General features: G+C 63.1%; 49 protein-coding genes (1 of these 49 only partly in view). 32 read left to right on the top strand and 17 right to left on the bottom strand.

Features of this window, described 5'->3' with window-relative positions; translation table 11 throughout:
* The 6 genes from cls to dapC all read right to left on the bottom strand — a co-directional run.
* On the bottom strand, positions 1 to 939 hold the 5' portion of the coding sequence (gene cls / locus SB772_RS00485; protein ID WP_410831335.1) for a cardiolipin synthase. 501 nt of this gene lie to the left of the window's left edge; the window shows 939 of its 1,440 coding nt (coding positions 1-939); it begins with the start codon at positions 937 to 939; its stop codon lies beyond the left edge, outside the window.
* Between the two features lie 218 nt (positions 940 to 1,157).
* On the bottom strand, positions 1,158 to 2,042 hold the full coding sequence (prmB, locus tag SB772_RS00480) for a 50S ribosomal protein L3 N(5)-glutamine methyltransferase (RefSeq protein WP_410831334.1): 885 nt from the start codon (positions 2,040 to 2,042) through the stop codon (positions 1,158 to 1,160).
* 16 nt (positions 2,043 to 2,058) lie between these two features.
* The gene (gene dapE, locus SB772_RS00475) at positions 2,059 to 3,198 is read right to left on the bottom strand and encodes a succinyl-diaminopimelate desuccinylase (RefSeq protein ID WP_410831333.1); all 1,140 of its coding nucleotides are present in this window, start codon (positions 3,196 to 3,198) and stop codon (positions 2,059 to 2,061) included.
* Positions 3,199 to 3,329: 131 nt separating this feature from the next.
* Positions 3,330 to 3,695 carry an ArsC family reductase gene (locus SB772_RS00470; protein ID WP_341315196.1) on the bottom strand — a complete coding sequence of 122 codons (366 nt, stop codon included), beginning with the start codon at positions 3,693 to 3,695 and terminating at the stop codon, positions 3,330 to 3,332.
* Positions 3,695 to 4,522 carry a 2,3,4,5-tetrahydropyridine-2,6-dicarboxylate N-succinyltransferase gene (gene dapD, locus SB772_RS00465; RefSeq protein ID WP_410831332.1) on the bottom strand — a complete coding sequence of 276 codons (828 nt, stop codon included), beginning with the start codon at positions 4,520 to 4,522 and terminating at the stop codon, positions 3,695 to 3,697. The genes SB772_RS00470 and dapD overlap by 1 nt, the downstream gene beginning before the upstream one ends.
* A gap of 72 nt (positions 4,523 to 4,594) precedes the next feature.
* The gene (gene dapC / locus SB772_RS00460; RefSeq protein WP_410831331.1) at positions 4,595 to 5,812 is read right to left on the bottom strand and encodes a succinyldiaminopimelate transaminase; all 1,218 of its coding nucleotides are present in this window, start codon (positions 5,810 to 5,812) and stop codon (positions 4,595 to 4,597) included.
* Between the two features lie 443 nt (positions 5,813 to 6,255).
* Here dapC and SB772_RS00455 point away from each other — a divergent pair, with 443 nt between their 5' ends.
* The 5 genes from SB772_RS00455 (at position 6,256) to def (ending at position 15,096) form a co-directional block, all read left to right on the top strand.
* Positions 6,256 to 7,254, top strand: coding sequence for a DMT family transporter (locus tag SB772_RS00455; RefSeq protein WP_410831330.1), 999 nt, complete (start codon positions 6,256 to 6,258; stop codon positions 7,252 to 7,254).
* 148 nt (positions 7,255 to 7,402) lie between these two features.
* Entirely contained in the window at positions 7,403 to 10,921 is a 3,519-nt protein-coding gene (gene smc / locus SB772_RS00450) for a chromosome segregation protein SMC (protein WP_410831329.1), read from the top strand.
* Between the two features lie 117 nt (positions 10,922 to 11,038).
* Positions 11,039 to 12,310: a cell division protein ZipA C-terminal FtsZ-binding domain-containing protein gene (locus SB772_RS00445; RefSeq protein WP_410831328.1), complete on the top strand. Its 1,272-nt coding sequence runs from the start codon at positions 11,039 to 11,041 to the stop codon at positions 12,308 to 12,310.
* Positions 12,311 to 12,499: 189 nt separating this feature from the next.
* Positions 12,500 to 14,566, top strand: coding sequence for an NAD-dependent DNA ligase LigA (gene ligA / locus SB772_RS00440; RefSeq protein ID WP_410831326.1), 2,067 nt, complete (start codon positions 12,500 to 12,502; stop codon positions 14,564 to 14,566).
* Complete coding sequence (gene def, locus SB772_RS00435) at positions 14,563 to 15,096, top strand: peptide deformylase (RefSeq protein ID WP_410831324.1); 534 nt, start codon at positions 14,563 to 14,565, stop codon at positions 15,094 to 15,096. The genes ligA and def overlap by 4 nt, the downstream gene beginning before the upstream one ends.
* 108 nt (positions 15,097 to 15,204) lie before the next feature.
* On the opposite strand, the gene SB772_RS00430 is transcribed toward def, so the two are convergent.
* The 3 genes from SB772_RS00430 to map are packed head-to-tail and all read right to left on the bottom strand — an operon-like array spanning position 15,205 to position 20,647.
* The gene (locus tag SB772_RS00430; protein ID WP_410831322.1) at positions 15,205 to 17,220 is read right to left on the bottom strand and encodes a pseudouridine synthase; all 2,016 of its coding nucleotides are present in this window, start codon (positions 17,218 to 17,220) and stop codon (positions 15,205 to 15,207) included.
* A gap of 6 nt (positions 17,221 to 17,226) precedes the next feature.
* Positions 17,227 to 19,806 carry a [protein-PII] uridylyltransferase gene (locus SB772_RS00425; protein WP_410831320.1) on the bottom strand — a complete coding sequence of 860 codons (2,580 nt, stop codon included), beginning with the start codon at positions 19,804 to 19,806 and terminating at the stop codon, positions 17,227 to 17,229.
* 31 nt (positions 19,807 to 19,837) lie between these two features.
* A complete protein-coding gene (gene map / locus SB772_RS00420; RefSeq protein ID WP_410831318.1) occupies positions 19,838 to 20,647 on the bottom strand; it encodes a type I methionyl aminopeptidase in 810 nt (269 codons plus the stop codon).
* A gap of 507 nt (positions 20,648 to 21,154) precedes the next feature.
* On the opposite strand from map, the gene rpsB reads away from it, so the two are divergent.
* The 16 genes from rpsB (at position 21,155) to SB772_RS00340 (ending at position 37,412) form a co-directional block, all read left to right on the top strand.
* Positions 21,155 to 21,907 (top strand): 30S ribosomal protein S2, encoded by a 753-nt coding sequence (gene rpsB, locus SB772_RS00415; RefSeq protein ID WP_341315206.1) that lies wholly within the window; start codon positions 21,155 to 21,157, stop codon positions 21,905 to 21,907.
* 193 nt (positions 21,908 to 22,100) lie between these two features.
* Entirely contained in the window at positions 22,101 to 22,982 is an 882-nt protein-coding gene (tsf, locus tag SB772_RS00410; protein WP_410831803.1) for a translation elongation factor Ts, read from the top strand.
* A gap of 206 nt (positions 22,983 to 23,188) precedes the next feature.
* A complete protein-coding gene (gene pyrH, locus SB772_RS00405) occupies positions 23,189 to 23,902 on the top strand; it encodes a UMP kinase (protein ID WP_410831316.1) in 714 nt (237 codons plus the stop codon).
* Positions 23,903 to 24,002: 100 nt separating this feature from the next.
* Positions 24,003 to 24,563 carry a ribosome recycling factor gene (gene frr, locus SB772_RS00400; protein WP_012433445.1) on the top strand — a complete coding sequence of 187 codons (561 nt, stop codon included), beginning with the start codon at positions 24,003 to 24,005 and terminating at the stop codon, positions 24,561 to 24,563.
* A 145-nt stretch (positions 24,564 to 24,708) separates the two neighbouring features.
* Positions 24,709 to 25,491 (top strand): polyprenyl diphosphate synthase, encoded by a 783-nt coding sequence (gene uppS / locus SB772_RS00395; protein WP_410831313.1) that lies wholly within the window; start codon positions 24,709 to 24,711, stop codon positions 25,489 to 25,491.
* Positions 25,485 to 26,306, top strand: coding sequence for a phosphatidate cytidylyltransferase (locus SB772_RS00390; protein WP_410831311.1), 822 nt, complete (start codon positions 25,485 to 25,487; stop codon positions 26,304 to 26,306). The genes uppS and SB772_RS00390 overlap by 7 nt, the downstream gene beginning before the upstream one ends.
* 10 nt (positions 26,307 to 26,316) lie before the next feature.
* Positions 26,317 to 27,522 (top strand): 1-deoxy-D-xylulose-5-phosphate reductoisomerase, encoded by a 1,206-nt coding sequence (locus SB772_RS00385; RefSeq protein WP_410831309.1) that lies wholly within the window; start codon positions 26,317 to 26,319, stop codon positions 27,520 to 27,522.
* A gap of 7 nt (positions 27,523 to 27,529) precedes the next feature.
* Positions 27,530 to 28,930: an RIP metalloprotease RseP gene (rseP, locus tag SB772_RS00380; protein WP_410831307.1), complete on the top strand. Its 1,401-nt coding sequence runs from the start codon at positions 27,530 to 27,532 to the stop codon at positions 28,928 to 28,930.
* A gap of 67 nt (positions 28,931 to 28,997) precedes the next feature.
* Complete coding sequence (gene bamA, locus SB772_RS00375) at positions 28,998 to 31,301, top strand: outer membrane protein assembly factor BamA (RefSeq protein ID WP_410831305.1); 2,304 nt, start codon at positions 28,998 to 29,000, stop codon at positions 31,299 to 31,301.
* Between the two features lie 71 nt (positions 31,302 to 31,372).
* Entirely contained in the window at positions 31,373 to 31,900 is a 528-nt protein-coding gene (locus SB772_RS00370) for an OmpH family outer membrane protein (protein WP_410831303.1), read from the top strand.
* A 73-nt stretch (positions 31,901 to 31,973) separates the two neighbouring features.
* Entirely contained in the window at positions 31,974 to 33,092 is a 1,119-nt protein-coding gene (lpxD, locus tag SB772_RS00365; RefSeq protein ID WP_410831301.1) for a UDP-3-O-(3-hydroxymyristoyl)glucosamine N-acyltransferase, read from the top strand.
* 207 nt (positions 33,093 to 33,299) lie between these two features.
* Positions 33,300 to 33,764, top strand: coding sequence for a 3-hydroxyacyl-ACP dehydratase FabZ (gene fabZ / locus SB772_RS00360; protein WP_410831299.1), 465 nt, complete (start codon positions 33,300 to 33,302; stop codon positions 33,762 to 33,764).
* A gap of 91 nt (positions 33,765 to 33,855) precedes the next feature.
* Positions 33,856 to 34,644 (top strand): acyl-ACP--UDP-N-acetylglucosamine O-acyltransferase, encoded by a 789-nt coding sequence (gene lpxA / locus SB772_RS00355; protein WP_410831297.1) that lies wholly within the window; start codon positions 33,856 to 33,858, stop codon positions 34,642 to 34,644.
* A gap of 3 nt (positions 34,645 to 34,647) precedes the next feature.
* On the top strand, positions 34,648 to 35,817 hold the full coding sequence (gene lpxB, locus SB772_RS00350; RefSeq protein ID WP_410831295.1) for a lipid-A-disaccharide synthase: 1,170 nt from the start codon (positions 34,648 to 34,650) through the stop codon (positions 35,815 to 35,817).
* Entirely contained in the window at positions 35,814 to 36,572 is a 759-nt protein-coding gene (gene rnhB / locus SB772_RS00345) for a ribonuclease HII (protein WP_410831293.1), read from the top strand. Before lpxB ends, rnhB begins: the two co-directional genes overlap by 4 nt.
* 57 nt (positions 36,573 to 36,629) lie before the next feature.
* The gene (locus SB772_RS00340) at positions 36,630 to 37,412 is read left to right on the top strand and encodes a TrmH family RNA methyltransferase (RefSeq protein WP_410831292.1); all 783 of its coding nucleotides are present in this window, start codon (positions 36,630 to 36,632) and stop codon (positions 37,410 to 37,412) included.
* 63 nt (positions 37,413 to 37,475) lie between these two features.
* Here the strand turns inward: SB772_RS00340 and SB772_RS00335 are convergent, their stop codons facing one another.
* Positions 37,476 to 38,291 (bottom strand): pyruvate, water dikinase regulatory protein, encoded by an 816-nt coding sequence (locus tag SB772_RS00335; protein ID WP_410831291.1) that lies wholly within the window; start codon positions 38,289 to 38,291, stop codon positions 37,476 to 37,478.
* 509 nt (positions 38,292 to 38,800) lie between these two features.
* Between SB772_RS00335 and ppsA the strand changes: the two genes are divergently transcribed.
* The 3 genes from ppsA to SB772_RS00320 all read left to right on the top strand — a co-directional run bounded on the left by ppsA (position 38,801) and on the right by SB772_RS00320 (position 42,799).
* Positions 38,801 to 41,206 carry a phosphoenolpyruvate synthase gene (gene ppsA / locus SB772_RS00330; protein WP_410831290.1) on the top strand — a complete coding sequence of 802 codons (2,406 nt, stop codon included), beginning with the start codon at positions 38,801 to 38,803 and terminating at the stop codon, positions 41,204 to 41,206.
* Between the two features lie 144 nt (positions 41,207 to 41,350).
* Positions 41,351 to 41,794, top strand: coding sequence for an NfeD family protein (locus SB772_RS00325; protein ID WP_410831289.1), 444 nt, complete (start codon positions 41,351 to 41,353; stop codon positions 41,792 to 41,794).
* A gap of 72 nt (positions 41,795 to 41,866) precedes the next feature.
* Positions 41,867 to 42,799, top strand: coding sequence for an SPFH domain-containing protein (locus SB772_RS00320; RefSeq protein ID WP_410831287.1), 933 nt, complete (start codon positions 41,867 to 41,869; stop codon positions 42,797 to 42,799).
* Positions 42,800 to 42,943: 144 nt separating this feature from the next.
* Here SB772_RS00320 and smpB read toward each other — a convergent pair whose 3' ends face one another.
* On the bottom strand, positions 42,944 to 43,390 hold the full coding sequence (smpB, locus tag SB772_RS00315) for an SsrA-binding protein SmpB (RefSeq protein WP_410831286.1): 447 nt from the start codon (positions 43,388 to 43,390) through the stop codon (positions 42,944 to 42,946).
* Positions 43,391 to 43,490: 100 nt separating this feature from the next.
* Here smpB and SB772_RS00310 point away from each other — a divergent pair, with 100 nt between their 5' ends.
* Together SB772_RS00310 and SB772_RS00305 are read left to right on the top strand one after the other, a co-directional pair.
* A complete protein-coding gene (locus SB772_RS00310; protein ID WP_410831284.1) occupies positions 43,491 to 43,928 on the top strand; it encodes a type II toxin-antitoxin system RatA family toxin in 438 nt (145 codons plus the stop codon).
* On the top strand, positions 43,925 to 44,257 hold the full coding sequence (locus SB772_RS00305) for an RnfH family protein (protein ID WP_410831282.1): 333 nt from the start codon (positions 43,925 to 43,927) through the stop codon (positions 44,255 to 44,257). The genes SB772_RS00310 and SB772_RS00305 overlap by 4 nt, the downstream gene beginning before the upstream one ends.
* 100 nt (positions 44,258 to 44,357) lie before the next feature.
* Here SB772_RS00305 and SB772_RS00300 read toward each other — a convergent pair whose 3' ends face one another.
* Entirely contained in the window at positions 44,358 to 45,335 is a 978-nt protein-coding gene (locus tag SB772_RS00300; protein ID WP_410831280.1) for a DMT family transporter, read from the bottom strand.
* A 364-nt stretch (positions 45,336 to 45,699) separates the two neighbouring features.
* Between SB772_RS00300 and guaB the strand changes: the two genes are divergently transcribed.
* The 5 genes from guaB (at position 45,700) to SB772_RS00275 (ending at position 50,762) form a co-directional block, all read left to right on the top strand.
* Positions 45,700 to 47,160 (top strand): IMP dehydrogenase, encoded by a 1,461-nt coding sequence (guaB, locus tag SB772_RS00295; RefSeq protein ID WP_410831278.1) that lies wholly within the window; start codon positions 45,700 to 45,702, stop codon positions 47,158 to 47,160.
* A 6-nt stretch (positions 47,161 to 47,166) separates the two neighbouring features.
* A complete protein-coding gene (locus SB772_RS00290) occupies positions 47,167 to 47,796 on the top strand; it encodes a hypothetical protein (protein ID WP_410831276.1) in 630 nt (209 codons plus the stop codon).
* Between the two features lie 204 nt (positions 47,797 to 48,000).
* A complete protein-coding gene (guaA, locus tag SB772_RS00285; RefSeq protein ID WP_410831274.1) occupies positions 48,001 to 49,584 on the top strand; it encodes a glutamine-hydrolyzing GMP synthase in 1,584 nt (527 codons plus the stop codon).
* Positions 49,585 to 50,053: 469 nt separating this feature from the next.
* On the top strand, positions 50,054 to 50,395 hold the full coding sequence (locus SB772_RS00280; RefSeq protein WP_410831272.1) for a hypothetical protein: 342 nt from the start codon (positions 50,054 to 50,056) through the stop codon (positions 50,393 to 50,395).
* Positions 50,376 to 50,762, top strand: coding sequence for a RidA family protein (locus SB772_RS00275; RefSeq protein WP_166618308.1), 387 nt, complete (start codon positions 50,376 to 50,378; stop codon positions 50,760 to 50,762). Before SB772_RS00280 ends, SB772_RS00275 begins: the two co-directional genes overlap by 20 nt.
* Positions 50,763 to 50,851: 89 nt before the next feature.
* Here SB772_RS00275 and SB772_RS00270 read toward each other — a convergent pair whose 3' ends face one another.
* The 5 genes from SB772_RS00270 to SB772_RS00250 form a co-directional block, all read right to left on the bottom strand.
* Positions 50,852 to 51,688 carry an ABC transporter permease gene (locus SB772_RS00270; RefSeq protein ID WP_410831270.1) on the bottom strand — a complete coding sequence of 279 codons (837 nt, stop codon included), beginning with the start codon at positions 51,686 to 51,688 and terminating at the stop codon, positions 50,852 to 50,854.
* Positions 51,689 to 51,722: 34 nt separating this feature from the next.
* Positions 51,723 to 52,985 carry an ABC transporter permease gene (locus SB772_RS00265; RefSeq protein ID WP_410831802.1) on the bottom strand — a complete coding sequence of 421 codons (1,263 nt, stop codon included), beginning with the start codon at positions 52,983 to 52,985 and terminating at the stop codon, positions 51,723 to 51,725.
* A 101-nt stretch (positions 52,986 to 53,086) separates the two neighbouring features.
* Positions 53,087 to 54,136 carry an ABC transporter substrate-binding protein gene (locus SB772_RS00260; RefSeq protein WP_410831268.1) on the bottom strand — a complete coding sequence of 350 codons (1,050 nt, stop codon included), beginning with the start codon at positions 54,134 to 54,136 and terminating at the stop codon, positions 53,087 to 53,089.
* 69 nt (positions 54,137 to 54,205) lie between these two features.
* Positions 54,206 to 55,309 carry an ABC transporter ATP-binding protein gene (locus SB772_RS00255; RefSeq protein ID WP_410831266.1) on the bottom strand — a complete coding sequence of 368 codons (1,104 nt, stop codon included), beginning with the start codon at positions 55,307 to 55,309 and terminating at the stop codon, positions 54,206 to 54,208.
* A 56-nt stretch (positions 55,310 to 55,365) separates the two neighbouring features.
* The gene (locus SB772_RS00250; protein WP_410831264.1) at positions 55,366 to 56,760 is read right to left on the bottom strand and encodes an aspartate aminotransferase family protein; all 1,395 of its coding nucleotides are present in this window, start codon (positions 56,758 to 56,760) and stop codon (positions 55,366 to 55,368) included.
* A gap of 239 nt (positions 56,761 to 56,999) precedes the next feature.
* On the opposite strand from SB772_RS00250, the gene SB772_RS00245 reads away from it, so the two are divergent.
* Positions 57,000 to 57,611 carry a helix-turn-helix domain-containing protein gene (locus tag SB772_RS00245; RefSeq protein WP_410831262.1) on the top strand — a complete coding sequence of 204 codons (612 nt, stop codon included), beginning with the start codon at positions 57,000 to 57,002 and terminating at the stop codon, positions 57,609 to 57,611.
* The last annotated feature ends 60 nt before the right edge of the window (positions 57,612 to 57,671 follow it).

Below are 57,671 nucleotides of genomic sequence, written 5' to 3'. Positions count from 1 at the left end.
TTCCTGCTTGTCGGCCGGGCCGCTCGGCATCACGAGGCAGTGCATGCCTTGACCGGCCGGCCCGGATGGCGGGATGTCGAATTGCGGCAACTGTTGGGTCGCCGAATGCCAGTCTTCGGTGAACACGAACTGGATGCTGGCAACCGCCGGGCCGCGCACTTCGATATGTGTGTCGCGCCATGGGGAGAGCGGCGGCTTGCCGCCCAGATACTCGACGCCGACGTTGTGACCGCCGACAAACGCGCGTTCGCCGTCGACCGAGACGATCTTGCGGTGATTGCGGAAGTTCAGTTGCAAACGGTTGACGAAACGGCGATTGGTGGCGAACGGGTACGTTTCGACGCCGGCCGCGCGCAACGCCGCCACATAGCGGTGGGGCAGATCGAAACTGCCGATGCTGTCGTACAGAAAGTAGACGCGTACGCCTTGCTGCGCTTTTGTGATCAGCATGTCTTTGAGCATCTCGCCGAGCGCATCGTCGTGCACGATGAAGAACTGCACGATCACATAGTGGCGCGCGCCTTCGATCGCTTCGAAAATCGCTTCGAAGGTCGCTTCGCCGTTCACTAGCGTGCGCACCGAGTTGCCCGGCAGGAACGGCATGCCCCCCAGGCGCGTCAACGAATGCACAAGGCTCGCGCCGAGTTCTTCCGTGGGCAGGCCTGCCGACGAGTCCTGCGTGTCCCATTCCAGCGGATGCGCACGCGTGCGCAGCAATTCGTTCTCGACGCGGCGGGCGTCCGCGTAGCCGGCAAACTTGCTGCGGCCGAGGAACAGGTACGGCACCAGCGTCAGATACGGCATCGCGACCAGCGACACAGCCCAGGCGATCGCGCCTTGCGATGTGCGGGTGTTCAGAATCGCATGGCATGCGGCGATCACGCCGAGAATATGGGCGAGGGCGACCAGCGGGCCGATGTGAAGCAAGTCGAATTGCATAGGCGGCTGAAGGGTTTGCGGGGGCGCTGCCAGGCGGCTTGAAGTCGCGGAGGGCAGTCGACCGCGCCCATCTTACCGAACGCGCGCACGTTGGGGGGCGCTACGGCGATTGACGGCTTGGAGGTGAAGCGGCAAGGAAGGGACACGCGTTGCGCACGGCGGACAGCGCCAGGCCGCCGCGCGCATCGTCGGATGAAGCGATAAGGAGCGATAAAGCGTCAGACCGGCAGATCCGCGGCCTGAATCAGGAACACGTTGTCGTCGCCGGCGCTGGTCGACAGCCATACGAGGTCGAGGCCGCCGAACGCTGCCTCGACGTTCGCGCGCTCGTTGCCGATTTCGACCGCCAGCACGCCGTCGTCGGTCAGCCAGTTGCGCGCTTCGCCGATGATCCGGCGCACGATATCCATGCCGTCCGCGCCGCCTGCCAGCGCCATGTCAGGCTCGTGCTTGTACTCGGCGGGCAGCGTCTGCATCGACGCCGCGTTCACATACGGCGGATTGCAGATGATCACGTCGTAGCGGCGCTCGGCGAGCGGCGCGTACAGATCGCCTTCGAAGAGCGCAATGCGGTCGTCGAGGTGGTAGTCCGTAACGTTGCGCGTCGCGACTTCGAGCGCGGGCGCCGACAGATCGACCGCATCGACATCCGCATTCGGAAACGCGTGCGCCGCGAGAATCGCGAGGCAGCCGGAGCCGGTGCACAGTTCGAGCACCGCGCCGACCTGCTCCGGATCTTCCACGTACGGTTGCAGGCCGTCCTGCAGCAGTTCGCCGATGAACGAGCGCGGCACGATCACGCGCTCGTCCACGTAAAAGCGGAAGCCGTGCATCCATGCTTCCTGCGTGATGTACGCAGCCGGTACGCGCTCGCCGGCACGGCGTTCGATCACGTTCAGCACGGCGTCGATTTCGGCCGCGCTCAGCCGCGCGTCGAGAAACGGCTCCAGCAGATCGAGCGGCAGATGCAGCGTGTGCAGTATCAGATAGGCGGCTTCGTCGTAAGCGTTGGCCGAGCCGTGGCCGAACGACAACTCGGCCTGATTGAAACGCGACACTGCGAAACGCAGCAGGTCGCGGACGGTGGAAAACGGGAGCGTCATCGCAAATATTCCCTGGTCAGGCGATCAGTTGTTCGAGCACGCGACGATACACGTTCTTCAGCGGGTCGATGTGAGCGAGTTCGATATGCTCGTCGATCTTGTGGATGCTGGCGTTCAGCGGGCCGAATTCAACCACCTGTTCGCAGATGCGCGCGATGAAGCGGCCGTCCGAGGTGCCGCCGGTGGTGGACAGTTCGGCCGTGACGCCGGTTTCGTCCTTGATCGCTTTCGCCAGCGCGTTCGACAGATCGCCGCGCGGTGTGAGGAACGGCAGGCCGCTCACGGTCCACTGCAGATCGTATTCAAGGTTGTGCCTGTCGAGGATCGCGTGCACGCGCGCCTGCAAACCTTCGACCGTGCTCGCCGTAGAGAAGCGGAAGTTGAACATCACGTCGGCGTGGCCCGGGATCACGTTGCTCGCGCCGGTGCCGCCGTGAATGTTCGACACTTGCCAGGTGGTGGGCGGGAAGTATTCGTTGCCGTCGTCCCAGCGTTCGGCAACCAGTTCGGCCAGCGCGGGCGCCAGCAGATGCACCGGATTCTTCGCCAGATGCGGATACGCGATGTGGCCTTGCACGCCCTTGACGATCAGCTTGCCCGACATCGAGCCGCGCCGACCGTTCTTTACCATGTCGCCGAACTGCGCGCTCGAGGTCGGCTCGCCGACAATGCAGTAGTCCATGCGCTCGCCGCGCGCCTGCAGCGCTTCGACGACTTTGACGGTGCCGTCGGTGGCGGGGCCTTCTTCATCGCTCGTGATCAGGAACGCGATCGAGCCGCGATGCGCGGGGTGCGCGGCGACGAACTCTTCGCTTGCCACCACGAAGCCGGCGATCGACGTCTTCATGTCGGCTGCGCCGCGTCCGTATAGCTTGCCGTCGCGATGGGTCGGCTCGAACGGCGCCGAATTCCATTGTTCGAGCGGGCCGGTCGGCACGACATCCGTGTGGCCGGCAAACGCGAGCAGCTTGCCGCGCGTGCCGTCGACGCCGCGTTTGACGGCCCACAGGTTGGTCACGCCGTTCGATTCGATCGTCTCGTGTTCGAAGCCGAGCGCGGACAGGCGCTCGATCAGCAGGCGCTGGCAATGCTGGTCGTCGGGCGTCACGGAGGCGCGCGCGATCAGTTGTTCGGTAAGGGCGAGGGTGCCGGACATGGATTCAGTACAAGCCACTTTGAAATGAAAAAATGCCGGCTGACGGTGCGGCACCGCAGCCGGCAACAGCTTTTGAGCAACGCGGCGAGGCCGCGCTTGCCTTCTTGTTGCGTTCGATCTTGTGCGTCAGATCACGCAAACAGCGCTTCGTATTCGTCCGCCGCAAAACCGAGCGACTTCACACGCCCGTTGACGACGAGCACCGGCCGCTTGATCACCGACGGCTTGTGGATCATCAACGCGATCGCGCCCGATTGCGTGTCCGCCGCCGACTTCATGTCGTCCGACAGGCCACGCCACGTGGTGCCGCGACGGTTCAGCAACGCGTCGAGCTTGACGTCTTTCAGCCAGTCCTGCACGAGCGGCCCGGTCACGCCATGTTTCTTGAAGTCGTGGAATTCGAACTCGACGCCGTGCTCTTCCAGCCACACGCGGGCCTTTTTCACGGTGTCGCAGTTCGGGATGCCGTAGACGACGGTTTTGGTGCCGCGTGCCATCAATCGCCTCGCAGCAGCTCGTTCAAGCCGACCTTCGCGCGCGTTTTGGCGTCGACCTTTTTGACGATCACGGCGCAGTACAGGCTGTGCGAGCCGTCTTTCGACGGCAGGTTGCCTGCCACCACCACCGAGCCCGCCGGAATGCGGCCGTACGTGACTTCGCCGGTTTCGCGGTCGTAAATTTTGGTGCTCTGGCCGAGGTACACGCCCATCGAGATCACCGAGTTTTCTTCCACGATCACGCCTTCCACCACTTCCGAACGCGCGCCGATGAAGCAGTTGTCTTCGATGATGACCGGATTGGCCTGCAGCGGCTCCAGTACGCCGCCGATGCCCACGCCGCCGGACAGGTGGACGTTCTTGCCGATCTGCGCGCACGAACCGACGGTCGCCCACGTGTCGACCATCGTGCCTTCGTCGACGTAGGCGCCGATGTTGGTGTACGACGGCATCAGCACGACGTTCTTCGCGATGAACGAGCCGCGGCGCGCGATCGCGGGCGGCACCACGCGGAAGCCACCGGCGGCGAAGTCTTCAGCGGTGTAGCTGGCGAATTTCGAGGGCACCTTGTCGTAGAACTGCGTGTAGGTGCCAGCCGCCTGCACCACGTTGTCTTCGAGGCGGAACGACAGCAGCACGGCTTTCTTCAGCCATTGATTGACAACCCAGTCGCCGTCTTTCTTTTCTGCGACGCGCAGCGCGCCCTTGTCCAGTTGCTCGATTGCATGTGCGACGGCGTCGCGCACCTCGGCCGGCGCGGCCTTCGGCGACAGGTCGGCGCGGCTTTCCCAGGCGGTGTCAATGATCTGCTGAAGTTGTTGCGACATATGCGTGCTTTATCGAAGAGTTGAAGTCTGAAGAAGAGGATGCGATGCGCGAGCGTGATCGGCGATAAAGCCTCAACCCGCCAACGCGCGGCAAAAATCGACGATTCGTTGTGCGCCTTGCGTGCATTCGTCGACATCGGCGACGAGCGCCATGCGTACGAAATTGCGGCCGGGATTCACGCCGTGCGCAGTGCGCGCGAGGAACGAGCCCGGCAGAACCGTCACATTATAGTCGGCGTAGAGGCGCCGGGCGAACCCGGTGTCCGGGAGGCCCGTGCGCGACACGTCGGCCCACAGGTAGAACGCGGCGTCCGGCAACCGCACGTCGAGCACCCCGGCGAGCATCGGTGTCACGGTGGAAAACTTCTGCACGTACTTCGCGCGGTTCTCGCGCACGTGCGTTTCGTCGTTCCAGGCCGCGATGCTGGCACTCTGGAACACCGTCGACAAGGCTGCGCCGTGGTATGTCCGGTATAGCAGGAAGGCTTTGAGGACGTCGGCGTCGCCCGCGACGAACCCCGAGCGCATGCCCGGCACGTTCGAGCGCTTGGACAGGCTCGACAGCATCACGAGGCGCTCGAAGCCGCGGCCGAGCTTGTGCGCGGCTTCCAGGCCGCCGAGCGGCGGGTTGGCTTCGTCGAAGTAAATTTCCGAGTAGCACTCGTCCGACGCGATCACGAAGCCGTAGCGGTCCGACAGCGCGAACAGCTCGCGCCAGTCGTCGAGCGTGAGCACGGCGCCGGTCGGATTGCCCGGCGAGCACACGTACAGCAGCTGCGTGCGAGCCCAGATATCCGCCGGCACCGCTGAATAGTCGCAGGCGAAATTGCGCGCCGGATCGCTATTGACGAAGTACGGCTGGGCGCCCGCCAGGATCGCCGCACCTTCATAGATTTGGTAGAACGGGTTCGGACAGAGTACGATCGCACGCTCGCCCGACGCATTCCGTTTCGGGTCGATGACCGTCTGCGCGAGCGCGAACAGCGCCTCGCGCGAGCCCGACACCGGCAGCACCTGCGTGGTCGGGTCGACTGGCGGCAGGTTATAGCGCTGCGTGACCCACTTCGCGATCGATTCGCGCAGCGGCAGCGAGCCGATGGTTGCCGGATAGGCTGACAAACCGCCGAGCGACGCGACCACGGCGTCGCGAATCAGCGCCGGCGTCGGATGTTTCGGCTCGCCGATGCCGAAGCTGATGTGCGCGAGGCCGGCCGGCGGCGTGACGTCCTTGAAAAGCGCGCGCAGCTTTTCGAACGGATAGGGCTGGAGGGAGTCGAGTAGCGGGTTCACTGGGCGGATCGAGCCTGATCGAAGATGGGCGCAGAGGGAAGCTGGGCACGCGCGCTGGCGGCAAACGCATGAAATATGCGAAACGGGCGGCAGCGGCGGCGAGTGGCTGATTATAGCGGGGCGCGCCGAGCGTGGGGCGCCCGACGTGGCGTGGCCGGCGTGGACCGCATAGCCGGACGCGCCGAGCCCGGGGACCATGCCCCGTGCACGCAGCTGGCCTGACATGCCGGCCCGCGCCGCGCCGGATACGGTGCAACCCGCCAGGCAGCGCAGTCAGTGCGCCGCAGCGGGAACGACGCGAACCGCGGACGGTTCGCGTGAAAGGAAGCAGGAGCAGTGATGCACGTCACAACAATCATCGAGACACAAGCCGGACGAAGCGGGCGCAACGACGCCGTCGTCCGTGGCGGCAACACCGCCAGCGTCGGTGCAAGGAGCGTGCCATGACCAACTGGCTTCGCAACGGTTGGCCGACGCTCGCGATCATGCTGGGCGCATCGGTGTGGGGGATGATCTGGTATCCGCTGCGCATGCTGGCCGCGCTCGGGGTCACCGGCACGGCGGCAAGCGCGCTGACGAGCGGCGCCGGTTGCCTGTTCGTCCTGCTGGTGCGCTATCGGGCACTCAAAACCGTGCGCTGGCATTGGCTGCTGCCCGCCTTGGCTTTGGCAGCCGGCATCACCAATCTCGGTTTCGTGTGGGGTTCGATCCACGGCCAGGTGATGCGCGTGCTGCTGCTGTTCTATCTCACTCCCGCATGGACCGCGCTGTTCGCGCACTTCATCCTGCGTGAACGGCTGACGTGGGCCGGGGCCGGGTTGGCCGCGCTGTCGCTGGCGGGCGCAATGACGATGCTATGGTCGCCGCAACTGGGCATCCCGGTGCCGGGCAATCTTGCCGAATGTGCGGGCCTTGCCGGCGGCATGGGTTTCGCGATGAGCAACGTGCTGATCCTCAAGACGAGCCGCGTGCTGCCTGACATGAAGCCCGAAATGCGCACCGCGACGATCTTCGGCGGCGCGGCGCTGTTCAGCGCCTGCGCCTCGCTGTTCGAAGCGATGCCCGCGCCGCCCACCGGCGGGCATCTCGGCACGGCCGCGCTACTCGTGCTCGGCCTCGGTTTTCTGCTGGCGTCGAACAATATGCTGGTGCAGTACGGCCTCGCGCGCGTGCCGGCCAATCGGGCGTCGATCATCATGCTGTTCGAGATCGTGATCACGGCCCTGTCCGCGTGGCTCTTTGCCGGCGAGACGCCTGGCCCGCGCGAATGGGCGGGCGGTGCGTGCATCGTGCTGGCCTCCGCATTGTCCAGTTGGGTGCATCGGACCAAGGCCGGCCCGGTTGATCAGACGAAAGAGGATGCAGGCCCCGGCATGGATCCAGGAACCGGCCACGACGCAGACCGTAAGGACCGTCAGAACCGTCCGCGCGCGATGGTATGATTGCCCCTCATTGGCTAACGCGCGCTTAACCGCGCGCGATGAGCGCACGTTTCGCGAGGCTTCACGGGCCGTTTTGCTGCATCGGCAAACAGCTTGCGCAGCCTTCGCGAGCCACCTTTATGTTCCCTTTTCAATCAGCGATATCGCCGTGCGTCTGACCTCGATCAAACTCGCTGGCTTCAAGTCATTCGTCGATCCCACGCATTTCCAGGTTCCGGGCCAATTAGTCGGCGTGGTCGGTCCCAATGGGTGCGGCAAGTCCAACATCATCGATGCCGTGCGCTGGGTGCTCGGCGAATCGCGCGCTTCCGAGCTGCGCGGCGAGTCGATGCAGGACGTGATCTTCAATGGCTCGACCGCGCGCAAGCCGGGTAGCCGCGCCAGCGTCGAACTCGTGTTCGACAACGCCGACGGCCGTGCCGCCGGCCAGTGGGGCCAGTATGCCGAAATCGCCGTCAAGCGCGTGCTGACGCGCGACGGCACTTCGAGCTACTACATCAACAACTTGCCGGCGCGCCGCCGCGACATTCAGGACATCTTCCTCGGCACCGGCCTCGGGCCGCGCGCCTACGCCATCATCGGGCAGGGCATGATCGCGCGCCTGATCGAGGCGAAGCCGGAAGAGCTGCGCGTGTTCCTCGAAGAAGCCGCCGGCGTGTCGAAGTACAAGGAACGCCGCCGCGAAACCGAGAACCGTCTGCACGACACACGCGAGAATCTGACTCGGGTCGAAGACATCGTGCGCGAACTCGGTTCGAATCTCGAGAAGCTCGAGGCGCAGGCGATCGTCGCGACCCGGTACAAGGATTTGCAGAGCGACGGCGAGGAGAAGCAGCGCCTCTTGTGGCTGTTGCGCAAGAACGAAGCCGGCAGCGAGCAGGAACGCCAGCAGCGCGCGATCGAACAGGCGCAGATCGACCTCGAGGCGCAGACTGCGAAGCTCCGCGAAGTCGAGGCGCAACTCGAGACGCTGCGCGTCGCGCATTACTCCGCGAGCGACGCGATGCAGGGCGCGCAAGGTGCGCTGTACGAGGCGAACGCCGAAGTCAGCCGCCTTGAAGCCGAGATCAAGTTCATCGTCGAGTCGCGCAATCGCGTGCAGGCGCAGATCGCTGCGCTGAGCGCGCAACGCGAACAGTGGCAATCGCAGGCCGAAAAGGCGCAAGGCGATCTCGAAGACGCCGAAGAACAACTCGCCGTTGCCGAAGAAAAAGCCGCGCTGGCCGAAGACGAAGCCGCCGCGAAGCACGACGCGATGCCGGCGCTCGAAGCGCGCTGGCGCGATGCACAAACGGAATTGAACGCCGAGCGCGGCGGCATTGCACAGACCGAACAGGCGCTGAAGCTCGAAGCCGCGCATCAGCGCAATGCCGATCAGCAATTGCAGCAGTTGCAGCAGCGTCACGAGCGCTTGAAGTCGGAAGCAGGCGGGCTGGATGCCCCCGACGAAGCACAGCTCGAAGACCTGCGCATGCAGCTCGCCGAGCACGAAGAAATTCTCCACGACGCCCAGGTCCGTTTGGCGGACGCGCAGGAAACGCTGCCGCGCCTCGACGGCGAACGGCGCAGCGCGCAGGAGCGCGTGCAGTCGGAAAGCGCGCAGATTCATCAGCTCGACGCACGGCTTGCCGCGCTCAAGCAGTTGCAGGAAAACGTCCAGACCGAAGGCAAGATCCAGCCGTGGCTTGAAAAGCACGAGTTGAGCGGCCTGCCGCGTCTGTGGAAGAAGCTGCATGTCGAAGCCGGTTGGGAAACCGCGCTCGAAGCGGTGCTGCGCGAGCGGCTCGCCGCTCTGGAAGTGTCTAACCTCGACTGGGTCAAGGCGTTCGCCACCGATGCGCCGCCCGCCAAGCTCGCGTTCTATTCGCCGCCGGTAGCCGGCCAGCCGGCCGCTACGCCGCCCGCGTTGCGCCCGCTGCTGTCACTGGTTCGCATTGACGACGCCGGCCTGCGCGCGGTGCTGAACGACTGGCTCGGCCTCGCGTTCGTCGCCGACGATCTGGCGCAGGCGCTTGCGATGCGCTCGCAGTTGCCGGAAGGCGGTTCGTTCGTCGTCAAGGCTGGCCACGTGGTGACGCGCGTCGGCGTGCAACTGTATGCGGCCGATTCCGAACAGGCCGGGATGCTGGCCCGTCAGCAGGAAATCGAAAACCTGACACGTCAGGTGCGCGCGCAGGCATTGCTTGCCGACGAAGCGAAGGCCGCCGCGATCCGCGCCGAAGCTGCGCACACGCAAGCTGCGCAAGCGCTGACCGACGTGCGCCAGCAGTCGGAGCGCGCAACGCAACGTGTCCACGCATTGCAGATGGACGTGCTCAAGCTCACGCAGGCGCACGAGCGCTACATGCAGCGCAGCACGCAGATCCGCGAAGAACTCGAAGAAATCACCGCGCAGATCGAAGAGCAGCGTGCGATGCGTACCGAGTCGGAAGCGAACTTCGAGCGCCACGACGCGGAACTCGCCGAATTGCAGGCGCGTTTTGAAGATCACCAGATGGCCTTCGAAGCGCTCGACGAAGAACTCACCGCCGCACGCGCACAATCGCGCGATCTCGACCGTGCCGCCACCGACGCCCGCTTTGCCGCGCGCAACATGGCGAACCGCATCGACGAATTGAAGCGCAGCATCCAGGTCGCGCATGAGCAGAGCGAACGCGTGGCCGCGTCGCTGGAAGATGCGCGTGCCGAGCTGGAAACGATCAACGAACAGACCGCGCACACCGGTTTGCAGGATGCGCTCGATATCCGCGCGGTCAAGGAAGAAGCGCTGCATGCCGCACGCCTCGAACTCGACGATCTGACCGCCAAACTGCGCGCCGCTGACGAAACCCGTCTGAGCGCCGAGCGTGCGTTGCAGCCGCTGCGCGAGCGCATCAACGAATTGCAGCTGAAGGAGCAGGCCGCACGCCTGAACGGCGAGCAGTTCATCGAGCAGCTGGCCGCGGCCGGCGTGGATGAAGCCGAATTGCAGGCCAAGCTCACGCCGGACATGAAGCCGTCGTACCTGCAAGGCGAAGTCACGCGGATCAACAACGCGATCGCCGCGCTCGGTCCGGTCAACATGGCCGCGCTGGACGAACTGAAGGCGGCAAGCGAGCGCAAGACGTTCCTCGACTCGCAATCGGCCGACCTGACCAACGCGATCGAAACGCTGGAAGACGCCATCCGCAAGATCGACGGCGAAACGCGTACGCTGCTGCAAGGCACCTTCGACGAAGTGAACCGTCATTTCGGCGAACTGTTCCCGCGTCTCTTCGGCGGTGGCCAGGCCAGGCTGATCATGACCGGCGACGAAATTCTCGACGCCGGCGTGCAGGTGATGGCGCAGCCGCCGGGCAAGAAGAATTCGACGATTCACCTGCTGTCGGGCGGCGAGAAGGCGCTGACCGCCACCGCGCTGGTGTTTGCGATGTTCCAGCTGAATCCCGCGCCGTTCTGTCTGCTCGACGAAGTGGACGCACCGCTCGACGACGCCAACACGGAACGCTTCGCGAACCTCGTGCGCGCGATGTCGGACAAGACCCAGTTCCTGTTCATTTCGCACAACAAGATCGCGATGGAAATGGCGCAGCAGCTGATCGGCGTGACCATGCAGGAGCAGGGCGTGTCGCGGATCGTTGCCGTCGACATGGAAACGGCCGCCGGTTTCGCCCAGAATATCGTTTAAGTTATCGTTGAAGTTGAGCATCGTGGGCGTCCGCGTTCACCGCGGCGGCCGTCGGCCGCGCGATACGTGGAGCGGGCGCAGAGCCGCGCAGACAGAAGAATTGCTGATGGAGCATGCATGGACGAGTTGACACTCGGTTTGATCGGCGCGGGCGCCGTGGTGGTCGGTGGCGTGGTCGCGTACAACGCGTGGCAGGGTGCGAAAGTGCGCCGCAAGATGCCGCGGCCGATGCCGGCCGACGCGGCTGAAAGCAGCGCGCGGGACGATCAGCAGGAACAGAGCCCGTTCATCGAGCCGGCCCGGCCGACCACCCGCCGCGAGCCGGTGGTGGGTCCCGATGCGGCCGCGGAAACAGCGGCGGCGCGCGTCGAGCCGACTTTCGGTGCAACGGCTGCGCCGCTCGACACACCGGCCGATATCCAGGCCGAGACGATTACGCCGAACGGCTATCCCGAAGCCGAAGGTATGGCTGCTGCCGAAGGTGGCGAAGCAGTTGAAGCTGGCAAGGCCGCCAAAGCGGACAAGCGCAACGAACCGGTCCTGCCCGCCGCCACGACGATTTCGTCGGCGCCGCCGGCTATCGTCGATCGGCGCATCGACTGCATCGTGCCGATTCGCCTGAATGGCCCGGTGGCCGGCGACAAGGTGATTCCGCTCGCGCAGCGTCTGCGCCGCGCCGGCAGCAAGCCGGTGCATATCGAAGGCAAGCTCGAAGGCGGCGCGTGGGAACTGCTGCAAAACGGTGCGCGCTACGAAGAGCTGCGCGCGGCCGCGCAGTTGGCCAATCGCAGCGGCGCGCTCAATGAACTGGAGTTTTCGGAGTTCGTGACCGGCGTCCAGCAGTTTGCCGATGCGCTCGACGCGTCGCCGGAATTCCCCGACATGCTCGAAACGGTCGCGATGGCGCGCGAACTCGACGGCTTTGCCGCCCAGTGCGACGCGCAACTGTCGATCAACGTGCTCTCCGACGGCGCGCCGTGGTCGGCCAACTACGTGCAGGCGGTGGCTTCGCAGGACGGCTTGCTGCTGTCGCGCGACGGCACGCGCTTCGTCAAGCTCGACGCGAAGCAGAGCCCGGTGTTCATGCTGCAATTCGGCGATACCAACTTCCTGCGCGACGACCTCACGTACAAGGGCGGTCAGATGATCACGCTGGTGCTCGACGTGCCGGTGGCAGATGAGGACATCCTGCCGTTCCGTCTGATGTGCGATTACGCGAAATCGTTGGCCGAGCGCATCGGCGGGCGGGTGGTCGACGACGGCCGGCGTCCGTTGCCGGAAGCCGCGCTGCTGGCAATCGAAAAGCAGTTGATGACGCTGTACGCGAAGCTTGAGCAGGCCGGCATCCCGGCCGGTTCGCCCGCCACGCGGCGCCTCTTCAGCCAGTAACGTTTCTGAGTTTCATGTTGTACCCGGCGGCCGCACGATGTGCGGCCGTCGGCGTTTTGGGGCGGCGCTTTCACGTGACGCTTTGCAGGATTGGCGAACGCGCGAAACTGGCCATTCGGCCGATGTAAAGGGGCACGCTTTCCTGCGATAATCCAATGTCTGAATTTCATCGAAGAATCTTCCGACAGCATGGCCCGACCCTCCGTCCCAAATCCAGCAACCAGCGCTCCGGCAGAGCGGGCCGCGTGGCTGCGCGCGGAACTCGAACGCGCCAACTACGCGTACTACGTGCTCGACCAGCCGGACTTGCCGGATGCGGAATACGACAAGCTCTTCAAGGAGCTGCAACAGATCGAGTCGGAGCATCCGGACCTGATCGTGCCGGATTCGCCCACCCAGCGTGTGGGCGGCGAGGCGGCGAGCGGATTCGAGCCGGTCGTGCACGACCAGCCGATGCTGTCGCTGAACAACGGATTTGCGGATGAAGACATCGTTGCGTTCGACAAACGCGTGGGCGATGCGCTCGGCAAGAATGCGAGCGAGCCGCCGGTGCCAGTCGACTACGCGACAGAGTTGAAGTTCGATGGCCTCGCCATTTCGCTGCGTTATGTCGACGGCGCTTTCGTGCAGGCGGCCACGCGTGGCGACGGCGCCACCGGCGAGAACGTCACCGAAAACGTCCGCACGATCCGCTCCATTCCGTTGAAGCTCAAAGGCAAACGCGTGCCGCAGGTGCTCGACGTGCGCGGCGAAGTGCTGATGTTCAAGCGCGATTTCGAGCGTCTGAACGAACGTCAGCGGGCCGCCGGGCAAAAGGAATTTGCCAACCCGCGCAATGCCGCGGCAGGCAGTCTGCGGCAACTCGATTCGAAGATCACCGCACAGCGGCCGCTGTCGTTTTTCGCGTATGGAATCGGCGTGCTCGAAGGCATCGAAATGCCGGCCACGCACAGCGAACTGCTCGACTGGTACAAGGAACTCGGCTTGCCGGTCAACGGCGAGCGGGCGGTGGTGCAAGGCGCGGATGGCCTGCTGGGTTTTTTCCATGCGGTGGGCGAGAAGCGCGATAGCTTGCCGTACGACATCGACGGCGTGGTCTACAAGGTCAACCGGCGCGATGAGCAGGACGCGCTCGGTTTCGTGTCGCGCGCGCCGCGTTTCGCATTGGCGCACAAATTCCCCGCGCAGGAAGCGCTCACCAAACTCGTCGCGATCGACGTGCAGGTCGGCCGCACCGGCGCGATTACGCCGGTCGCGCGGCTCGAACCGGTTTTCGTCGGCGGCGCGACGGTGACGAACGCGACTTTGCACAACGAAGACGAAGTGCGTCGCAAAGACATTCGTATCGGCGATACGGTGATCGTACGGCGTGCCGGCGACGTGATTCCGGAGGTGGTGAGCGCGCTACTCGACCGCCGCCCGGACGATGCCCGCGAGTTCGTCATGCCGACGCAATGTCCGGTGTGCGGCTCGAGCATCGAGCGGCTGCCGGACGAGGCGATTGCACGCTGCACGGGCGGCCTGTTCTGTCCCGCGCAGCGCAAGCAGGCGCTCTGGCACTTCGCGCAGCGTCGCGCGCTGGATATCGACGGGCTCGGCGAGAAAATCATCGACCAACTGGTCGATGAGAGCCTGGTGCGCACGCCGGCTGATCTGTTCAACCTCGGCTTTGCGACGCTCGCCGAACTCGACCGTTTCGCCGAGAAGTCCGCGCAGAATCTGCTCGATTCGCTCGAAAAAGCCAAACACACCACGCTGGCGCGCTTTATCTACGCGCTCGGCATCCGCCACGTCGGCGAATCGACGGCGAAAGATCTGGCCAGGCATTTCGGTTCGCTGGATCCGATCATGAATGCGTCGGTCGAAGCATTGCTGGAGGTGAACGATGTCGGACCCGTGGTCGCCGAGTCGATTCATCAGTTCTTCGCCGAAGAGCACAACCGCACGGTGATCGAGCAACTGCGTGCGCCCGGCAAGGTCACATGGACAGAAGGGCCGCCCGCGCCGAAGGCGCCGCAAGGCATACTGGCAGGTAAGACGGTCGTGCTGACCGGCACCTTGCCGACGCTCGCCCGCGAAGAGGCGAAGGAAATGCTCGAAGCGGCGGGTGCGAAGGTGGCCAGTTCGGTGTCGAAGAAGACCGATTACGTGGTGGCCGGCACCGAAGCCGGCAGCAAGTTGGCGAAGGCGGAGGAACTCGGCATCCCCGTACTCGACGAAGATGGTATGCGTAAGCTCCTGGAGGGGCAGTTATGATCCGCGAAATTCTCAAGATGGGCGATCCGCGCCTTTTGCGCATTGCCAATCCGGTCGATCACTTCGACACCCTCGAACTGCATGAACTCGTGAAGGATATGTTCGAGACGATGCACGACGCCAACGGCGCAGGCCTGGCCGCGCCGCAGATCGGCGTCGATCTGCAGGTGGTGATCTTCGGCTTCGGGCACAACGAGCGCTATCCGGACGCGCCGCCGGTGCCGGAGACGGTGCTGATCAATCCGACCGTCACGCCCGTGTCGCTGGATATGGAAGAGGGCTGGGAAGGCTGCCTGTCTGTGCCGGGACTGCGGGGCGCGGTCAGCCGGTTTTCGATGATCCGGTATCACGGCTTCGATCAGTACGGTAAGCCGATCGATCGCGTCGCTGAAGGTTTCCACGCGCGCGTCGTGCAACACGAGTGCGATCACCTGATCGGCAAGCTGTATCCGATGCGGATTACCGATTTCTCGCAGTTCGGCTTCACGGAAGTTCTGTTTCCGGATATGGACCTGGGTACCGACGATTGATGCGGCCTTTTTTGTCCGGTGGCAGTTCGTTCATCGACGCTGCTGGAGAATAAAAAACCCACGCTTTTGCGTGGGTTTTTATATTTGGCGAGCCTCAAGCGCCTGGCGTCAAAACGACTCGTCCGGCGACAAGTAGCGCCATTGCCCAGGCGGCAACGCGCCCAGCAGCACACGACCCATCCGCACGCGCTTCAGACCGACCACTTCGAGGCCGACCAGATCGCACATCCGGCGGATCTGGCGCTTCTTGCCTTCGCGCAGCACGAAACGCAACTGCTCGCCGTTCTGCCAGCTGACCATGGCCGGCTTCAGCGGCACGTCGTCGAGCGACAGGCCGTGGCGCAGCAGCGCGAGGCTTTCGGGCGGGAAGTGAGTTTCGACATCGGTGGTGTGCTCGCCGTACGACACGCGCACCAGATACTCCTTGTCGATCTCCGAATGGCCACCGATCAGCTGCTTGGCAATGCGGCCGTCCTGCGTCAGGACCAGCAAGCCCGTCGAATCGATGTCAAGGCGTCCGGCCGGCGCGAGTTGGCGCAGATGCGCAACGGAGAAACGAATGTCCGAGCGGTCGCCTTCCCAGCGGTTTTCCGGCGTAACCAGCGTGATGGCCGGCTGATAACCGTCTTCCGCCTGGCCTGACACGAAGCCAATGGTCTTATGGATCAGGACGGTCACCTGGCTCGCTTGCGCGGCCTCGGCGGCAGGGTCGATCTCGATACGCTGATCCGGACGCACCTTGGTGCCGAGCGTGTCGATCCGCTCGCCGTCGACCAGCACCCAGCCTTTTTCGATCCATTCGTCGGCTTCCCGGCGCGAGCACAGGCCGAGTTCGGACATTAGCTTCGACAGGCGCAGGGTGCCCGGCGCGTCTTCGTAATCGCGACGCGGCGTGCGCGGCGCGGCTACCGCGTCGCGTTCGGCTTTAATTGAGTGTGACGGGCCGCGCGGCTTGTCGGCGCGTGCCGGGCGATCGTTGTCGCCGAAACGGCGCGCGGCCGCCGGCAGCGTTTTGTCGAAGCTGCGTGCCGGGCGGTCGCTACGTTCCGTGCGTTCGCCGCGTTCGCCACGCGCCGGGCGGTCGCCGAATTCGCGTTTTGCGGGTGCCCGGTCGCCACGGTCGTCGCGTGGTTCACGGGCTGAACGGTCCGTGCGGTCGCCATAGCCGCTTTTGACGGGTTTGGAGAAGGTGCGCTCGCCACGGTTCGAAGCGCCACGCTCGCCGTCGAAACGGCGCGGTGCGCTGTCGCTGCGCGGCGGGCGCTCGCCAGTGCGGCGCTCTTGCGGGGTACCGCGGTCGCTGCCAAAGCGCGGCCGATCGGATGCGTCGCGCTCACGGCGCGGTCCGCCTTCCGACGGACGGCCTGCGCCCGGGCGGGCACCGCCGAACGAGCGGCGCTCGCCCTCGTCACGACGCGGCGCGCGGTTGCCTTCGAAACTGCGCGGGGCACCTTCGCTACGGTTCGCGCTGCCTTCGAAGCGGCGGGGCGCGCGCTCAGAACGCTCGCTGTCGGTGCGACGAGGGGCGCGATCACTGCGGTCCGCACCACCTTCGAAACGCCGTGGGGCCCGTTCACTACGATCGCCGCTGCCTTCGAAGCGGCGTGGCGCGCCTTGGCCGCGTTCGCCTTCAGCGCGGCGCGGGGCACGTTCGCCGCGCTCACCCGCTGTGCGTCGCGGAGCGTGTTCACTGCGATCCGCGCTGCTTTCAAACCGACGAGGTGCACGTTCGCTACGGTCGGCACTCTCTTCGAACCGACGCGGCGCGCGTTCACCACGTTCACCGTCCCCCCGGCGTGGCGCACCACCTGCACCCTCACGCCGCGGCGGCCGATCCGACGTCGGCCGGCGCGCTGCGCCAGGACCACCCGCATCCCGCTCACGCGAAAAAGACCCTTCTGCCCGTGCCGGTCGCGCGCCGGCGCCCGCTGGCTTGCCAGCCGGCCGCTTGCCGCCACTCGCCGTTGCTCCAGCGCCTTCACCCCGCGCCCCGCTAAAACTCGGCGTCGACGGCTTCGGTCCGGCCGGGCGCGTCTGCTTACGCGCCGATGTGCTTCCGGTACGGACAGGGGCGCGTTCGGACGAAGCCGGCCGCGGGTGCTTGGCTGTTAATTTGACTCGCATGAAATCTCACACTGCAATCGCGCGCAGCAGTTCGGTCTCGACCTGAATTTGCAGGCGGTTGTCCGACAGACCGTGTCCATTCAGCAGGAACACGTCTTCGACGCGTTCGCCGAGCGTATTGATCCGCGCCGAAGAGACGCCGACCCGGTGCTCGGCCAGCACGCGCGCGATCGAATAAAGAAGGCCCGGCCGGTCGTTCGCAGACACGGACAGGATGTAATATTGGCCGCGCTCGTCGGCCCGGAGATCGACGCGCGGCGTAACAGGGAAGGTCCGCGACAGCCTCGACAGACGGCCTTTCGACGGCCCCGGCAGCAGAGTGCCGTCGCCCGTCAGGCGTGCGGTCAGTTCCTGTTCGACCAGATTGGCAATATCGCGATAATGCACGTCTTCTTCGGTATGCGCGACGAGGAAATTATCGAGCGCGTACCCGTGACGGGTCGTACTGACCCGCGCATCGAGCACCGATAGACCGTTGCGGTCGAAATAAGCACAAATGCCGGCGAACAGGTCGGGCTGGTCTTTCACATAAACCAGCACCTGGAGCGCCTCGCCGATCGGCGCCGGCCGGGCGCGCACGATCGGCGCCGCGGTTTCGACATGGCGGCACAGCACACGGGTTTGCCACGCGATATCCGCTGCGTCGTGGCGCAGAAAATAGCCGATGTCCAGCTCGTTCCACAGCGCCTTTTGTGCGCCTTCCGGCACGGTTTCGAGGCGCAGCAACGCGAGCGCCTCTTCCTGACGCGACTTGAGTTCCGAGTGCGCGTCGGGCCGTGCGCCGCCGAGCACCGCCAGTGTCGCTCGATAGAGATCCTCGAGCAGCTTGGCTTTCCACGTATTCCAGACTTTCGGGCTGGTGCCGCGAATGTCGGCGACGGTCAACAGGTAAAGCGCCGTCAGGCGCCGCTCGGTGCCGACCAGTTCGGCAAACCGCTTGATGACCTCGGGGTCGCTCGTGTCCTGCTTCTGCGCGACCTGACTCATGGTCAGATGCTGCTGGACCAGCCAGACGACCAGTTCGCCGTCGTCGCCCTCGATGCCGTGATTGCGGCAAAAGCGCCGAGCGTCGGCCATGCCGAGCACCGAGTGATCGCCGCCGCGGCCCTTGGCGATATCGTGAAACAGCGCCGCCACGTACAACACCCACGGCCGGTCCAGGTTGGCGATCAACTGGCTGCAGAACGGATATTCATGCGCATGCTCGGCCACCGCGAAACGGCGCAGGTTGCGCAGCACCATCAGGATGTGCTGGTCGACCGTGTACACGTGATACAGGTCGTGCTGCATCTGTCCGACGATGCGCCGGAAATTCAGCAGATAGCGCCCGAGCACGCTGGTCTGGTTCATCAGCCGCAGCGCGTGCGTGATGCCGGCCGGTTGCTTGAGGATATCCATGAACAGCCGCCGGTTTTCCGGGTCGCGCCGCCAGTGCTGATCCATCACTTCGCGGGCGTTGTAGATCGCGCGCAGCGTGCGCGCCGACAAGCCTTTCACGCCCGGCGTCTGTTCGTACAGCAGGAAGGCTTCGAGAATCGCATTCGGTTCGCGTTCGAACACGTCGTCGCTGGCGATCTCCAGCATGCCTTGCTTCTCGACAAAGCGATCCGACAGCACGCGCGTAATGCCGCTCGTGCTGGGGAAGAGTTGCGCTTCGATGTTCTGGATCAGGATCGTCGCGAGCTGCGTGACGGCCTTGGCCGACCAGTAGTAGCGGCGCATCAGCTGTTCGCTGGCGCGCTTGGTGGCGGTCGGCTTGTAGCCGAAGCTTTCGGCCACCGGCGTTTGCAGATCGAACACCAGAATGTCCTGGCGGCGCCCCGCGGTCACGTGCAGCCGGGCGCGCAGCGCTTTCAGGAAACCTTCGTTGCGGCGCAGTTCGCGCGCCTCGCGCTCGGTAATCAGGCCGCGCGCTTCGAGTTCGCGCCAACTGCTGCCGAAACCGGCCGCCTGGGTGATCCACAGAATCAGCTGCAGGTCGCGCAGGCCGCCCGGGCTTTCCTTGATGTTCGGCTCGAGCGCGTACGGCGTGTCCTGAAACTTGGCGTGCCGCTGGCGCATTTCCAGTACTTTCGCCTGGAAAAATGCGCGCGGGTCGAGCGCTTCGCGGTAACGCCGCGCGAAGTCGTCGAACAGCGGGGCGCTACCGGTGATGCGCCGCGCTTCGAGCAGCGACGTGCGTACGGTGACGTCGTTGGCGGCTTCTTCGAGACACTGCGAGACGCTGCGCACGCTGCTGCCGAGTTCCAGCCCCAGATCCCACGCGAGGCTGATGAAGCGTTCGATGCGCGCTTCGAGATGCGCGATCGGCGCATCCGGTAGCAGGACAAGGATGTCGATGTCCGAATGCGGCGCGAGCTCGCCCCGCCCATAGCCGCCGACGGCCAGCAGTGCCAGCTCGGACGGCAGTTCGCAGGTGTTCCAGGCGGCGCGCAGCGACTCGTCGGTGGCGCGCGCGAGGGCCGCCATCAGCGCATCGACGTTGGTGGCCGTCTTGAAACGTTCCAGCAACTGGGCTTTGGCCACTTTGTAGTCCGCCTTGAGCGACGTGGCGTGGAATTGGGCGACGGCTGGAACACTACTCATTGGCAGGCGGGCGAGTGGGGGCGCAAAGCAGTCAGGCCGTGGCGGTCGCGACCGGCGGACGCGCGGGCGTGCCGGCGGAGACGGTCAGCACGTCATAGCCGGTTTCCGTAACGAGAATCGTGTGTTCCCACTGCGCCGACAGGCTGCGGTCCTTGGTCTTGACGGTCCACTGGTCCGGCATGGTGCGAATATCGCGACGGCCGGCGTTGATCATCGGCTCGATCGTGAAGATCATGCCTGTTTGCAGTTCGAGCCCCGTGCCTGGACGGCCGTAGTGCAGAATCTGCGGATCTTCGTGGAACACCGTGCCGATGCCGTGGCCGCAGTATTCCCGCACCACGCTGTAGCCCTGCGCTTCCGCATGCTTCTGGATTGCGTAGCCGATGTCGCCCAAATGGGCGCCCGGGCGCACCTGGTCGATACCGAGCCACATGCATTCGAAGGTGGTTTGCACGAGGCGTTTGGCCATGATCGACCCTTCGCCGACGATGAACATCCGGCTGGTGTCGCCGAAATAGCCTTCCTTGATCACGGTGACGTCGATGTTCAGCGCATCGCCGTTCTTCAGCGTCTTGTCGCCCGGAATGCCGTGGCAGATCACGTCGTTGACCGAGATGCAGGTCGCTTTCGGATAAGGCGGGTAGCCAGGCGGCTGGTAATTCAGCGGCGCCGGAATCGTGCCCTGTTCCTTAAGCATGTATTCGTGACACAGCCGGTCGAGTTCCCCGGTCGTGATGCCGGCCGTGACGAACGGCGTGATGTAGTCGAGCACTTCGCTTGCGAGCTTGCAGGCGACGCGCATTTGCGCGATATCGTGTTCGTTTTTGATGGTAATAGCCATGAGCCGGGCCTGAAATGCGATTTATTGTGGGATTATCGCACCATATTCCCGCCGCCGCAGGCTTTTGCGATAGCGTCGGCGCGCTTTGCGGCTGTGTTCCCGGACTGTTTTGGGTGCCTCGGGTGCGACGGCGAGGCTGGTTTGCACTGACGCGGACCGAAGCGCGTCTTCAATCGTATCGGTGCCGACGGCAAGAGAGGGCAGGTGCAACCCGGCTGCGGCAAACGGGAGCTACCGCGCAGGTTGAGTCGGCCGATAGTCACGTGCTATAATTTCTGGCTAAGTCGATCTTTGTTCTCGCTTGCAGTAAGTAAGTTGTGCGGTGAGAGGGAAGGGAAGGCCGCTCATGGCGATAGTTGCCTGCGCCACGAGCGAAAGGAGTATCGGAGTATCCAAGGCAGCAGACTCGCAAGCCGGCGCACCCAGGGTGTCCGTCGCATTCAGCTGGAAAGGCTGATGCGGCCGATACGGCAGCCGGCTTAAGACCCAACCCTCGCGGAGAATTTCATGGCAGTTACCATGCGTCAAATGCTGGAAGCCGGTGTCCACTTCGGTCACCAAACGCGCTTCTGGAACCCGAAGATGGCTCCCTTCATTTTCGGTCATCGCAACAAGATTCACATCATCAACCTCGAAAAGACGCTGCCGATGTACAACGACGCGCTGAAGTACGCGCGTCAACTGGCAGCGAATCGCGGCACGATCCTGTTTGTCGGCACGAAGCGTCAATCGCGCGACACGATCGCTGAAGAGGCGCAGCGCGCTGGCATGCCGTACGTCAACGCACGCTGGCTCGGCGGCATGCTGACCAACTTCAAGACGCTGAAAGTGTCGATCAAGCGCCTGAAGGACATGGAAGCGGCGCTGGAAGCAGGCGAAACCGAACGCATGAGCAAGAAAGAAGCGCTGCTGTTCGAACGCGAAATGCTCAAGCTGCAAAAATCGATCGGCGGCGTGAAGGACATGGGCGGTATTCCGGACGCGATCTTCGTGGTCGACGTCGGCTACCACAAGATTGCCGTCACCGAAGCTAACAAGCTCGGCGTGCCGGTCATCGCCGTGGTCGACACGAACCACTCGCCGGAAGGCATCGACTACGTGATCCCGGGTAACGACGACGCCAGCAAGGCTGTCGCTCTGTACACGGCTGGCGTGGCTGACGCGATCCTCGAAGGCCGTGCGAACGCGGTCAACGAAGTGGTGCAAGCTGCCCGTGGCGGCGACGGCGACGAGTTCGTCGAGGTCAACGGGGAAGCGTAAAGTTGCCCCGTGTCCGGCAAAAAAGGGGGCTTTCTACAGGCCCCCTTTTTTTAAGCCGCGACACTGTAGTTGGGCGTCGCGAACGGTGCCCGCAGCGTTGTTCGTAAAAAATATGCGCAACGCTGAAACGAATTCTTGCCGCCGGTATCGAAGTCCGGGCGGCGTGTGACAGACGGAACTCAAGGAGCAAATGATGGCGGCAATTACCGCAAGCATGGTTGCAGAACTGCGCGCGAAGACCGACGCGCCGATGATGGAATGCAAGAAGGCGCTGACGGAAGCCGAAGGCGACATGGCGCGTGCTGAAGAACTGCTGCGCGTGAAGTTGGGCAACAAGGCGAGCAAGGCGGCGTCGCGTGTGACGGCCGAAGGCGTGGTCGCATCGTTCATCGGCGGCAATGCTGGTTCGCTGGTCGAACTGAACTGCGAAACCGACTTCGTTTCGAAGAACGACGACTTCCTGGCTTTCTCGAAGACGATCGCCGAGCTGGTTGCTACGCAAAACCCTGCTGACGTCGCTGCTCTGTCGGCGCTGGCGCTGGATGGCTCGACGGTCGACGCAGTGCGTCTGGCGCTGGTCGGCAAGATTGGTGAAAACCTGTCGATCCGCCGTTTCGTGCGTTTCGAAACCTCGAACAAGCTGGCAGCGTACCTGCACGGCACGCGTATCGGCGTGCTGGTCGAGTACACCGGCGCTGACGAGCAGATCGGCAAGGACGTGGCCATGCATATTGCCGCAATGAAGCCGGTCTCGCTGTCGTCGGACGACGTCCCGGCGGATCTGATCTCCAAGGAACGCAGCATCGCTGAACAGAAGGCTGCTGAATCGGGCAAGCCGGCTGAAATCGTCGCCAAAATGGTCGACGGCAGCGTGCAGAAGTACCTGAAGGAAGTGTCGCTGCTGAACCAGACGTTCGTTAAGAACGACAAGCAGACGATCGAACAGATGCTGAAGGCCGGCAACTCGAGCGTGCAGAAGTTCGCGCTGTTCGTGGTCGGCGAAGGCATTGAGAAGAAGCAGGACGACTTCGCAGCCGAAGTGGCCGCTCAAGTCGCTGCTGCAAAGCAACAATAAGCATCACCGCAGTACCGTTGGACCCGCGGCGTAGCAAGACTTTGCCGCGGTCGGCAGCGCCGCAAGGCTGCGCGCGGGTTGACCCTCGCCACGCAGCCGCCGCTGGCGAACCTCGAAGTTCGTCAATTTGGCGGCGCTTGCCCGAATCAGCATTTCACCCCTACAGTTCCACGTTGTTGTCCTATTCTGCGCGATCGGATATCCCTATGCCCACTGCCTATAAACGCGTCCTGCTAAAACTCTCCGGCGAAGCTCTGATGGGCGACGATGCCTTCGGCATCAATCGCGCGACCATCGAACGAATGGTAGCGGACATGGCCGAAGTGGTCCGGCTCGGCACGCAGTTGGCCGTGGTGATCGGCGGCGGCAATATTTTCCGCGGCGTCGCGGGCGGCGCAGCAGGCATGGATCGTGCGACGGCCGACTACATGGGCATGCTGGCCACGATGATGAACGCGCTGGCGCTGCAGGACGCAATGCGCCACGCCGGCATCGAAGCGCGCGTGCAATCCGCGCTGCGCATGGACCAGGTGGTCGAGCCGTACATCCGCCCGCGCGCGATTCGCCAGCTCGAAGAAGGCAAAGTCGTGATTTTCGCGGCCGGCACCGGCAACCCGTTCTTCACCACCGACACCGCTGCCGCGCTGCGCGGCGCGGAAGTCGGCGCGGAAGTCGTGCTGAAAGCCACCAAGGTGGACGGCGTCTATTCGGCCGATCCCAAGAAGGACCCGAGCGCGACCCGTTACACCACGATCAGCTTCGACGAAGCGATCGGCCGCAATCTGCAGGTGATGGACGCCACGGCATTTGCGCTGTGCCGTGACCAGAAGCTGCCGATCCGGGTGTTTTCGATCGTCAAGCCGGGCGCGCTCAAGCGCATCGTACTAGGCGAGGACGAGGGCACCCTCGTCCACGTGTAAACTCTCGTTCACATAACGTGGGCTTTGACGCGAGCCCAGGCCGCCGCCTTTTGCGCGCGCTGGCCGGTTCGCTCCGTTTTGAAGGTTCGGAGGTTTAAAAATGTCTGTGGCTGATATCAGGAAGGGCGCTGAACAAAAGATGCAGCGCTCGATCGACGCGTTCAAGAACGACTTGTCGAAGATCCGTACGGGCCGTGCGCACACCGGTCTGCTCGATCACATCCAGTGCGATTACTACGGTTCGCCGGTGCCGATTTCGCAGGTTGCGAACCTGACGCTGATCGACGCACGCACGATCGGCGTGCAGCCGTGGGAAAAAAAGATGGTCCAGGTTGTCGAAAAGGCGATCCGTGAGTCGGACCTCGGTCTGAATCCGGCCACCCAGGGCGACGTGATCCGTGTGCCGATGCCCGCGCTGACCGAAGAGCGCCGCCGCGAACTGACCAAAGTGGTCAAGAGCGAAGCGGAAACGGCCAAGGTGGCAGTGCGCAATCTGCGCCGTGACGCAAACGAGCAACTGAAAAAGCTCGTGAAAGACAAAGAAATTTCAGAAGACGACGAGCGTCGTGCGGGTGACGATGTTCAGAAGCTGACGGACAAGTTCGTCGCTGAAATCGACAAACTCGTGGTGACCAAAGAAGCCGAGATCATGACGGTCTGAGGCCGGCTCGGCTCCCAGGAGAACGCCGGGCCGCCCCAAGTTTTCTTGCCCCCTCGGGGGGGCTTGGCGCGAAGTGCCAAGTTTGGGGGCCGTCAGTACTTTCAGGGTTTCTACTTCTTTATTTGCAGTCACTGTCCCAACGGCCATGACCTATACCAGCTCAACCGTGCGCGTGCCTGATGTCGCCGCGGTGCCGCGACATATCGCGATCATCATGGACGGCAACGGCCGTTGGGCAACCCAGCGGCGCCTGCCGCGCGTGGCCGGCCATACACGCGGCGTCGACGCGGTGCGCGCGGCCGTCGAGGCGTGCGCACGGCAAGGCGTCGAATATCTGACGCTATTCGCCTTCAGCTCGGAAAACTGGCGCCGTCCGACCGACGAAGTGTCGTTCCTGATGCGCCTGTTCGTCACGGCGCTCGAGCGCGAAATCGGCAAGCTGCACGCGAACGGCATCCGTCTGCGGGTAGTCGGCGATCTGTCGAAGTTCGACACGCGCATCCGCGATCTGATCAAGCGCGCGGAAACCAAAACCGCGCGCAATACCCGTCTCACGCTAACCATCGCGGCCAATTATGGCGGCCGCTGGGACATCATGCAGGCTACCCGCAAGCTGGCCGAGCAATCGGCGCTGGCGGGCCAGGCAGTCGAGGTCAACGAGGAATCGTTCGCCGAACACCTGTCGATGGCCTATGCGCCGGAGCCGGACCTCTTCATCCGCACCGGCGGCGAGCGTCGCGTCAGCAACTTTCTGCTGTGGCAGCTCGCATACACCGAGTTCTACTTCACCGACACCTTCTGGCCGGATTTCGACGCCGATGCCCTCGGCCACGCGATCGCTTCGTACGCGGAGCGTGAACGCCGCTTCGGCCGCACCAGCGCTCAACTCGAGCCGCAATCGCAAAACGTCGATTCGCTTCCATGCTAAAAACCCGTGTCATCACGGCGATCATCCTGCTGGCGGTGTTCTTGCCGGTCACGTTGTTCGCGCCGGTGGGCGCGTTCGGCGCGCTGATCGCTTTCGTCGTCGTGTTTGCCGCGTGGGAATGGGCCCGTCTGCTGAAGCTCGGCGGCGCGGGGCCCGTCGTTTATGCGCTGATCGCCGCGGTGGCGCTGGTCGCGAGCACGCGCCTCGGCACCGGTGTCGAAGAGCCTCGGCCGCTGTTTCAGGCGGCTGCCATCTTCTGGGTGATCGCAGGGCCGTTCGTGCTGCTTCGCAAGCCAGCGCTGGCGCAAGGCGCGTGGCGCACCTTTCTATTTCTTGCCGGCATTGTGGTATTCGTCGCGTGCTGGCATGCTCTCGTCGCCGCGCGCATGAAGGGCGTGCCGTTCGTGCTGTCGTTGCTGCTATTGGTATGGCTGGCCGATATCGGCGCATACTTCTCAGGAAAAGCCTTCGGAAAACACAAGCTGGCGCCTGCCATCAGCCCGGGTAAGACTTGGGAGGGCGCGATCGGCGGCTGGCTGGCGGTGACGATCGTCGCAGCGGCGGCGGTCTTTTCGCACGCGTTCGAGCCGACCCTGTATTCTGCGCTGCTGGCGCAATTGGGCGCCGTGCGTACGCTGCTCGCACTGACCGTGCTGGTGGCATTCAGCGTGGTGGGCGACCTGTTCGAATCGATGTTGAAACGCCAGGCCGGAGTCAAGGATTCAAGCGGCCTGCTGCCGGGACACGGTGGCGTGCTGGATCGCATCGACGCATTATTGCCGGTGCTGCCGCTTGCCATGCTGCTGCTCGGCTAGAGAAAGAGATATGCAAAAACGTCTGACATTGCTCGGTTCCACGGGCTCGATTGGAGACAGTACGCTCGACGTCGTCGCGCGTCATCCCGAGCGCTTTTCGGTTTACGCGCTCTCCGCGCATCGCAACGGCGACAAGCTCGTCGAACAATGCCTGCGCTTTCAGCCCGAAGTCGCGGTGGTCGGCGATGCCGATACCGCTGCGCGCGTCGCGGCGAAGCTGCTTGACGCGGGTTGCAAGACCGAGGTCACCTACGGGCCGCAAGCGCTCGTCGACGTGTCGAAGAGCGACGGCTGCGATACGGTGGTGGCGGCGATCGTCGGCGCAGCGGGTCTTGCGCCGAGCCTTGCCGCGGCGCGCGCCGGCAAGCGCATCCTGCTCGCCAACAAGGAAGCGCTGGTGATGTCCGGCGCGATCTTCATGGACGCGGTGCGCGACAACGGCGCGGTGCTGCTGCCGGTGGACAGCGAACATAACGCGATCTTCCAATGCCTGCCGCGCGAAGCCGCGCTGCATGGCGGTGTGTCGAAGATCATCCTGACGGCTTCGGGCGGTCCGTTCCGCACCCGCGAACCGGCCACGCTCGCCGACGTGACGCCGGAAGAAGCCTGCAAGCATCCGAACTGGGTCATGGGCCGCAAGATTTCGGTCGACTCAGCCACGATGATGAACAAGGGGCTCGAGGTCATCGAAGCTCACTGGCTGTTCGGCTTGCCGGGCCAGCGCATCGAGGTGCTGATCCATCCGCAGAGCGTGATTCACTCGCTGGTCTCCTACGCCGACGGCTCGGTGCTCGCGCAACTCGGCAACCCCGACATGCGCACGCCGATCGCGCATGCGCTGGCGTTTCCGGAGCGCGTCGATTCGGGCGTCGCGCAACTCGATCTGGCGGAGATCGCGTCGCTGTCGTTCGAAAAGCCTGACTACACGCGCTTCCCGTGTCTCGCGCTCGCCATGAAGGCGCTGGCCGAGGGCGGGGTTGCGAGCGCGGCCCTGAATGCCGCGAACGAAATCGCTGTTGAAGCGTTCCTGTCGCGCCAGATCGGGTTCATGGCGATTGCCCAGGTGGTCGACGCGGTGCTCAACGGGTTGCCGAACCGTAGCGCGCACGCGCTCGAAGACGTGATCGAGGCTGACGCCGCCGCGCGTCGCGCCGCCGCCGAATTCATCGCGCGTCTGCCGGACGGCGCTCGTCGCACGGAACGCGCCGTCCAGTGAGGCGCTTATGAATCTGCTGATCGAACTGCTTGCCTTCGCGGTCGCAATTGGCGTACTCGTCGTCGTTCACGAGTACGGTCACTACAGCGTTGCGCGTCTGTGCGGCGTGCAGGTGCTGCGCTTTTCGATCGGTTTCGGCAAGCCGCTGTTCCAATGGGTGAGTCCGAAGACGGGCACCGAATGGACCATCGCCGCGTTGCCGCTCGGCGGCTATGTGAAGATGCTCGACGAGCGCGAGACCGGTACGCCGATTTCCGCTGAAGCGTTGCCGTATGCGTTCAACCGGCAGTCGGTGTGGCGCCGTTTCGCGATTGTCGTGGCCGGGCCCGTCGCCAACTTCCTGCTGGCGATCGTGCTGTTCGCCCTTGTGTTCGCCACTGGCGTGACGGAACCGGCGGCCGTGGTCGCGGCGCCTACGCCGAATACGCCCGCGGCATTGGCCGGCTTCGACGGCGGCGAGACCATCGTCGCGGTGCGTGCGGAGAACGCCAGCGAATCGGAACCGGTGCGTTCATGGTCGGACTTGCGCTGGAAGCTGTTGGGCGCGGCATTCGATCACACGCGTGTCGTACTGAGCGCGAAGGATGCGCACGGCACCTCGGATTTCCAGCTCGATCTGCGCGGCATCACCGAAAAAGATGTCGACGACGACTTTATGTCGCATCTCGGCTTCGAGCCGGGGGGCGGCAAGCTGACGGTTGCGGGTGTGCAGCCGGGCAGCGCGGCACAACAGGCGGGCCTTGTAGCCGGCGACCGTTTGCGCGCAGTCGATGGCATACCCACCGATAACGCCACGGCATTCATCGCGTACGTAAAATCGCACGCCGGCAAGCCACTCACGCTGCAAGTGGAGCGTGGCGTGCAAGGTGCGCCGGGCGCGCAAGCCGAGGGTAGGCTCGAAGACGTTCGCATCGTCCCGCAAACGCAGCGTGACGACGCGACGGGCCAGCAGATCGGCCGCATTGGCGCGGAACTGGCGACCCAGGTGCCGTCGATCGACGTGCGTTATGGGCCGATCGAAAGTCTGCAATTGGGCGCGCGCCGCACATGGGATCTCGCTGTTTATTCGGTGCGCATGTTCGGCCGGATGATCATCGGAGAGGCATCGCTGAAGAATCTTTCCGGCCCGGTGACGATCGCCGACTATGCAGGAAAGAGCGCACGTCTAGGTCCTTCCGCATTTCTGTCGTTCCTGGCCCTTGTCAGTATTAGCCTCGGTGTACTGAACCTGTTACCAATTCCGGTATTGGACGGGGGGCATCTGTTATATTATTTGGTTGAAGCTGTAACCGGCAAAGTTGTCTCCGATCGCTGGCAACTCGTTTTTCAGAGGGCGGGTCTCGCCTGCATCGTCGCGTTGTCGGCGATCGCGCTGTTCAACGATCTGGCTCGTTTAATCCATTTTTAAAGTGTCCGGCGGCGCTCACGATGGCGACCGTCTGACCTGATGCAGCTATACACACTGGGGAAGCACGTTGTTTAAACCTCATCGCTTTGTTCCAAAGACGGTTATAGCCGCGGCATTCGCCGCGCATGGGCTGGTTGCTCACGCAACGACGCCCTTCGTGGTGCAAGATATCCGGATCGAGGGATTGCAACGCGTCGAACCTGGTACCGTGTTCGCGTACCTGCCCATCAAGCAAGGCGATACCTTTAGCGACGACAAGGCTTCCGAAGCCATTCGCGCGCTATATGCCACCGGCTTCTTCAACGACGTCAAGATCGCGACCGAAGGCAACGTGGTCATCGTGCAGGTGCTGGAACGTCCGGCCATCGGCACGATCGACTTCGCCGGCATCCATGAATTCGACAAGGAAAACCTGACCAAGGCGCTGCGCGCCGTCGGTTTGTCGCAAGGCCGCTACTACGATAAGGCGCTGGTCGACAAGGCCGAGCAGGAATTGAAGCGCCAGTATCTGACGCGTGGCTACTACGCCGCCGAAGTCACCACCACGATCACGCCGATCGACCGCAACCGCGTGTCGGTGCTGTTCTCGGTCGCAGAAGGCCCGAGCGCGAAGATCCGCCAGATCAACTTCATCGGCAACAAGGCGTTCAGCACCGGTACGCTGCGCGACGAAATGCAGCTGTCCACGCCGAACTGGTTCTCGTGGTACACGAAGAATGACCTGTACGCGAAAGACAAGCTCACCGGCGACCTTGAAAATGTCCGCTCGTATTACCTGAATCGCGGCTACCTCGAGTTCAACATCGAGTCGACCCAGGTGTCGATTACGCCGGACAAGAAGGACATGTATCTGACGGTCACGCTGCATGAGGGCGAGCCGTACACGATTTCGAGCATCAAGCTGGCGGGCAATCTGCTCGACCGTGAGCCGGAGCTGACCAAGCTCATCAAGATCAAACCAGGTGACCGCTTCTCGGCTGAAAAGCTGCAAGCCACCACCAAGGCGATCGTCGACAAGCTCGGCGAGTATGGCTATGCATTCGCCACCGTCAACGCGCAGCCGCAGATCGATCAGGAACATCATAAGGTCGACCTGACGCTGCAAGTGGACCCGAGCCGCCGCGTGTACGTGCGCCGCATCAATGTGGTCGGCAACACGCGCACGCGCGATGAAGTGGTGCGCCGCGAAATGCGTCAGCTCGAAAGCTCGTGGTTCGACTCGAACCGCCTCGCGCTGTCGAAAGACCGGATCAATCGTCTGGGCTACTTCACGGATGTCGACGTGACCACGACGCCTGTCGAGGGCACGCCCGACCAGGTCGACGTGGACGTCAAGGTGGCCGAAAAGCCGACTGGCGCGATCACACTGGGTGCGGGCTTTTCGTCGACCGACAAGGTGGTGCTGTCCGCGGGCGTGTCGCAAGACAACGTGTTCGGTTCGGGCACGAGTCTCTCCGTGAACGTGAATACCGCCAAGACCTACCGTACGCTGACGGTCACGCAGGTCGACCCGTACTTCACGGTGGACGGCATCAAGCGGATTACCGACGTCTACTACCGTACGTACCAGCCGCTGTACTACTCGACGGATTCGAGCTTCAAGATCGTCACGATCGGTGGCGACCTGAAGTTCGGTATTCCGTTCTCCGAAGTCGACACCGTGTACTTCGGTGCGGGCCTCGAGCAGAACCAGCTGGATATCGACGCGAACACGCCGCAGAGCTACATCGATTACGTGAACCAGTTCGGCCGCGTGTCGAACAACGTGCCGATTACAGTGGGCTGGTCGCGCGACGCGCGTGACAGCGCGCTGGTGCCGAGCCGCGGTTACTTCACGCAGGCGAACGCCGAATACGGCACGCCGATCGGTGGCACGCAGTACTACAAGGCCGACATCAACGCGCAGTATTATTATTCGTTTTCGCGCGGCTTCGTGCTTGGCTTCAACTTCCAGGGCGGTTACGGTAACGGCCTCGGCGGCAAGCCATACCCGATTTTCAAGAACTACTACGCGGGCGGTATCGGTTCGGTGCGGGGCTACGAACCGAGTTCGCTGGGCCCGCGCGACGCGAAGACGAACGACCCGATCGGCGGCTCGAAGCTGCTGGTGGGTAACATCGAATTGACGTTCCCGCTGCCGGGCACGGGCTATGACCGCACACTGCGCGTCTTTACGTTCCTCGACGGCGGTAACGTGTGGGGTACGGAAGGTAACAGCATCGGCGCGAACGGCCTGCGTTACGGCTACGGTGTCGGTCTGGCGTGGATCTCGCCGATCGGCCCGCTCAAGCTCAGCCTGGGCTTCCCGCTCACGAAGCACACCGGCGACCAGTATCAGAAATTCCAGTTCCAGATCGGGACGGCATTCTGATCCGGCGGCGGGCGACCCCGGCGACGGGCGGCTCCCGGCGGCGGGCCCGGCCAAACTACAGTATCGAGAGGATGACTTTGCGAACCGGTATGTTTTCGAAACGTGTGGCGTGCGCGCTGGCGCTGGCAATGACCCTGGGTGTCGGCGTAGCGCATGCGCAGGAAGCCAGGATCGCTGCGGTGAATTCGGACCGTATCCTGCGCGAATCGGCTGCCGCGAAGGCCGCGCAGGTCAAGCTCGAGGCCGAGTTCGCCAAGCGCGACAAGGATCTGGCCGACATGGCGCAGAAGCTGAAGTCGATGTCCGATTCGCTCGACAAGAACGGCGCGTCAATGTCGGCCGCCGATCGCGCACAGAAACAGCGCGATCTGTCGCAGCTGGATACCGACTTCCAGCGCAAGCAACGCGAGTTCCGCGAAGACCTGAACCAGCGCCGCAATGAAGAGCTGGCGGCGGTGCTCGACCGTGCCAACAAGGTGATCAAGCAGATCGCCGAGGCACAGCACTACGACCTGATCGTCCAGGAAGCGGTGTACGTGAGCCCGCGCATCGATATTACCGATCAGGTCCTCAAGGCGCTGGCGGCGTCGGGTAACTGAAGGCACGGAGCGGGCCGTGGAACCGGGTCGCGGCACTGACAAGTTGGACTGAACAGCAAGAGACAGGATACGCATGGCATTTACGCTCGAGGACATCGTCCAGCGGTTCGGCGGTGAAGTAGTCGGAGACGGTTCGCAGCGCGTCGGCAGTCTGGCGCCGCTCGACCAGGCAGGCCCGAACCAGCTGGCGTTCCTCGCCAATCCGAAGTATCTGTCGCAGGTCGAGACGACCCGTGCGGGCGCGGTATTGATCAATGCCGACGACCTCGCGAGGCTCGCCTCCCGAGACGGGCGTTTGCCCGCCGCGCGTAACTTTATCGTCACGCCGAATCCGTACGCTTACTTCGCGCGCGTCGCGCAAACCTTCATCGACCTGGCCGCGCCGAAGGCCGTGCCCGGCGTGCATGCTAGCGCGACGGTCGACCCGTCGGCGCAGATTGCCGCGAGCGCGGTGATCGGCCCGCACGTCACGGTCGAGGCGGGCGCGGTGATCGGCGAGAACGTGCGGCTGGATGCCAACGTGTTTATCGGCCGTGGCACACAGATCGGCGCGGGCTCGCATCTGTATCCGAATGTTGCGGTGTACCACGGCTGCAAGCTCGGCGAGCGCGTGATCGTGCACGCGGGCGCGGTGATCGGTTCGGACGGTTTCGGCTTCGCGCCGGACTTCGTCGGCGAAGGTGATGCGCGTACCGGCAGCTGGGTGAAGATTCCGCAGGTCGGCGGCGTGTCGATCGCGGCGGACGTGGAAATCGGCGCGAACACAACGATCGATCGCGGCGCCATGGCCGACACGATCATCGAAGAGTGCGTGAAAATCGACAACCTCGTGCAGATCGGCCACAACTGCAAAGTCGGTGCCTACACCGTGATCGCCGGTTGCGCGGGCATCGCCGGCAGCACGACCATCGGCCGCCATTGCATGATCGGCGGCGCGGTGGGCATCGCCGGGCACGTGACGCTGGCCGACTATGTGATTGTCACGGCGAAGTCGGGCGTCTCGAAGTCGCTGTTGAAGCCCGGCATGTACACCAGCGCTTTCCCGGCCGTGAACCATGCGGACTGGAACAGGAGCGCCGCTCTGCTGCGTAACATCGACAAACTGCGTGACCGTATCAAGGCACTCGAAGCAGCCGCTGTGGCCGATGGATCGGTCAACGCAGCGAGCGATTCCGCGGGCGATACAACCTGAGATATCGGGGCAACTCGCAGGACAACTTGCAGGACAACCTGCCGGCACCGCGTAAAATAGCGGGCAAGCATCAGGAAGGAAGTCGGTTGCCGTGACCCGGCGGCATAGCCGCCGGGTCACGGCAAGCGGCGGCAGCACGCGTTACCAACCCACCTGCACCAGCATCCGCAGTCATCACCGCGCAGTCAATGCGTGAGCAGAAACACCATGAGCACCGAAAAAATCAATCTCGACATTCATAAGATTCTCACGCTGCTGCCGCATCGTTACCCGTTCCTGCTGGTTGATCGGGTGCTCGAACTTGAACCGCACAAGCGCATCAAAGCGCTGAAGAACGTGTCGATCAACGAGCCGTATTTCCAGGGTCACTTTCCGACCCGTCCGGTGATGCCCGGCGTGCTGATCCTCGAAGCGCTCGCGCAAACGGCAGCGCTGCTGACGTTTTCGGAAGAGCCGAGCGATCCGTCGAACACGTTGTATCTGTTCGTGGGCATCGACAATGCACGCTTCAAGCGCGTGGTCGAACCGGGCGATCAGCTGATCCTGAACTGCACGTTCGAGCGTCATATGCGCGGCATCTGGAAGTTCAAGGCGCGCGCCGAGGTGGATGGCGCCGTGGCGGCGGAAGCCGACCTGATGTGCGCGGTGCGGCACACGGACAGCGGCGCTTAATTTAGCGTCGGGCAGTCAGCGGCTTTTCGTGAACGTTGCAAGCCCGCCCAAGCCCATCCAGACAACGCAACAGAATCAGAAGCGAGGACGCATGAGCAGGATTCATCCCACTGCGATCGTCGAACCGGGCGCGCAACTCGACGAATCCGTCGAAATCGGACCGTATGCCGTGATCGGCGCACATGTGACGATCGGCGCACGGACCACGGTCGGTTCGCACAGCGTGGTCGAAGGTTACACGACGCTCGGCGAAGATAACCGGATCGGCCACTACGCATCGGTCGGCGGCCGTCCGCAGGACATGAAGTACAAGGACGAGCCGACCCGGCTCGTGATCGGCAACCGCAATACGATCCGTGAATTCACCACGATCCACACCGGCACGGTACAGGACGCGGGCGTCACCACGCTGGGCGACGACAACTGGATCATGGCGTACGTGCACATCGGTCACGACTGCCACGTCGGCAGCAACGTCATTCTGTCGAGCAATGCGCAGATGGCCGGCCACGTGACGATCGGCGACCACGCGATTATCGGCGGCATGTCGGGTGTGCATCAGTTCGTACGCATCGGTGCGCACTCCATGCTCGGCGGTGCATCGGCGCTGGTGCAGGACATTCCGCCGTTCGTGATCGCGGCCGGCAACAAGGCCGAACCGCACGGCATCAACGTCGAAGGATTGCGCCGCCGCGGTTTTTCGCCGGACGCGATCTCGGCGCTACGCTCGGCGTACCGGCTGCTCTACAAGAACGGCTTGTCGCTGGAAGAAGCGAAGCTACAGTTGCGCGAACTCGCATCCGCAGGTGGCGATGGCGATGCGCCGGTGCAAACGCTGCTCGCGTTCGTCGAAGCGTCGCAGCGCGGCATCATTCGCTAACCGATGGCATTGCAACCGAATCCGCTGCGCGTCGCGATGGTGGCCGGCGAGCCGTCCGGCGACCTGCTGGCGGCGTCGCTCCTCGACGGCCTCGCGAGCCGTCTGCCTGCCGCCACCCAGTACTATGGGATCGGCGGTCCGCGCATGATCGCCACGGGCTTCGACGCGCACTGGCCAATGGAAAAGCTGACGGTGCGCGGCTATGTCGAAGCACTGCGGCACATCCCCGAAATTCTCGGTATCCGCAACGAACTGAAGCGTCAGCTGCTGGCTGAACCGCCGTCAGTGTTCGTGGGCGTGGATGCACCCGATTTCAACTTCGGCCTCGAACACCGGCTGCGCGATGCGGGCATTCCGACTGTTCACTTCGTCTGTCCGTCGATCTGGGCGTGGCGCGGCGGCCGGATCAAGAAGATCGCCAGAGCAGTCGATCACATGCTATGCGTGTTCCCGTTCGAGACGGCGCTGCTGGAAAAGGCGGGCGTCGCGGCATCATACGTGGGTCACCCGCTGGCGGACGAAATTCCGTTCGAACCCGATACGCGCGGCGCACGCCGTACACTCGGTCTGCCGGAAAGCGGTCCGATCATCGCGGTGCTGCCGGGCAGCCGGCGCTCGGAAATCGATCTGATCGGTCCGACGTTCTTCGCCGCGATGGAGATGATGCAGCACCAGGAGCCCGGTTTGCGTTTCGTGATGCCTGCGGCGACGCCCGCACTGCGCGAGATGCTCCGGCCGCTGGTCGATGCGCACCCCGGTCTCGCCCTGACGATTTCCGACGGCCAGTCGCAACTCGCGATGACCGCGGCGGACGCGATCCTCGTCAAGAGCGGCACCGTGACGCTGGAAGCCGCGCTGCTGAAAAAGCCGATGGTGATTTCGTACAAGGTGCCCTGGCTGACCGGCCAGATCATGCGCCGGCAGGGCTACCTGCCGTACGTCGGCTTGCCCAACATTCTGGCCGGGCGCTTCGTGGTGCCGGAAATTCTCCAGCATTTCGCTACGCCCCAGGCGCTCGCCGAGGCCACGCTGAAACAGTTGCGCGACGAGGTCAACCGGCGCACGCTGACGGAAATCTTCACGGAGATGCATCACGTGCTGAAACAGAACACCGCGCAGCGTGCGGCGGAAGTCGTCGCAAGCGTCATCGAAACGCGCAAGGCGCGGCCATGACCGCTGCGAGCGTACCACGCCGTAAATCTGCGACCGTCGCCGGTGCGGCAGAGCAGGCCGGCCTGAACTTCGATACGCCGGATGAGATCGTCTGCGGCGTCGACGAAGCAGGACGCGGCCCATTGGCCGGCCCGGTAGTCGCGGCGGCGGTGATTTTCGATCCTTCCAGGCCGATGATCCGCGGGCTCGACGATTCGAAAGCGCTTACCGCCAAAAAACGCGACGAACTGTACGACAAGATTGTCGACCGGGCGCTCGCGTACTGCATCGCGTCCGCGAGCGTCGAAGAAATCGATAGACTGAATATCCTGCATGCCACGATGCTGGCGATGAAGCGCGCGGTTGAAGGTTTGTCGGTGGTGCCGACGCTCGTAAAAATCGACGGCAATCGTTGTCCGACGCTGAGCATTCGCAGCGAGGCGATCATCGGTGGCGATGCGCTGGTCAAATCCATTTCGGCGGCGTCGATCCTCGCGAAAGTCACGCGCGACCGGATGCTGACCGAGCTGCATCAAACCTATCCCGTCTACGGCTTTGATGCCCACTTCGGCTACGGCACACCGCAGCATCTCGCGGCGCTGCGCGAGCACGGGCCGTGCGAGCATCATCGGCGATCTTTTGCGCCGGTGGTGGAAGCGCATCTGCGATTCGGCACAGGTGCCCTGCAGTGCCCGGGCGACGTCCTCGCCGCGCCGGGCATGCTCGACGACAGCATGCTCGACGACGACGCTTTCGGTGAGGGGACCGGCGCCTGAGCGCCGTTGCCTCGCGCGTCGTCAGCTCTTTCCTCATTCTCACTGTCTTCGCTGCCTGTGAAAGCCATCACCTCGCGGGACAATCCGCTCTATAAGCGCCTCAAGGCATTGGCCGGCTCGACGCATCAGCAGCGGCGCGGTGGTCATGCGTTGCTCGAAGGCTTCCATCTCGCGAGCGCGTATCTCGACGTCGCCGGGCAGCCGGAAATGTGCGTCGTCACGGACGGCGCCTTGCGCCACGACGAAGCACAGGCAATCGTGTCGCGCATCGACGAGAATCGGATTGTCACGCTTCCGGATGCATTGTTCGGTCAGTTGTCGAACGTGGTGCACGGTGTGGGGATCCTGCTGCTGGTCGAAAAGCTCGATACGCCGTTGCCGGAGCGGGTGACGCAAACCTGCCTCGTACTCGATGGCGTGCAGGACGCCGGCAACGTCGGCTCGATTCTGCGCAGCGCGGCAGCCGCGGGTATTCAACAGGTGTTCTGCGCGCCAGGCACGGCGTACGCATGGTCATCGAAGGTGTTGCGCTCGGGCATGGGTGCGCATTTCCTGCTGCAGATTCATGAGGACGTCGAAGCGCAGGCTTTGATCGAGCGCCTTGCGGTGCCGGTCGTCATCACGGATTCGCATGGCGCTGAGGCGCTCTACGACTGCGATCTGAGCAGACCGTTGGCATGGGTGTTCGGCAACGAAGGGGCGGGCGTGTCGCAGACGTGGCGCGATGTGGTCACGTTGCGGGTGACGATTCCGCAGCCGGGCGGCATGGAATCGCTGAATGTGGCAGCGGCGGCCGCTGTCTGCGTGTTCGAGCAGTGCCGCCAGCAGCGCCGCGCGTGAGTGCGTGGCATACAAAGCCACCCGCGTTTCTTCTTCAGGCCGCGCTCAAAGTGCTCAACTCGCTCAATAAACCGGCCGATCCAGCCTGATCTCCTGCAAGATCGTCGTCGCGATCTCTTCGATCGATTTATGTGTCGACGACAACCACTTGATGCCTTCGCGCCGCATCATCGCTTCCGCTTCATTGATCTCGTAACGGCAATTTTCCGGCGCGGCGTACTTGCTGCCCGGGCGGCGCTCGTTGCGAATCTCCGACAGCCGCTGCGGGTCGATCGACAAACCGAACATCTTCTGCCGATGCGCCAATAGTGGCGTAGGCAGCTTGCCACGCTCGAAATCCTCCGGAATCAGCGGATAGTTTGCTGCTTTCACACCGTACTGCATCGCCAGATACAGGCTCGTCGGCGTTTTGCCGCTGCGTGACACGCCCACCAGAATGACATCGGCGTCGGCGAGATTGCGGTTCGATTGACCGTCGTCGTGCGCGAGCGAAAAATTGATCGCCTCGATGCGGTTCTTGTACTCCTCGGTGTCGGCGTTCTGGTGACCACGGCCCATCGCATGGCTCGACTTCAGCTCCAATTCCAGTTCGAGCGGCTCGACGAAAGTCTGGAACATGTCGAGCACGAGCGCGTTCGAACCCTTCACGATCTGATTCGACGCGCTGTCCACCAGCGTCGTGAACACGATCGGACGGCGGCCGTCCTGCTGGATCGCTTCGTTGATCTTTTCGAGCGTGGCGTAGGCTTTGTCGATCGAGTCGACGAAGGGCACGCGAACCAGGCGGAATTTCTGGTCGAACTGGGAGAGGATCGAATGCGCGAAGGTTTCGGCAGTGATCCCGGTCCCGTCGGAGACGATGAATACGGTGGGCGGCATCAGTGGGGCTGGGGAACGTGAGCGGCAAAAAGCGCTCGAATGAAACATCGCTGCGTTGGCGTCGCTGCACGGTGGCTAACCGGAGACTGCAGCGGCGTCGACAGAGCGCGCCGTGGGCACCGCAACAGCGCCCGGATGCGGCTCGGGCCTCGCAAAAGCCCGTAGGCCGGTCCGGGCGCGATTCGAGGCGCAATTCTCGTCCGACTGTCACATTTTGAGAGTCGGCACGGTAGAATAGCGGCAACCTGTTGGATAAGCAATTGCGGGCGATTGGCGTCTAACTTGCCTTGAATGGTCGGCCAACGCGTCGCCTTCGGTCGGTAACCTGCTATGAATGCGGTGCATTGACCGGTAAGTTCGTTCAACCGCATGCTTCGTCGTGCTTCTGGCGATTTTCAGCGATTGTTTCTCCAACAGGTTGTGCAAGACGCGAGGTACCGCTTCCTATGAGCGCTCGCGTTCGAGCCCACTTGCACAGCCGTGAATTTCTTTCACACTTAGGGGCTTGTATGACTAACGCAGTTACCGTCGCAAAGGATGAGGCGTATGTAGTTCCGTTCGAGCAGTTGCGGATGACCGATGTGGAAATTGTCGGCGGCAAGAACGCGTCGCTTGGCGAGATGATCAGTCAGCTCGCTCAAGCTGGCGTGCGCGTGCCGACCGGCTTCGCCACGACGGCGCTGGCTTTCCGTGACTTCCTGCATCACAACAATCTCACTGAACGCATCGCCAAACGGCTCGAGACGCTCGACGTCGACGACGTGAAGGCGCTCGCCGAAGCGGGCAAGGAGATCCGTCAATGGATCGTCGATGCGCCGCTGCAGCCGCGTCTCGAAGCGGATATCCGCGCAGGCTTCGACACCCTGCAAAACAGCTCGCCTGAAGAGCTGTCGTTTGCCGTGCGTTCTTCGGCAACGGCAGAAGACTTGCCGGACGCATCGTTCGCGGGTCAGCAGGAAAGCTACCTCAACGTGGTCGGCATCGACGACGTGCTCGATCGCATGAAGCACGTGTTCGCGTCGCTGTATAACGACCGCGCTATTTCCTATCGTGTCCACAAGGGCTTCACCCACGCGGAAGTCGCGTTGTCGGCGGGCGTGCAGCGCATGGTGCGCTCGGACGTCGGCGCAGCGGGCGTGATGTTCACGCTGGATACGGAATCGGGCTTCAAGGATGCCGTGTTCATCACGTCGAGCTACGGTCTGGGCGAAACGGTGGTGCAGGGCGCGGTGAATCCGGACGAGTTCTACGTCTTCAAGACCACGCTCGCTCAAGGCAAGTACCCGGTCATCCGCCGTTCGATCGGCTCGAAGCTGATCAAGATGGAATTCACCAAGGCCGGCGAAGAAGGCCGCGTGAAGACCGTCGACGTCGCGCACGAGCAGCGCAACCGCTTCTCGATCACCGACGAAGACGTGATCGAACTCGCGAAGTATGCGGTTATCATCGAAAAGCACTACGAGCGTCCGATGGACATCGAGTGGGGCAAGGACGGCCGCGACGGCAAGATCTTCATTCTGCAGGCGCGTCCGGAAACGGTGAAGAGCCAGGCCGCGGGCAAGGCTGAGCAGCGCTTCAAGCTGAAGGGCCAATCGAACGTGCTGGCAACCGGCCGCGCGATCGGTCAGAAGATCGGCGCGGGTCCGGTGCGGGTGATTCACGATCCGTCGGAAATGGACCGCGTGCAGCCGGGCGACGTGCTGGTGGCCGACATGACCGACCCGAACTGGGAGCCGGTGATGAAGCGCGCTTCGGCGATCGTCACGAACCGTGGCGGCCGTACCTGCCACGCGGCGATCATCGCGCGTGAACTGGGCGTGCCGGCCGTGGTCGGCTGTGGCGACGCGACCGACGTGCTGAAGGAAGGCTCGCTCGTCACCGTATCGTGCGCGGAAGGCGACGAAGGCAAGATCTACGACGGTCTGCTCGAAACCGAAATCACCGAAGTGCAGCGCGGCGATCTGCCGGCGATTCCGGTGAAGATCATGATGAACGTCGGCAACCCGCAACTCGCGTTCGACTTCTCGCAACTGCCGAACGCAGGCGTGGGTCTGGCGCGGCTCGAGTTCATCATCAACAACAACATCGGCGTGCATCCGAAGGCGATTCTCGAGTACCCGAACGTCGATCAGGACCTGAAGAAGGCCGTGGAAAGCGTCGCACGCGGTCACGCATCGCCGCGCGCGTTCTACGTCGACAAGCTGACCGAAGGTATCGCGACGATCGCCGCGGCCTTCTATCCGAAGCCCGTGATCGTGCGTCTGTCGGACTTCAAGTCGAACGAGTACAAGAAACTGATCGGCGGTTCGCGTTACGAGCCGGACGAAGAAAACCCGATGCTGGGCTTCCGCGGCGCGTCGCGCTACATCGCCGACGACTTCGCCGAAGCGTTCCAGATGGAATGCCTCGCGCTGAAGAAGGTGCGCGAAGAGATGGGCCTCGACAACGTCGAGATCATGGTGCCGTTCGTGCGTACGCTGAAGCAGGCGGAACGCGTGGTCGGGCTGCTCGCGAAGTACGGCCTGAAGCGCGGCGAAAACGGCCTGCGCCTGATCATGATGTGCGAAGTGCCGACGAACGCGATTCTTGCCGAGGAATTCCTGCAATTCTTCGACGGTTTCTCGATAGGTTCGAACGACTTGACGCAGCTCACGCTCGGCCTGGACCGTGACTCCGGTATGGAATTGCTGGCGGTCGATTTCGACGAGCGGGATCCGGCCGTCAAGTTCCTGTTGAAGCGCGCGATCGACACGTGTCTGCGACTGAACAAGTACGTCGGTATCTGCGGGCAGGGCCCGTCGGATCATCCGGACTTTGCGCAATGGCTGACCGATGAAGGCATCAAGTCGATCTCGCTGAACCCGGACACGATCATCGAGACGTGGCAGCAGTTGGCGAAGTCGTCGGCGAAGTAAGCGGTCGAACAGCCGCCGATAAGCGGCTTGCATAACGGGCGATGCGGTATGTCAACAGCTTGCTGCATCGGCCGGTAAAACGTGCCCGCTTCGTGCTATAAACACCCCGGTAGATCCGGGGTGTTTTGCTTTGTGGAGGTCGACGTGGCGCCAGGTGGATTGTTCTGGTGGATCGGGGCGGGCGTGCTTATCGCGCTGGAGTTGATGAGCGGCACGTTCTATCTGCTGATGATCGCGTTGGGTTTTGTGGCAGCGGCTATTGCGCACATTGCGGGCGCCGCCGCCGACCTTCAATTTGCGGTCGCCGCCGTGGTGGCGCTGGCGGCCGTATTGCTCCTGCGGCGCTCGCGCTTTGGCCGCAGGCCGCGCAAGGAGGCGTCGCGCAACCCGGACGTCAATCTGGATATCGGTCAGACGCTGACTGTGCCCGCCTGGCATGAGCGCCGGGCGCGCGCCAATTATCGCGGCGCGCAATGGGACGTCGAACTGGCTGCCGGCGAGCCCGAAGACGCACAGGTCTACGAAATTACCCAGTTGCGCGGCAGTTGCCTCGTCGTCGTCGCAAGCAGACGCGCGACGGCGGCCTGACCGTTCACAAGGTACACACCACGCACACACCATACACTCGCAACTATTCGAACTACAGACGGGAGGGCAGCAATGGATTCGACCATCGTCGGGGCGGTGCTTTTGATCATCGTGATCGTGCTGGCGGCGCAGACGCTCAAGATCGTGCCACAGCAGCATGCATGGGTGCTGGAGCGGCTCGGCCGCTATCACCGCACGTTGACACCGGGCTTGAGCTTCGCGTTTCCGTTCATCGACCGGATCGCTTACAAGCACATCCTCAAGGAAATCCCGCTCGAAGTGCCGAGCCAGGTCTGTATCACGCGCGACAATACGCAGTTGCAGGTGGACGGCGTGCTGTATTTTCAGGTCACCGATCCGATGAAGGCGTCGTACGGGTCGAGCAACTTTGTGTTCGCGATCACGCAGTTGTCGCAGACCACGCTGCGTTCGGTGATCGGCAAGCTCGAACTCGACAAGACTTTCGAGGAGCGCGACTTCATCAACCACAGCATCGTGTCCTCGCTCGACGAGGCGGCGTCGAACTGGGGTGTGAAGGTATTGCGCTACGAGATCAAGGATTTGACGCCACCCAAGGAAATTCTCCACGCGATGCAGGCGCAGATCACCGCCGAGCGTGAGAAGCGCGCGTTGATCGCGGCGTCGGAAGGGCGCAAGCAGGAGCAGATCAATATCGCCTCGGGTGGGCGTGAGGCGGCGATCCAGAAGTCGGAGGGCGAGCGGCAGGCGGCGATCAACCAGGCGCAAGGGCAGGCGTCGGCGATTCTGGCGGTGGCCGAAGCCAATTCACAGGCGATTCAGAAGATCGCTGCGGCGATCCAGTCGCACGGCGGGATGGAGGCGGTGAACCTGAAGGTGGCCGAGCAGTATGTGAACGCGTTCGCAAACCTGGCCAGGCAGGGCACCGCGCTGATCGTGCCGGGCAACCTGGCGGATATGAGTTCGATGATCGCGTCGGCGCTGACAATCGTGAACAAAGGCAAGGGCGCATCGGACGTGCGCTGAGCGCCTGTGCCCTTGCCGAAAAAAATGGCCCGCTGAGTTAGCCGGCCATTTTTCGTTGGATCTTTGCGTTGAAACACCCGGCAGCCAGCTAACATAGCCAGACAAAGCGCGGCAAATCCGCGCACCGCGCGGCGCCATTCAAGATCATGTAGGCGAGCGCATCAAGCGCGCCTTTTCACGTTCCCAATCGCGCTTCTTCTCGGTTTCACGTTTGTCGTGCATTTTCTTGCCCTTCGCCAGCCCGATTTCACATTTGACGCGGCCGCCCTTGTAGTGGAAGTTCAGCGGCACAAGCGTATAGCCGCGCTGCTCGACCTTGCCGATCAGTTTGCTGATTTCCTCGCTGTGCAGAAGCAGCTTGCGCGTGCGCACGGGGTCCGGATGGATATGGGTCGAGGCCTCGGGCAGCGGGCTGATGTGCGTGCCGATCAGGAACAGTTCGTGATCGCGGATGACCACGTAACCTTCCTTGATCTGGCCGCGCCCGGCGCGCAGCGCCTTGACCTCCCATCCCTCGAGCACGAGCCCTGCTTCATAGCGTTCTTCGACCGAGTAGTCGTAGAAGGCTTTTCTGTTGTCGATAATGCTCATGAATGGAAAGTGCCCAACTCGTTTAAAATCACGATTTTAGCAAAGCGGGGCACGGAAAGCCCGCGGCGCTCGTCCACCCTTGCCACGCGTTGTTCAATTTATGGCAGATGTCCAGAAAACCGTGTTGATCCGCCATTCGGCGGAACAGATGTTCGACCTCGTGACCGACGTCGCCGAATACCCTAACTTTCTGCCCTGGTGCGGGGGAGTCGAAATCCGCCGCCAGGACGAAACCGGCATGGAGGCGAAGATCGACATCAACTTCAAGGGCATCAAGCAGCATTTCGCCACGCACAACAGTATGGAGCGGCCCACGCGCATCGATATGGAATTCGCGGACGGCCCGTTTCGCAAGTTCACCGGCTTCTGGCGCTTCACGCCGCTGCGGGCCGACGCCTGCAAGATCGAATTCGCGTTGCACTACGAATTTACCAGCATCATTCTTGAGAAGATTATCGGGCCGGTGTTCAGTCATATCGCCAACACCTTTGTCGAATCGTTCGTGAAGCGCGCCGATCAGCGCTACGGTAAGGCATGAGCGCGCGCTTGTCGATTGAAGTCTGCTACGCGCTTGCCGACGCGCAAACGCTGATTGTCGTGGACTTGCCCGAAGGCGCCACGGTGCAGCAGGCGCTCGACGCGAGCGGCATCCTGCAGCGTCACCCGCAGATCGATCTGACGACGCAAAAGGTCGGCGTGTTCGGCAAGCTCAAGACGCTGGATACGGTGCTCGCCGATCATGATCGGGTTGAGATATACCGGCCGCTTCTGGTGGATCCGAAGGTGTCGCGTCAACGGCGGGTCGAGAAGACCCGCAAGGCGGGCTCGATCGAAGGCCGCCGCTGGCAGAACAAGGATTCGCGTTGAATGTGTCCTGAAGCGGCGCCGCTTTCAGGCACCGACTCGCGCACGCACCTGGTCACTTGCGTGAATCGTTGCCGTTGCGCGGTGCCAGCCGTGCCACGGCTCAGTGCGCCGAAACCTGCGCTTTTTCCTCGATCGATGGCTCGCCGGACGAACCGTCGCCGGCATGCTGGCGCACCGACCAGCTCACGCCTGCCACCAGCAGCAGAATCGCCGCCATTTCCAGCGGACGTGGCAGCCGCTGGTCGTAGATGAACGCGTAGAGCAGTGCAAACAGCGTTTCGAACACGATCAGCTGACCGGACAGCGTCAGCGGCAAGCGCTTTGACGCGGCATTCCACAGGCCATTGCCGAGCCACGAAGCGCCGATCGCGAGAGCCAGATTCAGCACCCAGAAGGTGTGCCAGCGGTTGTCCGCAAGCGTGCTTTGCAGGCTGCCGGACGGCAGCACGGCGACCACCAGCCACAGTGCCGCGCCGAGCGCGCCGGTCACCACACCCCATAGAACCGACCACTCGTTACCGCTGAAGTGCGTTTGACGCTGCAGGTAGCGTGCGTTTTCGACCGCGAACCACGTCCAGCAAGCCAGCGCGCCGACCGCGCAGGCGAGGCCGGCCAGCTTCGTGACGATGCTCACAGGCGTGCTGTCCGCCACGGTAAACACATCGACGTTGATGCAGGCGATGCCCGCCATCACCATCGTGAGCGGCCACGCGAGGCGTGCGAGCGGTACGGCGCCATGGTCCCGCCGGCCGAGCAGCGTCACCGTGACCGGCAACACGCCGACGATCAGCGATGCCGGCGCGATACCGATCATGTGGACGGCAGCCGTCAGCAGCAGGTAGTAGAGCAGGTTGCCGGCCAGCGCCAGCTTGACGAGCGCGCCGAGATCCTCGCGGGTCAGGCGTTTGACGAGCGAGCGCGCCATCGGCAGCGCGGCGGCCAGCGACACGATGCCGTACATCGTGTAGCGGCCCGCGCTCAGCAGCAGCGGAGAAAAATCGGGCAACACCCGCGGCACCAGAAACACCATGCCCCATAAGGCTCCGGCCATCACCCCATATGCCACACCGCGCCGCATCGACTGCCCCTGCAAAAAACTGGAATGGTGCGGAGAATAGCCGGTCGGCAGGCGGCGCGTCTTGTTTGATTCTGCATTCGGCCGTATTCAGTGGAGTTCATTGGCGTTTGGTGGCACTCGGTGGCGCATTTCGCCGGCTCGCTGTGGCGCGAGTGCCGGCAAATCCCGGCGCTCGCCCCGTCCGGCGGCCCGCTGCCTGCGAACGCGCAATCGAAACCCGATCGAACCCGAGCCGAACGTGGAAGCGAAATCGGCATATCCGAAGTCACGAAAAAAGCCCCGGAAATTCGCTAAGCTGCTGTTAGTGCAGTGAAAACCGGGGAGGTATCGCGTATAATTCGCTTTTGCGCCTATAGGATTTGCCATGCGTCTGATCCAAACAGCACTCACGTTCGATGACGTGCTCCTCGTCCCGGCCTACTCTGATGTTCTGCCGCGCGACACCAGCCTCAAGACCCGGCTGACCCGCAACATCTCCCTGAATATGCCGCTCGTGTCCGCCGCCATGGACACCGTCACCGAAGCCCGTCTCGCGATCGCGATGGCGCAAATGGGTGGCGTGGGCATCATCCACAAGAATCTCACGCCGGCCGAACAGGCGCGTGAAGTTGCCAAGGTCAAGCGCTTCGAATCGGGCGTCGTGCGCGATCCGATTACGGTGCCGCCGCAAATGAAGGTGCGCGACGTCATCGCGCTGTCGCAACAGCATGGCATTTCGGGCTTCCCGGTCGTCGAAGGCGCGCAACTGGTCGGCATCGTCACGAACCGCGACCTGCGTTTTGAAGAGCGTCTGGACGAGCCGGTACGCAACATCATGACGCCGCGCGAGCGCCTCGTCACCGTCAAGGTAGGCACGCCGCTCGCCGAGGCCAAGGCGCTGATGCACAGCCACCGCCTCGAGCGCGTGCTGGTGATCAACGACGCCTTCGAACTGCGCGGCCTGATGACCGTCAAGGACATCACCAAGCAAACCGAACACCCGGACGCCTGTAAAGACGAACACGGCAAGCTGCGCGCGGGCGCGGCGGTCGGTGTGGGCGAGGACAACGAAGAGCGCGTGGCGCTGCTGGTGCAGGCGGGCGTCGACGTGATCGTCGTCGATACCGCGCACGGCCACAGCAGGGGCGTGCTCGAGCGCGTCAAGTGGGTCAAGCAGAACTTCCCGCACGTCGAAGTGATCGGCGGCAACATCGCCACCGCCGCGGCGGCGAAGGCGCTGGTCGAGTACGGCGCGGACGGCGTGAAGGTCGGCATCGGCCCGGGCTCGATCTGCACGACGCGGATCGTCGCCGGCGTGGGCGTGCCGCAGGTTACCGCGATCGCCAACGTCTCGGAAGCGCTGAAGGGCACCGGCGTGCCGGTCATCGCCGACGGTGGCGTGCGCTTCTCGGGCGACGTCAGCAAGGCGCTGGCAGCGGGCGCGAATGCCGTAATGATGGGCAGCATGTTCGCCGGTACCGAAGAAGCGCCGGGCGACGTGTTCCTGTATCAAGGCCGCCAGTACAAGTCGTACCGTGGCATGGGTTCGGTCGGCGCGATGAAGGACGGCGCGGCGGACCGCTACTTCCAGGACAACTCCGCGAACATCGACAAGCTGGTGCCGGAAGGCATCGAAGGCCGTGTCGCCTACAAGGGCTCGGTCAACGCGATCCTGTTCCAGCTGATCGGCGGCGTGCGCGCCAGCATGGGCTACTGCGGTTGCCGCACGATCGCGGAGATGAACGACAAGGCCGAGTTCGTGCAGATCACGGGTGCGGGCTTGCGCGAGTCGCATGTACATGACGTGCAGATCACCAAGGAAGCGCCCAACTATCACGTGGACTAAACGCCAATGAAGCCATTGCTGCGCGCTGTACTCATCATCGATGCCTTGCTGTTGCTCGCGTTCGGCCTGCTGTTTCTGCTGACGCCGTGGACTTCGCTGTACAACGCGCTGCAACTGGTGCAAACCCAGCCGGCTCTGGCCGGCCAGGGGTTTGGCATTGCGCTGATCGGGCTGGCGTGGCTGGCGTTGCACGCTTCGATCGACGGTGCGCTGACGTCGGCGGTCGCCAAGGCCGTCGGGCATGTGAACTGGCTGACCGGCGTGCTGATGCTGGTCTGGCTGCTTGGCTTGCATACGCCTGCGCTGACCGGCTTCGGGCAGATCGTCGCGGTGCTGACCGGCGTGGTGCTGCTGGTGATCGGCCTGGGCGGAGTGCGTTTGTCAGGCGCGGTGCGGCGTCGCGAGAAGGGGCGCCTGACTGAGGCCGCTGCTGCCGGGCGCGCTGAACGGCAAGCCGCGAAGGTCTTGCCGGTGACGCGCCCCGTCAGTCCAGTTTCGGCGGCGCCGGTTCAGCAGGTAGCCGACGAACCCAGTCTGACGGCATCCGAACGAGTTGCGCGTAACGAAGCCCGCGACGATGCCCGCAACGCAGCCGCCGATACACCCGGCGCGCCCCGCCCGCCGTTTCATGGCTGACGCGCTGAGCGCCACACCGTCTGCCGAAGCTGCCGGAATCCGTTCGCGCGCGCCGCAAGTGAATGCCCGCGGCACCGGACGTCCCAGCGTGTTTCAACGTTGCGCTTCACACTCGATGGTCCTCCACGTGGACCGCTTTGAATTCAACGCCGCGCTTCGTGCGCGGCATCCCGTATCCGTTCACTTTTGACTCCGTCCGCTGCCATGCACGACAAGATCCTGATCCTCGACTTCGGTTCGCAAGTCACCCAATTGATTGCACGTCGCGTTCGCGAAGCCAACGTGTATTCTGAAATTCATCCGTACGACATCGACGCGTCGTTCATTCGCGACTTCGCGCCCAAGGGCGTGATCCTGTCCGGCGGTCCGAGTTCGGTCACCGAAACGGATACGCCGCGCGTACCGCAAGCTGTGTTCGAGCTCGGCGTGCCGGTGCTCGGCATCTGCTACGGCATGCAGGCGATGGCCGAGCAGCTCGGCGGCAAGGTCGATATCGGCCACCTGCGCGAGTTCGGTTATGCCGAAGTGCGCGCGCGCAACCACACGAGCCTGCTCGAAGGCATCAGCGATTTCACCACGCCGGAAGGTCACGGCATGCTGAAAGTGTGGATGAGCCACGGCGACAAAGTGCTGGAAATGCCGCCGGGCTTCGCGCTGATGGCGTCGACGGAATCGTGCCCGATCGCGGCGATGGCCGATGAAAAGCGCCATTTCTACGGCCTGCAATGGCACCCGGAAGTCACGCACACCGTGCAGGGCCGAGCGATGCTCGAGCGCTTCGTACTGCAGATTTGCGCCGCCAGGCCTGATTGGGAAATGGGCCATTACATCGACGAAGCGGTCGCGAAGATTCGCGAGCAGGTCGGCAATGAGCACGTCATTCTGGGCTTGTCGGGCGGCGTGGATTCGTCGGTGGCCGCGGCGCTGCTGCATCGCGCGATCGGCGATCAGCTCACCTGTGTGTTTGTCGATCACGGCCTCTTGCGTCTGAACGAAGCCGAGCAGGTCATGGCGACCTTCGCCGATCACCTCGGCGTGAAGGTGATTCACGTCGACGCGAGCGAAGCGTTCCTGTCGAAGCTGAAGGGCGTGACCGACCCGGAAGCGAAGCGCAAGATCATCGGCGCGGAATTCGTCGAAGTGTTCCAGACCGAAGCCGGCAAGCTCACCGACGCCAGGTGGCTGGCGCAAGGCACGATCTATCCGGACGTGATCGAATCGGCCGGCAAGGGCAAGAAGGCGACGCAGACGATCAAGAGCCACCACAACGTCGGCGGCCTGCCCGAGACGCTGAATCTCAAGCTGCTCGAGCCGCTGCGCGAACTGTTCAAGGACGAAGTGCGCGAACTCGGCGTGAAGCTCGGTTTGCCGCCGGCGATGGTGTATCGCCATCCGTTCCCGGGCCCGGGCCTGGGCGTGCGGATTCTCGGCGAAGTGCGCCGCGATTTCGCCGACCTGCTGCGTCGCGCGGATGCGATTTTCATCGAGACGCTGCGCACCTTCATCGACAAGGAAACCGGCAAGTCCTGGTACGATTTGACGAGCCAGGCGTTCGCCGTGTTTCTGCCGGTGAAGAGCGTCGGCGTGATGGGCGACGGCCGCACTTATGAGTACGTCGTTGCGCTGCGCGCCGTGCAGACGCTGGACTTCATGACCGCGCATTGGGCGCATCTGCCGCATGAATTGCTGGGGCATGTGTCGAACCGGATCATCAATGAGGTGCGGGGGATTAACCGGGTGGTGTACGACATCTCGGGGAAGCCGCCCGCGACGATTGAGTGGGAATAGGGGTAATTCTTTTTTAAATCAACGGGTTACGATGACCGACAAATAACGCTCGCCCAATTCTAAATTGGCTAGGGTGGTCGGTCAGTAACCTATTGAAAGATTTGGAGATTTTTACTCCATCTGGTCTTTTCTGGGTTCCGCGAGCGTAAGTAATAAGGATTGCTATTCATTGAAGGTGGTTTGCTCGCTCGTCGAGCGTCCCATGCTGCAGCAGAGCGAGCCCGCGTAATATACCTGCGGGCAGAAACCGGCCGCACGGCCGTTCACATGCATCGCCAGTCGGACGACCACGCGTCGGCTTTGCCCCGTAACCGGCCATCCGATTGTCAAAGACGAACGCTCCTTCATCGGCCTTATGGAAAGCATTCGCATAATGCCGACGATCCACCGGACGGCTCAGTACAGCGAGCGACGGTTGTACCTTAAGAGTCGTCGTTGCGGTTGGAGAAACCCTTATGGCGGCTCAGGGTTGATCGAGCGGGAAAGTGACCGCCCGAATAGCTTCTTCTCAACCGTTGACATTTCTTCAATGGTAGATATATTCTACCAACTCGAACGCCTGCGTCTCTGGCGACGCGCCAAGGGCATTCGGCTGGCAATCGCTTCGTTTGGGCATGGCCTGGGAGTCAGATTGCTTTTTGGTTCCTCACGCTTGGCGACGTGCATTATGGACTGCTTATTTATGAATGCGTTCGGCATTTTCAGTGTTCTCGATCGTAATCAAGTCGCAAGGGCTCAAAGCGGGCCAAGAGCTGTCCTCACCGAAATCTTTAGAACAGAAGGAGTTAGCCATGACTATTCAATTGCATAACCCTGCTGGAATCGCACCACCGTTCTCATGCTACAGCCATGGCGCGTCAGTGCCGGCTGACGCGCGCTGGCTGTATGTCTCGGGACAGGTTGGTGTTACGACCGATGGCATCGTTCCAGATGACCCCGTGAAGCAGATCGAACTGGCCTGGGACAATCTACTGGCGGTGCTGGCCGATGCCGGTATGGGCGTGACCGATCTGGTCAAGGTCGACGGCTTTATCACCCGGCCGGACCTCGTACCTCACTACCGGAAGGAGCGCGAGCGGCGAGTTGCCGGTCACGCCGCCGCTACCACCATGGTCATCGTCGCCGGTCTGGCGGAACCCAACCTGCTCGTGGAGATTCAGGCGGTCGCAGCCCGTTAGGCATCGCGCCCTGCGCGTCAGCGGCGTGTCGGGTACTTCTCGATGGAGGTGCCCGCTACTCAATCAGGCCGTCGCCGTGTCGTCGCGTGTCAGGCAGCAGCACCTTTCGCGTGATGTCCGCGCAACCATTCGAGCGCGAGCAGCAGGCCCGTCGAGAACAGAATCAGGATCGTCGCCAGCGCAGCGATGGTTGGGCTGATGTTCTCGCGGATGCCAGTGAACATCTGACGCGGCAGCGTCGTCTGGTCGGCGCCCGCGAGGAACAGCGTGACCACCACTTCGTCAAACGATGTCGCAAAGGCGAAAAGCGCACCCGACATCACACCAGGTGCGATCACCGGCAGCGTGACGCGGAAGAACGTCGCAACCGGATTCGCACCCAGCGACAGGCTCGCACGCACGAGGTTATGGTTGAAGCCCTGCAGTGTCGCCGCGACGGTCGTGACGACAAACGGGGCGCCGAGCGCCGCATGCGCGGCGATCAGGCCGGTATAGGTGTTCGCGAGTCCGAGCGGGGCGAAGAACAGGTACATGCCGACGCCGACCACGACGACCGGCACGATCATCGGCGAGAGCAGCGCAGCCATCAGCAGACCTTTGCCGCGGAAGTCGGCCTTAGTGAGGCCGATCGCAGCGAGCGTACCGAGCACGGTCGCGACGACGGTCGCCGACGGCGCGACGATAAAGCTGTTCTTCGCGGCCATCCGCCACTCGTCCGAACTGATCAGGTGCTCATACCAGCGCATCGAGAAGCCCGGAATCGGATAGACGAGAAATGTGCTCGACGAGAACGACAGCGGCACGATCGCGAGGACCGGCAGGATCAGATACAACAGCGTCAGCACGACGAGCACGCGCAGCACGACGTACCACGCCCGCTCGGCGAACGACATATGCGGCGCGAACAGCGGCCTGGCAAGTTTCATGGTCGGATTCTCCTTGTTTCGCGTAATCGTCGGCTCAACTGAGGCTGAGTTTTGAGCGCGTGAACCGGCTGTACACCGCGTATAGCACCAGCGTTGCCGCGAGCAGCAACCCGCCGAGCGCGCACGCCATGCCCCAGTTGATCGTATTGTTGGTGTAGTACGCGACGTAATAGCTGACCATCTGGTCGTCCGGGCCGCCGAGCAGTGCGGGGGTTATGTAGTAGCCGATCGAGAGAATGAACACGAGCAGCGCGCCGGCGGCGACGCCCGGATAGGTTTGCGGCACGTACACGCGCCAGAACGCCGCGAACGGATGACTGCCGAGCGATACGGCCGCGCGCTGGTAGGTCGGCGGAATCGACTTCATCACGCTGTAGAGTGGCAGGATCATGAATGGCAGCAGGATGTGCGTCATCGAGATGTACACGCCGACGCGGTTGAACAGCAGCGCCAGCGGTTGCGCGATCAGCCCGCTGCCGATCAGCGCCTTGTTGACGAGCCCGTCGTTTTGCAGCAGCACGATCCACGCCGCGACCCGCACGAGCACCGAGGTCCAGAAGGGAATCAGCACGAGGATCATCGCGAGATTCGCGCGGCGCTCGGACAGTCGCGAGACCCAGTACGCGAGCGGATAGCCGAGCAGCAGTGCGAACAGGGTGACCGCCATGCCGATCAGGAACGTGCGGCCGAAGATCGTGAGGTAGATCGACTGCTCGGGATCTGCGTGGACGATATGGTTGAAGCCGTCCTGCTTGTGGTCGAGCGCGGCGAGCAGATAGAACGGTGAGATCTGGCTGCCGTTTTTCGCGATCGCCTGCCAGTAGGTGGCGTCGCCCCAGCGCGCATCGAACTCGATCAGCTTCTCGCGCGTCTGCGCGGGCGTCAGCGGCTGGTCGCTGCTGCCCTTGAGCGGCATCGCGCGCACCGTTTTCGCCACGAATGAACGAAAGCCGGGAATTTCCAGGTTCAGACGCGACGCGAGCGTGCCCATTCCGTCGCTGCCGGCGAGCTTCGTCATGTCGGCTGCGAGCGCCGCGTAGGCAGCGTCGGGCGGTGGCGCGTGACGGTCCCAGCCCGACAACATCGCGACCGTGTTCGGCAGCGCCGTCGCGATCTCGGGGTTCTGCACCGCACGTGTGAGCAGTGCGCCAATCGGCACGACGAAGATGAGCAGGACGAAGATCGCGAGCGGCGCGATCAAGAGGCGCGCCATCGCCCGTTTGCGAGCCTCGGCGGAGCGGAGTTCTCGTTTGAGCGCGGCCGTCGACAGTGTCGACGAGGAGGGGGCGATCGTCATCGTATTCAACGTTTTTCTCCGGCCGGACGGCGATCCGGCGGAATGCCGCGCGACGCGATATGCGCCACGCGGCCGGTTGGGTCAGAAAAACATCCGCACGCTCACTTCGAGGCCCATGCGGCGAAGCGCTGCTCGAGTTCGTCGCCGTGATCGGTCCAGAAGCCAATGTTCTGCAGCGTCGCGTCTTTGGCGTTCGTCGGCGAGTTGGGCAGATTCGCGAGGGTCTTGGCGTCGAGCGACTTGAGCGCCACGACATCTGCCGGGCCATACGCGATATGCTGCGTGAACGCCACCTGCGGTTTTGGCGTGAGCGTGTACGCGATGTACTGCTCGGCGAGCGCCTTGTTCGGCGTGCCCTTCGGAATCACCCAGTAGTCGAGGTCGTATATGCTGCCGTTCCACATGACCTTCAGGTTCTGGCCTTCTCTTTGTGCGGCGTCGATGCGGCCGTTGAACGCGGTCGACATCACGACATCACCGGCGACGAGGAACTGCGGCGGCTGTGCACCCGCCTCCCACCACTGAATGTAGGGTTTCAGCTCGCCGAGCTTATTGAACGCGCGATCCTGGCCGGTCTTTGTGGCAAGGACCTTGTAGACGTCCTTCGGCGCAACGCCGTCGGCCATCAGCGCGAACTCGAGGTTGTAGCGCGCGCCTTTGCGCATCGCGCGTTTGCCGGGGAATTTCTTGACGTCCCAGAAATCGGCCCAGCTCGTCGGCGCCGTCTTGAGTTTATCGGCGTTATAGGCAAGCGCCATCGACCACACAACGAAGCCGACCCCGCAGGTCTGCGGCGCTTCAGGGACCAAATCCGACTTCTTCGCGATCTTCGACCAGTCGAGCTGTTCATACAAGCCCTCATCGCAGCCGCGGTTCAGCTCGCCCGACTCGACCTCGACGACGTCCCAGTTGACGTGCTTTGCCTCGACCATGGCCTTCACCCTGGCCTGCTCGCCGTTGTACTCGACGACAGTGACCTTGTTGCCGGTCGCTTTTTCAAACGGCTCATTGAATGCAATGTTCTGCACTTGCCCCCAGCTGCCCCCGAAGTTGACAACCGTCAGTCCCGCAGCGGATGCGGGCGCTCCGGACATCACCAGCGTGAGCGCGAGCACCGTGCAAGGCGCAGCAAGTTTTGCTCGAGTGATCATGGTTCCTTCTCCTCATGACGAAAACGAATCGTTGTGTCGGACTGGCCAGCGTAGAAATCGTGTAGACAGCTACGCAAAAACGCGCAGATGTTCAGGCGCGAATGCGAGTGTCACAGGCGCGCCGGGTGCAAATCGTTCAAGCGCACCGGTACCGATCGGTACCTTGACGAAACATTCGTCTTGCCCCTTGAACGCACAGCGCATCCGCACGTGGTCGCCGAAATAGATCAGGCTGCGCGCCTCTCCGGCCAGCGCGTTTGCCGCTGCGTCGTTCGCTCGATCGCTGCCGTACACCACGTTCATGCGCTCGGGGCGGATGCATGCGATGGCGGACGCGCCCGCCGCCGCGTTGCCGATATTGCGGCCGACGAGCCGCGTTCCGTCGTCGAGCTGGAAGTCGCAGAAATCGCCGTCCACTGACGCAATCGTGCCGCGCAAGCGGTTGCTGTCGCCGATGAAGTTCGCCACGAACTCGTTGCATGGCGACTCGTACATACGGTCGACGGTGTCGAGCTGTTGCACGACGCCCTTGTCGAACACCGCGACCCGGTCCGACATGGTGAGCGCCTCGTCCTGATCGTGCGTGACGTAGACGAACGTCAGGCCGAGTTCTGCGTGCAGGGACTTCAGTTCGTACTGCATGTGTTCGCGCAGTTGCTTGTCGAGCGCGCCAAGCGGCTCGTCCATGAGCACGAGCTTAGGTTTGGACACGAGTGCGCGCGCGAGCGCGATGCGCTGCTGCTGGCCACCCGACAGTTGTGCCGGATAGCGCTTCTCGAAACTCTCCATGCGTACCATCCTCAGGGCTTCGTTCACACGCGCGGCACGTTCGGTAGCAGGCACCTTGCGCACGCTGAGGGGATACGCCACGTTCTGTCCGACCGTCAGGTGCGGAAACAGCGCGTAGTTCTGAAACACCATGCCAATGTCCCGCTTGTGAGGTGGGACGTTGTTGAGCAGCTTGCTGTCGAGGTGGATCTCGCCACCGGTAGGAAATTCGAAGCCTGCAAGCATCATCAGACAGGTCGTCTTGCCGGAGCCTGAGGGTCCGAGCAAGGTGAGAAATTCCCCGCGGTAGATATCGAGATCGAGCGATTTGACGACGAGCGACTCGCCATCGTAAGTTTTCCTAACGCCTCGAAAGCTGACAATCACTTCTTGAGTCTTCGGCACAGCTGCCTCCGTTCAACGCGACAATTACCAACAGGATGCGGAGCGTAGCGGCAAGGTCAGCCCGCGTCTGCGAGCGCTCGCTCCGCAACCTCGTCCACGGCCTGCTTCACGATGCCAACGATCTCGTCTGCCTCGTCGTGGCTCATCACGAGCGGCGGTGCGAAGCCGAGGATGTCGCCGTGCGGCATGGCGCGCGCGATCAGACCTAGCTGCAGCGCGGCGGCGGCGACCCGCGGCCCGATCTTCAGGGCCGGGTCGAAGGGCTTGCGCGCCTCCTTGTCTGCCATGAATTCCAGGGCAGCCAGCATGCCCGTGCTGCGAACCTCGCCCACCAGCGGGTGTGAGCCGAACGCTTCACGCAGCTGTGCGCCGAAGTACGAGCCCACTTGCGCGGCGTTTTCCACCAGCTTTTCGCGCTCGATGATCGCGAGATTGGCGAGCGCCGCGGCCGCGCATACCGGGTGCCCGGAATAGGTCCAGCCATGTCCCATCGGTCCGTGCTCCTGCGAGCCCCGCGCAATCACGTCCCAGACCTTTTCGCCCACGATCACACCGGAGAGCGGCGCATAAGCGCTCGTGAGTCCCTTCGCAACGGTAATGAGGTCGGGCTGGATGCCAAAGTGCTGCGCACCCATCTTCGAGCCGAGCCGGCCGAAGCCGCACACGACTTCGTCGCAGATCAGCAGAATGTCGTGCTTTTTCAGCACCTGCTGGATCGCAGGCCAGTAGCCGGCTGGAGGCGGCACGATCCCGCCGGTGCCCATCACAGGCTCACCGATAAAGGCCGCGATTGTGTCGGCACCCTCAAGGGCAATCAGCTTTTCAAGTTCGTCCACACAATATGCGACGAATTCGGACTCGTTCATCCCGGCAGGTGCCTTTCGATACCAGTGCGGGCAGACCGTGTGCGTCACGCGTTCGAGTGGCAGGTCAAAATGCTGGTGAAAGCTGGGCAATCCGGTCAGGCTACCAGTCACGATTCCTGAGCCGTGGTAACCGCGTTCGCGCGAGATGATCTTCTTCTTGTTCGGGCGCCCCAGCACATTGTTGTAATACCAGACGATCTTCACCTGCGTCTCGTTCGCATCCGAGCCGGACATGCCGTAGTACACCTTCTTCATGCCAGGCGGCGCCCACTCCATGAGGCGCGAAGACAGTTCGATGATGACGTCCGACGAATGGCCGACGTAGGTGTGGTAATAGGCAAGCTGCTTTGCCTGCTCATACATGGCGTCGGCGACTTCGGTACGGCCATAGCCGATGTTCACGCAGTAAAGTCCCGCAAAGGCGTCGATGTACTGTCGGCCTTCATGATCTTCGATGCGGATGCCGCTGCCGCCGCGCACGATCTTGCCTGGCAGCGCGCCGCTCTGGTGATCGTGAGCGTGCGTGGACGGATGCATGAAATGCGCACGGTCCTGCTCGAACAGTGCGTCGATTGCTTGAGTCATGTCGTCTCCTGATTCGGGCTTGAGCCGTGGCCAAGGCGGCGAGGCGCTGGCCCGGATAACAACGGTTTTATTGCATTGCGCTGTGCGTTTCTTCAGAAACCGATCTAATCGTCTTACATGGTAGACACAATCTACTATGGAAGATACACTAGCAGACAGAAAGCGAGCCTTCAAGCGTTTTCAAAAAAGCGTGTGGCGATTGCGCTAGACTCTCGCCGACCCCTTACGAACAGTCATAGATGAACAGGCTTATGGAACTTCCACCTGAAGCGACAGGCGACCACGACGAGTTGAATCAGGAATTTGGGCGCCGCATGCGCGCGTTGCGGGAACGCGGCGAACTGACGCTCGAAGAACTGGCGACGAGGTCCGGCGTAAGCCGGGCGATGCTTTCGAAGGTCGAGCGAGGCGAAAAGAGTCCGACCATCGGAGTCGCAAAACGAATCGCGCATGCCCTCGAGACGACGCTGAGCTTTCTTACCGGCGGCGTCGAGGACCGGCAAGCCGTAGTGGTAGTTCGCCGCGAACAGCGGCATATTTTCCGGGACAGCGAAACCGGCTTCGAGCGCCACATTCTTTCTCCGACCATGGTTGGCAGCCAGGTTGAGTTGCTCCAGCACTGGCTGCCGGCTGGCGTGTCGACCGGCATGATGCCGGCCTACCGAACCGGAACAGAAAAGCACGTGACCGTGGCAGAAGGGGAGTTGATCGTTTCGCTGCCGGACCAGGAAATCCGCTTGTCGGAAGGCGACACCCTGTTCTTCGAGGCCAGGGTCGAGCATGCTTTCAGCAATCGCTCAAGAAAGCATTGCTCCTACTACCTGGTCATTTCCCGGCGAGACGATAAGTAAGCCGGGCAAGCTGTGGCCGCCAGACAGGGTGGTCGTTGACATTCTTCTATCGTAGATATA

It is taken from the genome of Paraburkholderia sp. SIMBA_030 (assembly GCF_046535245.1).
Taxonomy (GTDB): Bacteria; Pseudomonadota; Gammaproteobacteria; order Burkholderiales; family Burkholderiaceae; genus Paraburkholderia.
This window is presented reverse-complemented; position numbering and strand designations above follow the sequence as displayed.

Excerpts from the sequence above, each read along its gene's own strand:
- SB772_RS00245 (WP_410831262.1), top strand. The coding sequence starts at position 57,000 with ATGAACAGGCTTATGGAACTTCCACCTGAAGCGACAGGCGACCACGAC.
- SB772_RS00275 (WP_166618308.1), top strand. The coding sequence starts at position 50,376 with ATGACTATTCAATTGCATAACCCTGCTGGAATCGCACCACCGTTCTCA.
- SB772_RS00300 (WP_410831280.1), bottom strand. The coding sequence starts at position 45,335 with ATGCGGCGCGGTGTGGCATATGGGGTGATGGCCGGAGCCTTATGGGGC.
- prmB (WP_410831334.1), bottom strand. The coding sequence starts at position 2,042 with ATGACGCTCCCGTTTTCCACCGTCCGCGACCTGCTGCGTTTCGCAGTG.
- rnhB (WP_410831293.1), top strand. The coding sequence starts at position 35,814 with ATGACCGCTGCGAGCGTACCACGCCGTAAATCTGCGACCGTCGCCGGT.
- lpxD (WP_410831301.1), top strand. The coding sequence starts at position 31,974 with ATGGCATTTACGCTCGAGGACATCGTCCAGCGGTTCGGCGGTGAAGTA.
- SB772_RS00445 (WP_410831328.1), top strand. The coding sequence starts at position 11,039 with ATGGACGAGTTGACACTCGGTTTGATCGGCGCGGGCGCCGTGGTGGTC.
- SB772_RS00335 (WP_410831291.1), bottom strand. The coding sequence starts at position 38,291 with ATGCCGCCCACCGTATTCATCGTCTCCGACGGGACCGGGATCACTGCC.
- guaA (WP_410831274.1), top strand. The coding sequence starts at position 48,001 with ATGCACGACAAGATCCTGATCCTCGACTTCGGTTCGCAAGTCACCCAA.
- SB772_RS00260 (WP_410831268.1), bottom strand. The coding sequence starts at position 54,136 with ATGATCACTCGAGCAAAACTTGCTGCGCCTTGCACGGTGCTCGCGCTC.
- SB772_RS00455 (WP_410831330.1), top strand. The coding sequence starts at position 6,256 with ATGACCAACTGGCTTCGCAACGGTTGGCCGACGCTCGCGATCATGCTG.
- uppS (WP_410831313.1), top strand. The coding sequence starts at position 24,709 with ATGACCTATACCAGCTCAACCGTGCGCGTGCCTGATGTCGCCGCGGTG.
- SB772_RS00470 (WP_341315196.1), bottom strand. The coding sequence starts at position 3,695 with ATGGCACGCGGCACCAAAACCGTCGTCTACGGCATCCCGAACTGCGAC.
- def (WP_410831324.1), top strand. The coding sequence starts at position 14,563 with ATGATCCGCGAAATTCTCAAGATGGGCGATCCGCGCCTTTTGCGCATT.
- rpsB (WP_341315206.1), top strand. The coding sequence starts at position 21,155 with ATGGCAGTTACCATGCGTCAAATGCTGGAAGCCGGTGTCCACTTCGGT.
- SB772_RS00430 (WP_410831322.1), bottom strand. The coding sequence starts at position 17,220 with ATGCGAGTCAAATTAACAGCCAAGCACCCGCGGCCGGCTTCGTCCGAA.
- SB772_RS00425 (WP_410831320.1), bottom strand. The coding sequence starts at position 19,806 with ATGAGTAGTGTTCCAGCCGTCGCCCAATTCCACGCCACGTCGCTCAAG.
- ligA (WP_410831326.1), top strand. The coding sequence starts at position 12,500 with ATGGCCCGACCCTCCGTCCCAAATCCAGCAACCAGCGCTCCGGCAGAG.
- ppsA (WP_410831290.1), top strand. The coding sequence starts at position 38,801 with ATGACTAACGCAGTTACCGTCGCAAAGGATGAGGCGTATGTAGTTCCG.
- guaB (WP_410831278.1), top strand. The coding sequence starts at position 45,700 with ATGCGTCTGATCCAAACAGCACTCACGTTCGATGACGTGCTCCTCGTC.
- lpxB (WP_410831295.1), top strand. The coding sequence starts at position 34,648 with ATGGCATTGCAACCGAATCCGCTGCGCGTCGCGATGGTGGCCGGCGAG.
- SB772_RS00305 (WP_410831282.1), top strand. The coding sequence starts at position 43,925 with ATGAGCGCGCGCTTGTCGATTGAAGTCTGCTACGCGCTTGCCGACGCG.
- map (WP_410831318.1), bottom strand. The coding sequence starts at position 20,647 with ATGGCTATTACCATCAAAAACGAACACGATATCGCGCAAATGCGCGTC.
- SB772_RS00270 (WP_410831270.1), bottom strand. The coding sequence starts at position 51,688 with ATGAAACTTGCCAGGCCGCTGTTCGCGCCGCATATGTCGTTCGCCGAG.
- SB772_RS00390 (WP_410831311.1), top strand. The coding sequence starts at position 25,485 with ATGCTAAAAACCCGTGTCATCACGGCGATCATCCTGCTGGCGGTGTTC.
- lpxA (WP_410831297.1), top strand. The coding sequence starts at position 33,856 with ATGAGCAGGATTCATCCCACTGCGATCGTCGAACCGGGCGCGCAACTC.
- dapD (WP_410831332.1), bottom strand. The coding sequence starts at position 4,522 with ATGTCGCAACAACTTCAGCAGATCATTGACACCGCCTGGGAAAGCCGC.
- SB772_RS00385 (WP_410831309.1), top strand. The coding sequence starts at position 26,317 with ATGCAAAAACGTCTGACATTGCTCGGTTCCACGGGCTCGATTGGAGAC.
- SB772_RS00310 (WP_410831284.1), top strand. The coding sequence starts at position 43,491 with ATGGCAGATGTCCAGAAAACCGTGTTGATCCGCCATTCGGCGGAACAG.
- fabZ (WP_410831299.1), top strand. The coding sequence starts at position 33,300 with ATGAGCACCGAAAAAATCAATCTCGACATTCATAAGATTCTCACGCTG.
- SB772_RS00265 (WP_410831802.1), bottom strand. The coding sequence starts at position 52,985 with ATGACGATCGCCCCCTCCTCGTCGACACTGTCGACGGCCGCGCTCAAA.
- SB772_RS00320 (WP_410831287.1), top strand. The coding sequence starts at position 41,867 with ATGGATTCGACCATCGTCGGGGCGGTGCTTTTGATCATCGTGATCGTG.
- dapE (WP_410831333.1), bottom strand. The coding sequence starts at position 3,198 with ATGTCCGGCACCCTCGCCCTTACCGAACAACTGATCGCGCGCGCCTCC.
- smpB (WP_410831286.1), bottom strand. The coding sequence starts at position 43,390 with ATGAGCATTATCGACAACAGAAAAGCCTTCTACGACTACTCGGTCGAA.
- pyrH (WP_410831316.1), top strand. The coding sequence starts at position 23,189 with ATGCCCACTGCCTATAAACGCGTCCTGCTAAAACTCTCCGGCGAAGCT.
- tsf (WP_410831803.1), top strand. The coding sequence starts at position 22,101 with ATGGCGGCAATTACCGCAAGCATGGTTGCAGAACTGCGCGCGAAGACC.
- SB772_RS00250 (WP_410831264.1), bottom strand. The coding sequence starts at position 56,760 with ATGACTCAAGCAATCGACGCACTGTTCGAGCAGGACCGTGCGCATTTC.
- SB772_RS00370 (WP_410831303.1), top strand. The coding sequence starts at position 31,373 with ATGACTTTGCGAACCGGTATGTTTTCGAAACGTGTGGCGTGCGCGCTG.
- rseP (WP_410831307.1), top strand. The coding sequence starts at position 27,530 with ATGAATCTGCTGATCGAACTGCTTGCCTTCGCGGTCGCAATTGGCGTA.
- frr (WP_012433445.1), top strand. The coding sequence starts at position 24,003 with ATGTCTGTGGCTGATATCAGGAAGGGCGCTGAACAAAAGATGCAGCGC.
- SB772_RS00290 (WP_410831276.1), top strand. The coding sequence starts at position 47,167 with ATGAAGCCATTGCTGCGCGCTGTACTCATCATCGATGCCTTGCTGTTG.